General features: G+C 57.0%; 54 protein-coding genes, 2 tRNA genes and 1 riboswitch (2 of these 57 running past the window's edge). Of the genes, 43 read left to right on the forward strand and 13 right to left on the reverse strand.

Going from position 1 to position 57,089, the window contains the following annotated elements:
* Positions 1-663 carry the 3' portion of an NADH-quinone oxidoreductase subunit NuoN gene (gene nuoN, locus PQU95_RS06820; RefSeq protein ID WP_272751290.1) on the forward strand. Its footprint begins 792 nt before the window's first position, so the window shows 663 of its 1,455 coding nt (coding positions 793-1,455); the start codon falls outside the window, past its left edge; the stop codon is at positions 661-663.
* Positions 664-677: 14 nt separating this feature from the next.
* Positions 678-974: a DUF2818 family protein gene (locus PQU95_RS06825; protein WP_017509617.1), complete on the forward strand. Its 297-nt coding sequence runs from the start codon at positions 678-680 to the stop codon at positions 972-974.
* Positions 975-1,267: 293 nt separating this feature from the next.
* On the opposite strand, the gene PQU95_RS06830 is transcribed toward PQU95_RS06825, so the two are convergent.
* Positions 1,268-2,134 carry a lipid A biosynthesis lauroyl acyltransferase gene (locus tag PQU95_RS06830; protein WP_227302466.1) on the reverse strand — a complete coding sequence of 289 codons (867 nt, stop codon included), beginning with the start codon at positions 2,132-2,134 and terminating at the stop codon, positions 1,268-1,270.
* 10 nt (positions 2,135-2,144) lie between these two features.
* Positions 2,145-3,026, reverse strand: a complete 882-nt coding sequence (locus tag PQU95_RS06835; protein WP_272751291.1) for a lysophospholipid acyltransferase family protein — start codon at positions 3,024-3,026, stop codon at positions 2,145-2,147.
* Between the two features lie 67 nt (positions 3,027-3,093).
* Between PQU95_RS06835 and metK the strand changes: the two genes are divergently transcribed.
* From metK to metF, 3 genes are all read left to right on the forward strand, one after another.
* Complete coding sequence (gene metK / locus PQU95_RS06840) at positions 3,094-4,263, forward strand: methionine adenosyltransferase (RefSeq protein ID WP_272751292.1); 1,170 nt, start codon at positions 3,094-3,096, stop codon at positions 4,261-4,263.
* Between the two features lie 196 nt (positions 4,264-4,459).
* Positions 4,460-4,525, forward strand: a riboswitch (S-adenosyl-L-homocysteine riboswitch).
* 102 nt (positions 4,526-4,627) lie between these two features.
* Positions 4,628-6,028 (forward strand): adenosylhomocysteinase, encoded by a 1,401-nt coding sequence (gene ahcY, locus PQU95_RS06845; RefSeq protein WP_272751293.1) that lies wholly within the window; start codon positions 4,628-4,630, stop codon positions 6,026-6,028.
* Between the two features lie 139 nt (positions 6,029-6,167).
* Positions 6,168-7,004: a methylenetetrahydrofolate reductase [NAD(P)H] gene (metF, locus tag PQU95_RS06850; RefSeq protein WP_227302470.1), complete on the forward strand. Its 837-nt coding sequence runs from the start codon at positions 6,168-6,170 to the stop codon at positions 7,002-7,004.
* Between the two features lie 47 nt (positions 7,005-7,051).
* Here metF and PQU95_RS06855 read toward each other — a convergent pair whose 3' ends face one another.
* Positions 7,052-8,875, reverse strand: a complete 1,824-nt coding sequence (locus PQU95_RS06855) for a sensor domain-containing diguanylate cyclase (RefSeq protein ID WP_272751294.1) — start codon at positions 8,873-8,875, stop codon at positions 7,052-7,054.
* Positions 8,876-8,990: 115 nt separating this feature from the next.
* Positions 8,991-9,476 (reverse strand): Lrp/AsnC family transcriptional regulator, encoded by a 486-nt coding sequence (locus PQU95_RS06860; RefSeq protein WP_017509610.1) that lies wholly within the window; start codon positions 9,474-9,476, stop codon positions 8,991-8,993.
* Between the two features lie 357 nt (positions 9,477-9,833).
* Between PQU95_RS06860 and hppD the strand changes: the two genes are divergently transcribed.
* The 20 genes from hppD to PQU95_RS06960 all read left to right on the forward strand — a co-directional run bounded on the left by hppD (position 9,834) and on the right by PQU95_RS06960 (position 29,475).
* Positions 9,834-10,910, forward strand: a complete 1,077-nt coding sequence (gene hppD / locus PQU95_RS06865; protein WP_272751295.1) for a 4-hydroxyphenylpyruvate dioxygenase — start codon at positions 9,834-9,836, stop codon at positions 10,908-10,910.
* A gap of 137 nt (positions 10,911-11,047) precedes the next feature.
* The gene (locus PQU95_RS06870; RefSeq protein WP_272751296.1) at positions 11,048-12,031 is read left to right on the forward strand and encodes a fumarylacetoacetate hydrolase family protein; all 984 of its coding nucleotides are present in this window, start codon (positions 11,048-11,050) and stop codon (positions 12,029-12,031) included.
* On the forward strand, positions 12,024-12,683 hold the full coding sequence (gene maiA / locus PQU95_RS06875) for a maleylacetoacetate isomerase (RefSeq protein ID WP_272751297.1): 660 nt from the start codon (positions 12,024-12,026) through the stop codon (positions 12,681-12,683). The genes PQU95_RS06870 and maiA overlap by 8 nt, the downstream gene beginning before the upstream one ends.
* 415 nt (positions 12,684-13,098) lie before the next feature.
* A tRNA-Phe gene (locus tag PQU95_RS06880) sits at positions 13,099-13,174 on the forward strand.
* Positions 13,175-13,208: 34 nt separating this feature from the next.
* Positions 13,209-13,284 (forward strand) — tRNA-Phe (locus PQU95_RS06885).
* A 612-nt stretch (positions 13,285-13,896) separates the two neighbouring features.
* The gene (locus tag PQU95_RS06890) at positions 13,897-15,138 is read left to right on the forward strand and encodes a lipopolysaccharide biosynthesis protein (protein WP_272751298.1); all 1,242 of its coding nucleotides are present in this window, start codon (positions 13,897-13,899) and stop codon (positions 15,136-15,138) included.
* A gap of 33 nt (positions 15,139-15,171) precedes the next feature.
* On the forward strand, positions 15,172-16,332 hold the full coding sequence (gene pseC / locus PQU95_RS06895; protein ID WP_272751299.1) for a UDP-4-amino-4,6-dideoxy-N-acetyl-beta-L-altrosamine transaminase: 1,161 nt from the start codon (positions 15,172-15,174) through the stop codon (positions 16,330-16,332).
* On the forward strand, positions 16,305-17,036 hold the full coding sequence (gene pseF / locus PQU95_RS06900) for a pseudaminic acid cytidylyltransferase (protein ID WP_272751300.1): 732 nt from the start codon (positions 16,305-16,307) through the stop codon (positions 17,034-17,036). Before pseC ends, pseF begins: the two co-directional genes overlap by 28 nt.
* A gap of 50 nt (positions 17,037-17,086) precedes the next feature.
* A complete protein-coding gene (gene pseG, locus PQU95_RS06905; protein ID WP_272751301.1) occupies positions 17,087-18,157 on the forward strand; it encodes a UDP-2,4-diacetamido-2,4,6-trideoxy-beta-L-altropyranose hydrolase in 1,071 nt (356 codons plus the stop codon).
* On the forward strand, positions 18,154-18,732 hold the full coding sequence (gene pseH / locus PQU95_RS06910) for a UDP-4-amino-4,6-dideoxy-N-acetyl-beta-L-altrosamine N-acetyltransferase (RefSeq protein ID WP_272751302.1): 579 nt from the start codon (positions 18,154-18,156) through the stop codon (positions 18,730-18,732). The genes pseG and pseH overlap by 4 nt, the downstream gene beginning before the upstream one ends.
* Positions 18,729-19,778 (forward strand): pseudaminic acid synthase, encoded by a 1,050-nt coding sequence (pseI, locus tag PQU95_RS06915; protein WP_272751303.1) that lies wholly within the window; start codon positions 18,729-18,731, stop codon positions 19,776-19,778. Before pseH ends, pseI begins: the two co-directional genes overlap by 4 nt.
* Complete coding sequence (locus PQU95_RS06920) at positions 19,760-21,037, forward strand: hypothetical protein (protein ID WP_272751304.1); 1,278 nt, start codon at positions 19,760-19,762, stop codon at positions 21,035-21,037. Before pseI ends, PQU95_RS06920 begins: the two co-directional genes overlap by 19 nt.
* A gap of 5 nt (positions 21,038-21,042) precedes the next feature.
* Entirely contained in the window at positions 21,043-22,248 is a 1,206-nt protein-coding gene (locus PQU95_RS06925; RefSeq protein ID WP_272751305.1) for an O-antigen ligase family protein, read from the forward strand.
* Between the two features lie 187 nt (positions 22,249-22,435).
* The gene (locus PQU95_RS06930) at positions 22,436-23,566 is read left to right on the forward strand and encodes an N-acetyl sugar amidotransferase (protein WP_272751361.1); all 1,131 of its coding nucleotides are present in this window, start codon (positions 22,436-22,438) and stop codon (positions 23,564-23,566) included.
* Positions 23,563-24,180 carry an imidazole glycerol phosphate synthase subunit HisH gene (hisH, locus tag PQU95_RS06935; protein ID WP_272751306.1) on the forward strand — a complete coding sequence of 206 codons (618 nt, stop codon included), beginning with the start codon at positions 23,563-23,565 and terminating at the stop codon, positions 24,178-24,180. The genes PQU95_RS06930 and hisH overlap by 4 nt, the downstream gene beginning before the upstream one ends.
* 3 nt (positions 24,181-24,183) lie before the next feature.
* Positions 24,184-24,972, forward strand: a complete 789-nt coding sequence (locus tag PQU95_RS06940; RefSeq protein ID WP_272751307.1) for an AglZ/HisF2 family acetamidino modification protein — start codon at positions 24,184-24,186, stop codon at positions 24,970-24,972.
* Between the two features lie 12 nt (positions 24,973-24,984).
* On the forward strand, positions 24,985-26,013 hold the full coding sequence (locus PQU95_RS06945; RefSeq protein WP_272751308.1) for a polysaccharide biosynthesis protein: 1,029 nt from the start codon (positions 24,985-24,987) through the stop codon (positions 26,011-26,013).
* Between the two features lie 2 nt (positions 26,014-26,015).
* On the forward strand, positions 26,016-27,131 hold the full coding sequence (gene wbjC / locus PQU95_RS06950) for a UDP-2-acetamido-2,6-beta-L-arabino-hexul-4-ose reductase (protein WP_272751309.1): 1,116 nt from the start codon (positions 26,016-26,018) through the stop codon (positions 27,129-27,131).
* A gap of 8 nt (positions 27,132-27,139) precedes the next feature.
* Positions 27,140-28,276 (forward strand): non-hydrolyzing UDP-N-acetylglucosamine 2-epimerase, encoded by a 1,137-nt coding sequence (gene wecB, locus PQU95_RS06955; protein ID WP_272751310.1) that lies wholly within the window; start codon positions 27,140-27,142, stop codon positions 28,274-28,276.
* Positions 28,276-29,475 carry a glycosyltransferase family 4 protein gene (locus PQU95_RS06960; RefSeq protein WP_272751311.1) on the forward strand — a complete coding sequence of 400 codons (1,200 nt, stop codon included), beginning with the start codon at positions 28,276-28,278 and terminating at the stop codon, positions 29,473-29,475. Before wecB ends, PQU95_RS06960 begins: the two co-directional genes overlap by 1 nt.
* Positions 29,476-29,516: 41 nt before the next feature.
* Here PQU95_RS06960 and PQU95_RS06965 read toward each other — a convergent pair whose 3' ends face one another.
* Positions 29,517-30,119 carry a MarC family protein gene (locus tag PQU95_RS06965; protein ID WP_017510384.1) on the reverse strand — a complete coding sequence of 201 codons (603 nt, stop codon included), beginning with the start codon at positions 30,117-30,119 and terminating at the stop codon, positions 29,517-29,519.
* A gap of 230 nt (positions 30,120-30,349) precedes the next feature.
* A complete protein-coding gene (locus tag PQU95_RS06970) occupies positions 30,350-32,794 on the reverse strand; it encodes a THUMP domain-containing protein (protein ID WP_272751312.1) in 2,445 nt (814 codons plus the stop codon).
* Between the two features lie 114 nt (positions 32,795-32,908).
* On the opposite strand from PQU95_RS06970, the gene mutY reads away from it, so the two are divergent.
* The 12 genes from mutY to PQU95_RS07030 all read left to right on the forward strand — a co-directional run bounded on the left by mutY (position 32,909) and on the right by PQU95_RS07030 (position 45,052).
* Positions 32,909-33,967 (forward strand): A/G-specific adenine glycosylase, encoded by a 1,059-nt coding sequence (mutY, locus tag PQU95_RS06975; RefSeq protein ID WP_272751313.1) that lies wholly within the window; start codon positions 32,909-32,911, stop codon positions 33,965-33,967.
* 36 nt (positions 33,968-34,003) lie between these two features.
* Complete coding sequence (locus tag PQU95_RS06980) at positions 34,004-36,214, forward strand: RelA/SpoT family protein (protein WP_272751314.1); 2,211 nt, start codon at positions 34,004-34,006, stop codon at positions 36,212-36,214.
* Between the two features lie 104 nt (positions 36,215-36,318).
* Positions 36,319-37,086, forward strand: coding sequence for a deoxyribose-phosphate aldolase (gene deoC, locus PQU95_RS06985; RefSeq protein ID WP_272751315.1), 768 nt, complete (start codon positions 36,319-36,321; stop codon positions 37,084-37,086).
* Positions 37,087-37,256: 170 nt separating this feature from the next.
* Positions 37,257-38,477, forward strand: a complete 1,221-nt coding sequence (locus PQU95_RS06990) for a phosphopentomutase (RefSeq protein ID WP_272751316.1) — start codon at positions 37,257-37,259, stop codon at positions 38,475-38,477.
* A 192-nt stretch (positions 38,478-38,669) separates the two neighbouring features.
* A complete protein-coding gene (gene deoD, locus PQU95_RS06995) occupies positions 38,670-39,383 on the forward strand; it encodes a purine-nucleoside phosphorylase (protein ID WP_272751317.1) in 714 nt (237 codons plus the stop codon).
* Positions 39,384-39,736: 353 nt separating this feature from the next.
* On the forward strand, positions 39,737-40,165 hold the full coding sequence (rplM, locus tag PQU95_RS07000) for a 50S ribosomal protein L13 (RefSeq protein WP_017509912.1): 429 nt from the start codon (positions 39,737-39,739) through the stop codon (positions 40,163-40,165).
* Positions 40,166-40,183: 18 nt separating this feature from the next.
* A complete protein-coding gene (gene rpsI, locus PQU95_RS07005) occupies positions 40,184-40,576 on the forward strand; it encodes a 30S ribosomal protein S9 (RefSeq protein ID WP_017509911.1) in 393 nt (130 codons plus the stop codon).
* Positions 40,577-40,798: 222 nt separating this feature from the next.
* Positions 40,799-41,842, forward strand: a complete 1,044-nt coding sequence (gene argC, locus PQU95_RS07010; protein WP_272751318.1) for an N-acetyl-gamma-glutamyl-phosphate reductase — start codon at positions 40,799-40,801, stop codon at positions 41,840-41,842.
* A 94-nt stretch (positions 41,843-41,936) separates the two neighbouring features.
* Positions 41,937-42,287, forward strand: coding sequence for an iron-sulfur cluster insertion protein ErpA (gene erpA, locus PQU95_RS07015; RefSeq protein ID WP_017509909.1), 351 nt, complete (start codon positions 41,937-41,939; stop codon positions 42,285-42,287).
* A gap of 65 nt (positions 42,288-42,352) precedes the next feature.
* Entirely contained in the window at positions 42,353-43,210 is an 858-nt protein-coding gene (locus tag PQU95_RS07020; protein WP_272751319.1) for a CheR family methyltransferase, read from the forward strand.
* A 96-nt stretch (positions 43,211-43,306) separates the two neighbouring features.
* Entirely contained in the window at positions 43,307-44,563 is a 1,257-nt protein-coding gene (locus PQU95_RS07025) for a D-amino acid dehydrogenase (RefSeq protein ID WP_272751320.1), read from the forward strand.
* 99 nt (positions 44,564-44,662) lie between these two features.
* Positions 44,663-45,052 (forward strand): group II truncated hemoglobin, encoded by a 390-nt coding sequence (locus tag PQU95_RS07030; protein WP_272751321.1) that lies wholly within the window; start codon positions 44,663-44,665, stop codon positions 45,050-45,052.
* Between the two features lie 85 nt (positions 45,053-45,137).
* On the opposite strand, the gene folB is transcribed toward PQU95_RS07030, so the two are convergent.
* Positions 45,138-45,497, reverse strand: coding sequence for a dihydroneopterin aldolase (gene folB / locus PQU95_RS07035; RefSeq protein WP_017509905.1), 360 nt, complete (start codon positions 45,495-45,497; stop codon positions 45,138-45,140).
* 68 nt (positions 45,498-45,565) lie between these two features.
* Between folB and plsY the strand changes: the two genes are divergently transcribed.
* Positions 45,566-46,198 carry a glycerol-3-phosphate 1-O-acyltransferase PlsY gene (gene plsY, locus PQU95_RS07040; protein ID WP_017509904.1) on the forward strand — a complete coding sequence of 211 codons (633 nt, stop codon included), beginning with the start codon at positions 45,566-45,568 and terminating at the stop codon, positions 46,196-46,198.
* Between the two features lie 3 nt (positions 46,199-46,201).
* Positions 46,202-46,711: a peptide deformylase gene (gene def / locus PQU95_RS07045; protein WP_272751323.1), complete on the forward strand. Its 510-nt coding sequence runs from the start codon at positions 46,202-46,204 to the stop codon at positions 46,709-46,711.
* A gap of 431 nt (positions 46,712-47,142) precedes the next feature.
* On the opposite strand, the gene PQU95_RS07050 is transcribed toward def, so the two are convergent.
* On the reverse strand, positions 47,143-48,102 hold the full coding sequence (locus PQU95_RS07050; RefSeq protein WP_272751324.1) for a histone deacetylase family protein: 960 nt from the start codon (positions 48,100-48,102) through the stop codon (positions 47,143-47,145).
* A gap of 77 nt (positions 48,103-48,179) precedes the next feature.
* Between PQU95_RS07050 and PQU95_RS07055 the strand changes: the two genes are divergently transcribed.
* Genes PQU95_RS07055 through PQU95_RS07065 form a run of 3 tightly spaced genes read left to right on the forward strand, consistent with a single transcriptional unit; the run spans position 48,180 to position 51,964 of the window.
* The gene (locus tag PQU95_RS07055; RefSeq protein WP_272751326.1) at positions 48,180-49,088 is read left to right on the forward strand and encodes an AAA family ATPase; all 909 of its coding nucleotides are present in this window, start codon (positions 48,180-48,182) and stop codon (positions 49,086-49,088) included.
* Positions 49,072-50,022: a DUF58 domain-containing protein gene (locus PQU95_RS07060; protein ID WP_272751327.1), complete on the forward strand. Its 951-nt coding sequence runs from the start codon at positions 49,072-49,074 to the stop codon at positions 50,020-50,022. The genes PQU95_RS07055 and PQU95_RS07060 overlap by 17 nt, the downstream gene beginning before the upstream one ends.
* Positions 50,009-51,964 (forward strand): transglutaminase TgpA family protein, encoded by a 1,956-nt coding sequence (locus PQU95_RS07065; protein WP_272751328.1) that lies wholly within the window; start codon positions 50,009-50,011, stop codon positions 51,962-51,964. Before PQU95_RS07060 ends, PQU95_RS07065 begins: the two co-directional genes overlap by 14 nt.
* A 68-nt stretch (positions 51,965-52,032) precedes the next feature.
* On the opposite strand, the gene rpoS is transcribed toward PQU95_RS07065, so the two are convergent.
* The 5 genes from rpoS to nadA all read right to left on the reverse strand — a co-directional run bounded on the left by rpoS (position 52,033) and on the right by nadA (position 56,655).
* Positions 52,033-52,980, reverse strand: a complete 948-nt coding sequence (gene rpoS / locus PQU95_RS07070) for an RNA polymerase sigma factor RpoS (RefSeq protein ID WP_272751329.1) — start codon at positions 52,978-52,980, stop codon at positions 52,033-52,035.
* 42 nt (positions 52,981-53,022) lie between these two features.
* The gene (locus PQU95_RS07075; RefSeq protein WP_272751330.1) at positions 53,023-54,129 is read right to left on the reverse strand and encodes a peptidoglycan DD-metalloendopeptidase family protein; all 1,107 of its coding nucleotides are present in this window, start codon (positions 54,127-54,129) and stop codon (positions 53,023-53,025) included.
* A 95-nt stretch (positions 54,130-54,224) separates the two neighbouring features.
* The gene (locus PQU95_RS07080; RefSeq protein WP_272751331.1) at positions 54,225-54,893 is read right to left on the reverse strand and encodes a protein-L-isoaspartate(D-aspartate) O-methyltransferase; all 669 of its coding nucleotides are present in this window, start codon (positions 54,891-54,893) and stop codon (positions 54,225-54,227) included.
* Positions 54,878-55,618: a 5'/3'-nucleotidase SurE gene (gene surE / locus PQU95_RS07085; protein ID WP_272751333.1), complete on the reverse strand. Its 741-nt coding sequence runs from the start codon at positions 55,616-55,618 to the stop codon at positions 54,878-54,880. The genes PQU95_RS07080 and surE overlap by 16 nt, the downstream gene beginning before the upstream one ends.
* Positions 55,619-55,737: 119 nt before the next feature.
* Positions 55,738-56,655, reverse strand: coding sequence for a quinolinate synthase NadA (gene nadA / locus PQU95_RS07090; protein ID WP_147686018.1), 918 nt, complete (start codon positions 56,653-56,655; stop codon positions 55,738-55,740).
* Between the two features lie 244 nt (positions 56,656-56,899).
* Here nadA and PQU95_RS07095 point away from each other — a divergent pair, with 244 nt between their 5' ends.
* A protein-coding gene (locus PQU95_RS07095) for a bifunctional acetate--CoA ligase family protein/GNAT family N-acetyltransferase (RefSeq protein ID WP_272751335.1) crosses the window boundary here: on the forward strand, positions 56,900-57,089 show its start. The gene runs 2,513 nt beyond the window's last position; only the first 190 of its 2,703 coding nucleotides appear in the window; it begins with the start codon at positions 56,900-56,902; its stop codon lies beyond the right edge, outside the window.

Here is a 57,089-nt window from a genome sequence, read left to right on the forward strand (position 1 = left end):
CTGGGTGCCATGGTGGCCGACTGGCAGGGCATGCTGATCATCATCGCGGTGCTGTCAATGGCGATTGGTAACATTACCGCCATTGCCCAGACCAACATCAAGCGTATGCTGGCTTACTCCACCATCTCGCACATGGGCTTCCTGCTGCTGGGCCTGATCGCCGGTACACCGGAAGGCTACGCCTCGGCACTGTTCTACGCCGTGGTATACGTGCTGACCACACTGGTAGGCTTCGGTATCCTGCTGGGTCTGTCGCGCGCCGGTTTCGAGTGCGAAACCCTGGATGACCTGAAAGGCTTGAACGGCCGCAACAGCTGGTATGCCCTGCTGATGCTGCTGGCACTGTTCTCCATGGCGGGCATTCCGCCGCTGGCTGGCTTCTATGCCAAGTTTGCCGTGATCCAGGCTATCGTGAACATCAACCTGGTGTGGCTGGCTGTGGTTGCCGTGATCATGTCGCTGATTGGCGCCTTCTACTACCTGCGTGCCGTAAAAGTCATGTACTTCGATGAAGTACAAGACAACAGCCCGATCACCATGCCGGCAGACATGAAGCTGGTACTGTCGGTAAACGGTATTGCCCTGCTGGTATTGGGTGTGGTGCCGGAACGTTTGGTGGCTATGTGTGTCGAAGCGATGCAATTGTCGCTTCACAGCCTGTAACCAAGGAATAGTTGATGGAAACCAGCGTTATCACCCTGCTCGTACTGGCTTTTGTTGCGGCCAACCTGCCTTTCGCTACCCAGCGCCTGGCAGGTATCAAGAAACTGGCCAACAAGCATTTTGGCTGGCACTTGCTGGAGCTGGTAGCGCTGTACCTGTTGCTGGGTCTGCTGGCGCGCGTGCTGGAGGGCCGTATCAGCCCTGTGCACGTGCAGAACTGGCAGTTCTATGTGACAACGTTTTCACTGTTCATGGTTTTTGCCTTTCCGGGCTTTGTCGCCCGGTATTTCTGGCAGGCACGCAGCCACTAAGTTGGCCGCATGAAAAAGCCCGGCTTAGGCCGGGCTTTTTCATTTCTGTACGGTTGTGCCGGTTGATCTGGCATAAGTATGTCTTGGGCACCCTCACCGCCGCTGCAGGTGTTTTACTGTGCTGCGGCCAACCTTGCAGTCAGGGCAATGCACGGCCTGATGCTTGCATGCATGACCTGTACTGGTTAGCTAGGCTGCATGGCTGCCAGTTGGTTAAGGACGGAAACTGGTGTCGATATCTAGATTACAAGCCGCTGCTTGGGCAGCGGCTTTTCCCATGTGGGGCGGCTGTGTCAGTAGAAGCGCGCCTCGCCTTGCGGGCGGCTCTTGAAGCGCTTATGCAGCCAGAAATACTGTGCCGGCGTTTCGCGGATACGCTCTTCCAGGAAGGCATTCATGCGGCGGGTATCGGCGACCACATCATCCGACGGGTAGTTTTCCCACGCCGGGTAGATGTCCAGCACAAAACGGCTACCTTCGCGCCGGGCAATGGCGGGTACCACCTTGGCGCGGGCCAGGCCGGCTATGCGCGACAAGCCGGTAATGGTGGCGGCGTCTGTTTCAAAGAACTTCACGAATACCGAGTCGCGTGCGCCAAAGTCCTGGTCGGGTAGATACAGGAATGGCGTGTGATCCTTACGCATGGCTTTGATGATGCTGCGCAAGCTTTCCTGACGCGACACGATATAGGCGTTGTTGAAGCGGTTGCGGCCTTTGTAGAACTGTTCATCCAGCGTCTTGTTTTTCTGGTGGGCGTACACGCTGACTAGCGGTACTTCCAGGTTCAGGCGGTAGGCGCACATTTCGAAAGCGACAAAATGCGGGTAGAACAAGATGACATCTTCGCCGGCGTCGCGCAGTCGGCTAAGGTGCTCCAGGCCGCGTATCTCTACCAGATTGCGTAATCTGTCAGGCGATGACCACCACACCACGCCGTATTCCAGTACCAGCTTCATCATTTCGACAAAGTGGGCGCGGATCAGTGTCCGCCGCTGTGCCGGGCTCATATCAGGGAAGCACAGGCGCAGGTTGATCAGGCCCACGCGACGGCGTTCTTTGGCCAGTGCGTAAGCCAACTGGCCCAGTAGCCAGGCCAGGGCATGAATAAGACGCAGGGGGAGCAGGTGAATCAGCCACAACAGGGCCAGAGCAAGTTTCATCAGACAGCTTTCATTCGGAATCAGGGGCGGGGGCGCCAGCAGGGCGCTTGTAGCGGTTGTAGCTCCACAGGTACTGGGCAGGCCAGCGGCGGATCAGGCTTTCCACCTCGGCATTCAGGATGGCGCCATCCTGCTGCTTGTCGCCGGTAAACGGGACGTTTTGTGGTTGTATGTGTACGGCAAAGCCTTGGCCGTTTGCCAGGCGCTCGCCGGTAAACCACAGCACGGCAACGTCCTGCATCTGCGCCAGGCGCGGCAACAGGCTCATGGTAAACGCGGCTTGGCCGAAAAATGGCGCCCATACCCCCTCGCCACTGCCTGGCACCTGGTCGGGCAGGATGATGGTGGCCTCACCGGATTTCAGGGCTTTCATCAGCAGGCGCACACCGGCCCCGGTAGCTGGGGCCGTTTTGGCGCTACCACGCGCACGGCCTTCGATCATGATGGGCTCCAGCCACGCCAGCTTCGAGGGCTTGTACATGGCGGTAAGCGGGAAGGGCAGGCGCGAGCTAAGATAGCGGCCGGCAATGTCGTAGCTACCCAAATGCGGCGTGACAAAGATCAGCCCCTTACCTGCGGCCAACGCTGCCTCGACGTGCTCCCAGCCGTGACATTGTTTCACCAGCGATATCATGTAAGCCGGCTCACGACACCACGCTATCGCTAACTCCAGCATGCCTTTACCGCTTTCTGCGGCAGACTGTTTGACGAGGGCTTGATAAAGCTGATAACTTCCAGCGATTTTACTCGTGTCGATATTCTCGCGTATGCGCGAGCGGACACGGGGTGACGCATAATAAAGCATTCGCCCGAGCAGGCTGCCCAAGGCATGCAACACAGGCAGGGGCAGGGACGCGAGTGCCTGCAGTATCAAACGTGCGAGTCGGGTCATGGGCTTGTACGCTAACGAAACGCGCTATTTTACCTTAACTCACTGGCCATTATCTGGAACGAAGACAATGAGCGAATATCTCTTTACCTCTGAATCGGTCTCGGAAGGTCACCCGGACAAAGTAGCGGACCAGATTTCCGATGCGATTCTGGACGCCATCCTGACCCAGGACAAATACGCCCGCGTAGCGGCCGAGACGCTGGTGAATACCGGCCTGGCCGTACTGGCCGGCGAAATCACCACCACGGCCAACGTGGACTACATCAAGATCGCGCGCGAAACCATCAAGCGCATCGGCTACGACAGCTCCGAAATGGGCTTCGACTACAACGGCTGCGCCGTGATGGTGTGCTACGACAAGCAGTCGCCGGACATTGCCCAGGGCGTGAACGAAGGCCAGGGTCTGGACCTGGAACAAGGCGCTGGCGACCAGGGCCTGATGTTCGGCTACGCGTGCGACGAAACGCCGACCCTGATGCCGTTCCCGATCTACTACGCCCACCGTCTGGTACAGCGCCAGGCCGAGCTGCGCAAGGATGGCCGCCTGCCGTGGCTGCGCCCGGATGCCAAGAGCCAGATCACCTGCGTATACGATAGCGCTAGCGGCCTGCCCAAGCGTATCGACACCGTGGTGCTGTCCACCCAGCACCACCCGGACGTGGACTACGATACCCTGCGCGAAGCCGTGATCGAGCAGATCATCAAGCCGGTACTGCCACCGGAAATGCTGACTGACGAAACCAAGTACCTGATCAACCCGACCGGCCGCTTTGTTATCGGCGGCCCGCAAGGCGATTGCGGTCTGACCGGCCGCAAGATCATTGTGGATACCTACGGTGGTGCCGCACCGCACGGCGGTGGCGCGTTCTCCGGCAAGGACCCGTCCAAGGTAGACCGTTCTGCCGCCTACGCTTGCCGCTACGTGGCCAAGAACATCGTGGCCGCCGGTCTGGCGCGCCAGTGCCAGGTGCAGGTTTCCTACGCCATTGGCGTGGCGCAGCCGACTTCCATTGCGGTGGACACCTTCGGTACCAACGTGATCCCGAACGAGCAAATCGTCGAGCTGGTAAAACAGCACTTCGACCTGCGCCCGAAAGGCATCGTGCAGATGCTGGACCTGCTGCGCCCTATCTACGCCAAGACCGCCGCTTACGGCCACTTCGGCCGCGAAGAGCCGGAATTCACCTGGGAGCGTACCGACAAGGTAGAAGCGCTGCGCGCCGCTGCCGGTCTATAAGGCCCAAGGTTGGCCGCACGCTGCGGCTTGCCATCCGCGCCCTGCCTGTTACCAGGCGGGGCGTTTTTACGTCTGGGGGTTTTGTATGGCGCGGCCAGGCGGCAGAACACGCATGCGCGTGGGGCTGTTTGTTGCGACCTGTGTTTTTTAGGCGAATTGCGGCCAACCTTTTAGCCATCTTCTGCCATAATGTCAGGATTCCGGGGAGCGCTGCGAGGCTATGCCCCAGGCCCGGAACAGTTCAAAACGGCGCTCACCTGCTTGTTCATCGGCCACCCTACCGGGTAGCCGGAATAACCCGTGCCGGGCACGGGATGCGCGGGTGAGCCATCCCTCCCGGCCTTCGTGATAAAGGATTTGCACGATGGCTGACTTCAACGACTACGTTGTTGCCGATATCAACCTGGCCGCTTGGGGCCGCAAAGAGCTGAACATTGCCGAAACCGAAATGCCGGGCCTGATGGCAATTCGCGAGCAGTTCAAGGATGCGCAGCCGCTGCGTGGCGCGCGCATTGCCGGTAGCCTGCACATGACCGTACAGACTGCCGTGCTGATCGAAACCCTCACCGCGCTGGGGGCCGACGTACGCTGGGCCTCGTGCAATATCTTCTCTACACAAGACCACGCTGCTGCCGCCATTGCAGCGGCCAGCATCCCGGTATTCGCCTTCAAGGGCGAGAGCCTGGACGAATACTGGGAATTCAGCCACAAGATTTTCGAATGGCCGGACAACCAGCCTGCCAACATGATTCTGGACGATGGCGGCGACGCCACCTTGCTGCTGATGCTGGGCAGCAAGGCCGAGAAAGACATCAGCGTGGTGGCCAACCCCACCAACGACGAAGAAGTCGCGCTGTACGCCGCCATCAAGCGCTACCTGGCCATCGACCCGCAGTGGTACTCCAAGCGCTTGCAGCACATTCAGGGCGTGACCGAAGAAACCACTACCGGCGTGCATCGCCTGTACCAGCTGGAAAAAGACGGCGCGCTGCCGTTCCCGGCCTTCAACGTGAACGACTCCGTTACCAAGTCCAAGTTCGACAACCTGTACGGCTGCCGCGAATCGCTGGTTGACGGTATCAAGCGTGCTACCGACGTGATGATTGCCGGTAAAGTGGCCGTGGTACTGGGCTACGGCGACGTGGGCAAGGGTTGTGCGCAGAGCCTGCGCGGCCTGGGCGCCACCGTATGGGTCACCGAAATCGACCCGATCTGCGCGCTGCAGGCGGCAATGGAAGGCTACCGCGTGGTACGCATGGACGAGGTCTGCGACCAGGCGGATATTTTTGTTACCACTACCGGTAACGTGGGCGTGATCACCCACGACCACATGGCCCGCATGCGCAACAACGCCATCGTGTGCAATATCGGCCACTTTGACAGCGAAATCGAAGTCGCCAGTCTGCGCCAGTACCAGTGGGACAACATCAAGCCGCAGGTTGACCACATCATCTTCCCGGACGGCAAGCGCATCATTCTGCTGGCCGAAGGCCGTCTGGTGAACCTGGGTTGCGCTACCGGCCACCCGAGCTTCGTGATGTCCAACTCCTTCACCAACCAGGTGCTGGCCCAGATCGAGATCTTCGCCAACCCGGGCAAGTACGAGAGCAAAGTGTACGTGTTGCCGAAACACCTGGACGAGATGGTGGCCCGCTTGCACCTGGAGCGTATCGGTGCCCGCCTGACCGAGCTGAGCGACCAGCAAGCGGCCTACATCAGCGTGCCCAAAGAAGGCCCATATAAGCCGGCACACTATCGTTATTGATATTTGATGTCGGTATGAAACGGGCAGGGCAGTAAAATGACCTGCCCGTTTTTGCGGCCAACGTCGGCCGCACCCGTTAGCGGCAACAGACCGGCGCGGGGTGCCAGGGACCATCACAGACTATTTGCTAGAGTTCGCCATGACAGAACGTAACCGTACCTTCAGTTTCGAGTTTTTCCCGCCGCGCACCCCGGAAGGCGTGGCCAAGCTGCGCACCACGCGCCAGCAGCTGGCACAGTTCAATCCCGAATTCTTCTCCGTTACCTTCGGTGCCGGCGGCACCACGCGTGACGGTACGCTATCCACCGTGCTGGAGATCCGTAACGAGGGCTACGCCGCTGCGCCGCACCTGTCCTGCATCGGCTCCACCCGCGACAATATCCGCGCCATCCTTAACGAATACCGCAACCACGGTATCCGCCACATCGTGGCGCTGCGCGGCGATATGCCGTCCGGCATGGTGGAGGCGGGCGAATTCCGCTACGCCAACGAGCTGGTGAGCTTTATCCGTGAAGAACACGGCGACCACTTCCATATCGAAGTGGCGGCCTATCCGGAATTCCACCCGCAGGCCAAGTCGGCGGAAGACGATATCAACAACTTTGTGCGCAAGGTGAAAGCCGGCGCCAACTCGGCCATGACGCAATATTTCTTCAATGCCGACGCCTACTTCCGCTTTGTGGACGAGGCGCAGGCACGCGGCGTGGATATCCCTATCGTGCCGGGCATCATGCCGATCGCCAACTTTGGCCAGCTGTGCCGTTTCTCGGACATGTGCGGTGCCGAAGTGCCGCGCTGGCTGCGTTTGCGCATGCAAGCCTATATGGATGATACGGCGTCCATCCGCGCGCTGGGCCTGGACGTGGTGACCGAGCTGTGCGACCGCCTGCTGGCAAACGGCGCACCAGGCCTGCACTTCTATACATTGAACCAAGCCGGTACCGTATCGACTATCTGGCAGCGCTTGGGGCTGTAAGCGCCAACGGTGTCCAAACCCCCTGCAGCCTGCCTGCCGGGGGTTTTTTATGTGCTTGCGCCGTAGCCATGGCTGGCACTGATGACGCGGTTGCGCCCCAGCTGCTTGGCCTGGTGCAGGCAATGTGCTGCCGCTTCTTGCAAGGTATTCGCGTTGTCGTGTTGCGTTGGATCCAGGCTGGCGATACCCACACTGACGGTGATGCAGGTGGAAACGCTGGAGCTGATGTGGGGTATGCCAAGTTGCCAGATAGCCTGTCGCAGGCTTTCTGCCAGGCTATAGGCAGCATCGGCACTGGTGCCCGGCAGCAGAATGCCGAACTCGTCGCCGTTCAGTCGCGAAATCACGGCGCTTTGCTGCGCGAAATGCTGCTTCAGCTGGTCTGCCAGCCGTATCAGGCAGTGGTCGCCCTCCACGTGGCCAAAGCAGGCGTTGTAGTCGCAGAACAGGTCAATATTGACCAGTAGCAGTGACAGCGCCTGGCCGCTGTCCCGTGCATGCTTGTAGGCCCGCAGCAATTGCTGCTGAAAAGTCTTGCGGCTGGCCAGGCTGGTAAGGCCGTCGATATTCACCATGGCGTCCAGCCGTTCATGCGCTACGGCCAGTGCTGTGCGCGTGGCATCGTGTGCTTGCCGATACTGGCACTGGAGCAAGGTATGACAGAGCATCTCGCTGAAAACCCGAATCAGGGTGAGCTCCTTGTCTTGCCAGTCACGTTTTTGCAGCACGCAGTCGCAGCCAAAAAAACCCAGCACTTGCCCCTGATAAGACAGGGTTGCCGCCGCCATGCTCTGGATGCCGTGGGCGGCAAAGCGCATGCGCTCGTTATGGCCTTCCGGTGGCATGTCTTCCAGCTGGCTCAAGGCCACCAGCTGTTGTTTGATCAGCTGCGGTACAAACCAGGCGGACTCATGCAGAGGGTAGTTTTCGTACTGGTGTGCGGTACTGGGTATGCCGGTACGGCACCATTCCTGGGTGTGGCGGATGCGCAGCGATGGCGTCACCCTGAACAGATAGCAGCGGTCTACATCCAGCAGGTTGCCAATGCGCGACAGGGCAATGGCAATTTCTCCTTCAACATCGGCGTGGTCTAGCTGCACCAGACGGCTGGACATTTCCGACACCATCTGGTGAAAGCGCGACAGTTGCTCCAGCTCTGCGGTTCGCATGGCCAGCAAACTGGACAAATGGTCACGCTGCTGGGTGAGCTCGAGGCATGTTTGCCTGGCATGTTGTAGCTGCACCTTGCCGGCCTTGTCGTAGGCTTGCAGTGTCTGGTCCAGCTGGTCGATTTCGTTTTGTGCGAGCTGAGGGACATCGTGATCAGGGCGCTGCCAGCGGGTTGCCAGCGTTGCCAGCGGCGCCAGTATCTGGCTGTGCAGATAGCGCCGGGTCAGCCATGTCAGCAACAGCATGGCCAGTACCAGCGCTGCCAGGGTCTGGGCGATGTCCTGCCACAGGGTGTACTCCAGGCTGCGTAACGACAAACTCAAGCGCAGGGTGCCCAATGGCTGGTCGCCGGTGCCGGCGGACTGCACCGGTAGCTCGATACGGTGGCTGGCAGGTAGCGGCTTGGTCAGGCTCAGCCGTACCTGGCCACGGCTGTTCAGCAAGCTGACTTCCGTTACGCCATCCAGGCTGTGTATGCCTTGCAGCAGCCTTTGCTCCATCGCCGGGTCGACATCCCATACGCTTTGTGCCAGCAGTGGCATGAACTGTTGCTGTACCTGTAACGGTACGCGCTGCAATAGCTGCTGCTGTAACTGGCTGCCCAGGTAAAAGCGCAGGCCTAGCACCAGCAGACAGAAGGCGCAACCGGCGGCCACGCTGAGTATGAGCCACTGGCGGGCGAGTGGTTTGGCAAGTTTCAAGGCGGGCATTCTATAGAGATATTGCTGCAATATAGGCAGTGACACGCGGCTTGCACAGGCTGCGGCGGGCGCGAAAAAGGCAGCCCGCAGGCTGCCTTGGTGAACAGGCCGGGTCTTACTGGCCCAGGTGGTAGATGGGCAGCGAGGTGGTCTGTTTGAACTCTTTCAGGACAAAGCTGGATTTCACGTCCTCTACGCCGGGTTGCTGTAGCAGCTCATCCATGACAAAGCGCGAGAAATGTTGCAGGTCTTCGAAATATACCTGCAGCAGGTAGTCCATCTCGCCGGTCATCGCGTAGCAGTTCACTACCTCTGGCCAGCGTTGTACCGCTTCCATGAAGCTGGTCAGATGCGCGCTGCCACCGCGCTTTTCCAGCGACACGCGTACGAAAGCTTGCAGGCCCAGGCCCAGTTTGGCCGGGTCCAGCAGCGCTACGTACTGGCGGATGACACCTGATTCTTCCAGCTGTTTTAGCCGGCGCAGGCACGGGGAGGGGGACAGGGCAACTTTCTCGGCAAGTTCGACGTTGGTCAGACGTCCATTGGCTTGCAGGGCTGCCAACATTTTGATGTCGGTCTTGTCCAGGTTGGCCGTAAGCATGTTATCTCCTGATTTTGGGTTTGCTCTGGAATATTGTTTTATGTTTTTTATTTTCTCGGCACTATATCGCAAGAAAATTGCCAGCAAGTTTACTTAGAATAAAGCGCCTGAGCCAGACATTTTACACGGTGGCAGCAGATCACCGCAGGCTGAGTGAACAAGAGGAGACGCTGGCCGCCGCGAAAGCAGGCTGCAGGCATACAATTTGGGCATTCCTACGCCGGTGGCCAAACCACCAGCATGGTACTGTGTTGTATTTTCATCTCCCGCTCTGCCTTGATGCGCCCCGGTGTCTGGCACGTCGCCGCAATACCCTACAGAGAAGCAGGCCCACGCAGGCCGCAAGAGGAGAGAAAGATGAAAATGGAACATCAGCTGATGAACCCGCTGGCCACCGATGGTTTCGAGTTCGTTGAATACACCGCCCCAGACGCCGCGGGTGTCGACAAACTCAAGCAACTGTTCCTGTCGCTGGGTTTTATCGAAGTAGCCCGCCACCGCAGCAAGAACGTCAGCCTGTTCCGTCAGGGTGACATCAACTTCATCCTGAACGCCGAGCGCAGCCAGCCGGCCGCCGAGTTCGCTTCTGCCCACGGTCCGTCCGCCTGCGCCATGGCCTGGCGTGTGCAAGATGCTGCCAAAGCCTACGAGTACGCCCTTGCCCACGGTGCTACCCCGTACAACCGCCCGGTAGGTGCCATGGAGCTGAACATTCCGGCGGTGGAAGGTATCGGCGGTTCTGCCCTGTACTTTGTCGACCGCTACGGCCACGACAAAAACATCTACGATATCGATTTCGTGCCGCTGGAAGGTGTAGAACAATACCCGGCTGGTGTTGGCCTGAACGTAATCGACCACCTCACCCACAACGTGGTACGCGGCAATATGGAGAAGTGGGGCGGCTTCTACGAGAACATCGCCAACTTCAAGGAAATCCGCTATTTCGACATCGAAGGCAAGCTCACCGGCCTGGTGTCCAAGGCCATGACCAGCCCGTGCGGCAAGATCCGCATCCCGATCAATGAGTCGTCGGACGACAAGAGCCAGATCGAGGAATTCCTCAAGCAGTACAACGGCGAAGGCATCCAGCATATCGCGCTGACCACCGATAATATCTACGAAACCGTGGAAATCCTGAAGGCGCGTGGCACCCGCTTCCTGGACACCCCGGACACCTACTACGCCAAGGTTGACCAGCGCGTATCGAACCACGGCGAAGATCTGGCCCGCCTGCAGAAAAACAGCATCCTGATCGACGGCGCACCAGTAGAAGGCATCCTGCTGCAGATCTTTACCGAAACCGTGATCGGCCCGATCTTCTTCGAGATCATCCAGCGCAAAGGCAACGAAGGCTTTGGCGAAGGCAACTTCCGCGCGCTGTTCGAATCCATCGAAGAAGACCAGATCCGCCGCGGTGTGCTGAAAGCCGACTAAGCCCGCACCACCGCACTACCGCACCGCGGCACAAGGTTGGACACCGGGCGACGCGGTACGGTAAACGGCTATATATAAGGTTGGCCGCAGCCATGCTGCGGCCAACGCATATCGACACTGCCAGACGAGACACACACATGAAACTCGCTACCTATCAGAACCAGACCCGTGACGGCCAGCTGCTGGTAGTCAGCCGCGACCTACGCCGTGCCGTGGCCGTGCCGCACATTGCGGCCAACCTGCAAGCCGCACTGGACAACTGGGTACAGGCCGAACCCAAGCTGCAGGAAGTGTACGCCGCGCTGAACCAGGGCGAGGTGGCTGGCGAATTCGCCTTCGACCAGGCCCGCTGCCACAGCCCGCTGCCGCGCGCCTACCAGTGGGCCGATGGCTCTGCTTACCTGAACCACGTGGAGCTGGTGCGCAAGGCGCGCGGCGCCGAAGTACCGGCCAGCTTCTATACCGACCCGCTGATGTATCAGGGTGGCTCCGACGCCTTCCTGCCCCCGCGAGCCGGCATCCCGCTGCGCGAGGCCGCGTGGGGGCTAGACTTTGAAGGCGAAGTGGCCGTCATTACCGGTGACGTACCGCAGGGTGCCGATGCGGCCGAGTGTGCCAAACACATCCGCCTGCTGTTGCTGGTGAACGATGTGACGTTGCGTAACCTCATCCCCAACGAGCTGGCCAAGGGCTTTGGTTTCTTCCAGAGCAAGCCGGCTACCGCCTTTTCGCCAGTAGCCGTTACCCCCGACGAGCTGGGCGATGCCTGGCAAGACGGCAAAGTACACCTGCCGCTGTTGGTGGATTACAACGGTGCCTTCTATGGCAAGCCGAACGCCGGGGTGGAAATGCAGTTCAACTTCCCGCAGCTGGTGGCCCATGTATCGAAAACCCGCGAGTTGGTAGCCGGCAGCATTATTGGCTCTGGCACCATCTCTAACCAGGATCGCAGCGTAGGCAGCTGCTGCCTGGCCGAGCAGCGCATGATCGAGATCATCGATACCGGTGCCGCCATCACCCCGTTCATGAAGCTGGGCGACAGCGTCCGCATCGAAATGAAGGACGCCAGCGGCGCCAGCATCTTTGGTGCCATCGAGCAAACAGTGGTGCAGCATGGCTGAGGCAGCCAACGTTGGCCGCACGCTGTACGGCTACTTTCGCTCCTCGGCCGCCTACCGCGTGCGCATCGCCCTGAACCTGAAGGGCCTGGCGTATCGGCAGGCACCGGTGAGCCTGGTAAAAGCCGAGCAGCGCAGCGCCGATTTTCTTGCGCTAAACCCGCAGGGCCTGGTACCGGCGTTGCAGGATGGAAGTGTGCTGCTAACCCAGTCGCTGGCCATTTGCGAGTATCTGGACGAGGCCTACCCGGATAGCGTGCAGCTACTGCCAGACGATCCGGCACAGCGTGCCCGCGTGCGTGCCGTGGCGCAGGCTATTGCATGCGACATCCACCCGGTAAATAACCTGCGCATTCTGAACTACCTCAAGACGGAGTTGGGACAGGATGAGGCTGCGCGCAACACCTGGTACCGGCACTGGGTGGAGGAGGGCTTTCACGCACTGGAGCAGCAGCTGACGGCTACTGCAGGGCAGTATTGCTTTGGTGGCACTGTCACGCTGGCCGACGTGTGCCTGCTACCGCAGGTATTCAACGCCCAACGCTTCAATGTGGACATGGCACTCTACCCCAGGTTGGCCGCCATCACCGACGCGCTGGCCGAGTTGCCGGCGTTTGCCGACGCCCACCCGTCGCGCCAGCCGGACGCTTTCTGAACCACTGGCTGCATACGGCGACGATGCCCTGCCTTCGCAAGATGGCGGGGCTTTTTACTTGAGCGGCGGGGCAGGATCCATTGATGTGAAGATAAGCCGCCATTGCCTTCGTATGGGCTCCCGTGTAGGCCAAAACACAGCGATGGCGATACCCGGCACATCCAGCACCACCACCTGCGCCGCTCTCCACTTGGCATTGGAAACATCTCGGGCCTGCGCCGCAGCAAGAAATAGTGCTTAGCCGACGCAATGCTGTGGTGTCGCCGGCATGGCAGGGGGGGGGAATGCCTCGCTAGTAGCCCTGCCGTCAGGCGAATGCAGATTTTTACGCATTTTTCCATAAATGCCTTGACGTGCCATGCGGCGTCTGCTTTAATGCGTGTCTCTGATGCAGCGCGACAGCGTTGAGCAAGAAGGCCAATTAGCTCAGTTGGTAGAGCAACGGATTGAAAATCCGTGTGTCCTTGGTTCGATTCCGAGATTGGCCACCAAAAAACTTGCCGGTACCACACCAGTCAGCAGACTGGCCAATTAGCTCAGTTGGTAGAGCAACGGATTGAAAATCCGTGTGTCCTTGGTTCGATTCCGAGATTGGCCACCAAATACAAATAGAAAAACCCCAGCTAGCAATAGCTGGGGTTTTTCTATTTGTATTCTGAACATTTCAAGACTGTCTAGTGTGCTTTCATTCTATAGGTTTTGTGGTTTGGCATCTGCTTTGGACGATTTTTGAATTTTGACGTGAAAAAGCAAATTATGAATCTTGGCTAAACAATGTCTTCAGTAATAGAATGTATATGGGTTCTGACTGTGACGGAAAGCCTTTCCCGCCTTGGCTACGGAGCTACGGAGCTACGGAGCTTTGGGTGGTAGGTGTTTGCCATAAACATTCAATCAATGTCAATGCTGTTGATGTGCTTTTTTGTATTGATCAAATATGTTGCTTTCATGGGATAGCATTTCCCATTTGGCAGGTTGGATGAGACAGTTGTTGCATGAGTTGCGATGCCTTGTGTGGGGTTGTAATTCTATTGTGCAATATAATGTCCTAAATTTAAAGGAATGGCTTGTGTGAAATGGGTGTAACATGCATGCAATCGTTCTTGGTATGGATGAAATTGTTCTTTTATTAATTTGTAATGTTTTGTTTGGTTTGTAGTGTTGATGTTTTGGGCTGGTTATTGTTGATTTGGTAAGAAAAGGTGCTTGATTAGTGAATAATTTAATCCGGATAGTGAATATTGGATTGCGCGCCATTACGCTAGCAGTTAGATTTTTATTCATATTTCTTTTGGCTAAGTATCTTGATCCGACTGAAGTTGGATATTATGGTATTTTTACTGCAACAGTTGGTTATGCGATGTATTTTTTCGGGCTTGATTTTTATACTTATGTCTCCCGAGAGATATTGAAGGTGCCGCCTAGTCGGCGTGGGCAGTTGCTTAAAGGTCAAGTTGCACTTTCTGTGTTGCTTTATATTGCTTTGGCTCCATTTGCTTTATGGTTTTTATCGAAAAATAACTGGCCGAGCAGCCTTATTTATTGGTTTTTTCCTATTGTAGTATTGGAGCACTTTAATCAAGAAATATCTAGGTTGCTCATCACGCTGTCTGAGCAGCTTATTTCAAGTGTTATACTATTTATTCGTCAGGGTAGTTGGGCCATCGTCATTATTGTGCTTATGCGCATGGAAAGTGATATGCGTAATCTTGATGTCGTGATGGCAGCCTGGGCTATGGCAGGTAGCATTGCTGCAGGTACCGGCATCTGGAAGCTGAAGCAGTTGAAAACTGAAGGGTGGCATTTGCCAATTGACTGGCGCTGGGTAAAGAACGGTATAGGGGTTAGTATCGTTTTTTTGATTGCTACGTTGGCATTACGTGGTGTGCAGACGTTTGACCGCTACTGGCTTGAGGCTCTGGGCGGCATAAAGATGGTCGGCGCCTACGTTTTGCTGATTAGCATAGCTGGAACTTTGCTTACCTTTTTGGATGCTGCAGTTTTTGCGTTTTCCTATCCCGATCTTATACGACTTCATCATGAACGCAAGTATGATGAGCTAAAGAATCAGATTCGCATATTGTTCTGGCAGACAGCTGGGTTATCGATTATGTTTGGAATCATAAGTTGGCTGGTTTTGCCTTATCTTTTGAGTTGGATTGGTAATCCTCTTTATCTGAAAGCAGTCAGCTGGTATCCGTGGTTGTTACTGGCTATGATTGTTAATGCAATTGGCATGGTTCCTCACTATGCATTGTATGCCTGTGATGTAGACAAGCCAATCATCTATAGCCATCTGGCCGCTTTGATAATTTTTGTTTTGGTAATAGCCATATTTAGTCACTGGCTTGGATATCAGGCAGTTTTTTTCGGTATAAATGCTGCGTTTGCATGTATTTTTATTTGGAAGGCTGTCTCTTACTTTCGACTGTTGCAACAGTGGGAATTTAGTTGAAATTACCCACGATGATTTAATATGGGAGTGTTTATGATCCGCTACGGTCAACAAGACATTAATCAGGCTGATATTGACGCTGTGATAAGCGTTTTGAAATCAGTCAATCTGACACAGGGTCCAGCTATTTCTGCCTTTGAGCAAAGTGTGCTAGATTTTACCAATGCCAAATATGCAGTGGCTGTCAATAGTGCGACATCGGCACTTCACATTGCTTGTATGGCGTTGGGTCTAGGCCCTGGTGATCGGCTCTGGACCACACCTAATACCTTTGTAGCATCCGCAAATTGCGCATTGTACTGCGGTGCACAAGTCGATTTTGTAGATATAGACCCGCTTACTTACAATCTCTGTCCAATCAAGCTAGAAGAAAAACTGATTGTGGCAAAAAATGTCGGAAAACTGCCTAAAATTGTCGTACCTGTGCATCTTACTGGCCAGCCATGTGACATGGCAGCCATTCATGCGCTAGGCAAAGAGTATGGCTTTAAAATAATTGAAGATGCATCGCATGCCATTGGCGGTCGTTATAAGGGGGAGGCTATCGGTAATGGCCGATATAGCGACATTACAGTATTCAGTTTTCATCCAGTAAAAATCATTACAACTGCTGAAGGTGGTATGGCACTCACTAACGATGCTGAGGTTGCCACACGACTGGGTCTTCTGCGCAGCCATGGTATTACTCGTGACCCAGCATTGATGACTACACTAGCAGACGGCCCCTGGTACTATCAGCAGGTAGCATTGGGCTTCAACTACCGCATGACAGACATGCAAGCGGCACTGGGTGTAAGCCAAATGTCACGTTTGGTAGAGTATGTAAAACGTCGCCACGAGATAGCAAAGCGTTACGACGAGCTTCTGGTAGATTTGCCCATTACCCTGCCACGGCAACATGAAGACAGCTACAGTGCTTATCACCTTTATGTAATTCGCTTGCAGCTAGATAAAATCGCTGTCAGTCACTTGCAGGTATTTGAGGCCCTGCGCGCCAAAGACATTATGGTGAACTTGCACTACATTCCGGTGCACACCCAGCCTTATTACCAGAGCATGGGCTTCAAACAGGGTGACTACCCCCTGGCCGAACAGTACTACCGTGAAGCTATCAGCATTCCGATGCACCCCACTTTGACACAGCAAGAACAGGATTTCGTTGTGGAATGCATCAAAGAGGCGATCTGCCTGTGAAATTAGCGGTTATACCGGCACGCGGTGGCAGCAAGCGCATTCCGCGTAAGAATATCAAGCTATTCTGTGGCAAGCCTATGATTGCGTGGTCGATAGAGGCTGCCCGTCTTTCTGCGTGCTTTGACAAAATCATTGTCTCTACCGATGACGCTGAAATTGCTGCGCTAGCCTGCCAGTACGGTGCCGAAGTACCGTTTATGCGGCCGCCAGAGTTGTCAGATGACCATACCGGTACCATCCCAGTGATCGCTCATGCCATAGAATGGATGAACCTTAACCATTGCCCTGTTGAGCTAGCCTGCTGTCTGTATGCCACCGCGCCTTTTGTCAGGGCGGAAGACCTGCGCCGTGGTATAGATCTACTGCAAGAAACAGGAGCCGACTACGCTTTTGCGGTAACAAGCTTCCCTTTCCCCATACAGCGCGCCATACATATAACCGAGCACCAGCGCGTAGAAATGTTCTCACCGCAATATTTCAATACTCGGTCGCAAGACCTTGTGGAAGCATTTCACGATGCAGGGCAGTTTTACTGGGGCAGAGCCAGCGCTTGGCTTGCAGGTACGCCGCTGTTTTCACAGCATGCCACGTCGGTACCCCTGCCACGCCACCGTGTTCAGGACATTGACACCTTAGAAGACTGGCAGCGTGCGGAGTGGCTTTTTAAGGCCATGCAATCACTCACAGGGCTGGCGGAACTATGAGAGTGTGCTTTCGTGCAGATGCCTCTTTGCAGATAGGTAGTGGGCACATCATGCGCTGTCTCACCTTGGCTGATGAGCTTGCGGCCAACGGTGCGGACTGCCAGTTTATCTGCCGAGCACACGCAGGTAACCTTATCGCATTGATTCGTGCCAAGGGTTACTTGGTACATGAGCTGGCAGTGACTGAACAAGACTTCACCTCACAGTTCGCAAGTACTGCACAAGCACCCTTACCAGAACTGACGCATGCCCGCTGGCTAGGTGTCACACAAGCCCAGGATGCAGACGAGTGTGCTCTTGTGTTATCGCGCCAACGTGTAGATTGGCTAGTTGTAGATCATTACGCTATTGATGCGCGCTGGCAGCAAGTATTGACACCTTATTACCATCGTCTGATGGTGGTCGATGATCTAGCAGACAGACAGCACCTGTGCCACCTGCTACTGGACCAGACACATGGCCGGCAGCCAGAAGACTACCTGCGCTTGGTACCGGTCGATTGTCAGGTACTGGCCGGCGCACACTATGCTTTGTTGCGTCCCGAATTTGCGGCATTAAGGTCCCACAGTCTGCAACGCCGAGCCAAGCCTGCCATCCGTAAACTGCTGCTGACAATGGGAGGGGTAGACAAAGAAAACGCTACCGGGAAAGTAATGCTCGCCCTGCGAGGCACAGCATTACCGCCAGATTGCCAGATTACTGTGGTAATGGGCCCCACTGCACCATGGTTGGAGAAGGTAGCCGAACAGGCCCGTTTAATGCCGTGGCTCACACAGGTAGTGGCTGGTGTCACCAACATGGCGGAGTTGATGGCAGAAAGCGATCTTGCAATCGGCGCCGCCGGTGCCACCACCTGGGAACGGTGCTGCCTAGGGCTTCCGTCATTAATGATTGTATTAGCCGAAAACCAGCGCTATGCGGCATCAATCTTGGAGAGCGCACAGGTGGTGGGAGTGCTAGATCTGGAGAAAAATATGGCGAATAATTTGGCGCGTTTCATCCACGAGATCATTTCATCCAACGACATTCTATTGCAAATGAGCAACTGTGCGAGCGAGATTACCGACGGACTAGGTGCTAAACGTGTAGCAGATCGGATTACACAGAAGGAGCTGACATGACACAAGATACAGCCAACAGGCTGGGCATCCTACGCCCCATAGACCAGACTGAGTTACCGTTAATGCTTTCTTGGCGCAATGCACCGGCAGTACGTGTCAACATGTATACAACCCACGAAATCAGTCTGACCGAACATATGGCATGGTGGGATAGGATCAAAAACCGTGCCGACCAGCAATATTTTATGTACGAATATCAGGGCTCGCCCGCTGGGATCGTGGCATTTAATGGCATAGATATAAACAATCTTCATTCATCATGGGCCTTTTATGCATCACCAGAAGCCACAAAAGGTACTGGAAGCCGGATGGAATACCTCGCACTGACACATGCATTCGATGTACTTAAACTACATAAAATTTGCTGTGAAGTGCTGGCATTCAACATGCCCGTAGTCAAACTTCACGAAAAATTCGGTTTCAAGATTGAAGGCATTTTACGAGAGCAGCACAAAATTGAGACAGGTTTTGTGGATATTTACCGTTTAGGCATGCTGTCAACCGAATGGGCGCTCAAGCGAGATCAGATGCTGGCGAAACTCCTCGATTTTCAGACTTTTAAGGAAAAACCATGAACCCGAAAATCACCATTGGCAACCGTCTCATCGGTGTTGACTATCCTCCATATGTGATTGCCGAATTGTCTGCTAATCATAACGGCAAGTTAGAAACCGCTATCAGTATCATCGAGCAGGCCAAGAAGGCCGGTGCCGATGCCGTAAAACTGCAGACATACACTGCCGATACCATCACCCTCAACTGTGATGACGATGCCTTTCTGATCAAGGGCGGCTTGTGGGATGGCAAAACCTTGTACCAGCTTTACCAAGAGGCGCACATGCCCTGGAGCTGGCACAAGCCGCTGTTCGACCATGCCCGCCAGCTTGGCATTACCATTTTCAGTTCCCCGTTCGATCATACCGCGGTAGACCTGCTGGAAGACCTCAACACCCCAGCCTACAAGATCGCCTCTTTTGAAGCGGTAGACCTACCCTTGATCAAGTATGTTGCCAGCACTGGCAAGCCGATGATCATTTCTACCGGCATGGCGGACGCCGAAGAAATCCAAGAAGCCATTGATGCCGCGCGCGCCGGTGGCTGCCAGCAGCTGGCCATCCTGCACTGTGTCAGCGGCTACCCGGCACCGGCAGAAGACTACAACCTGCGGACCATCCCCGATATGATCAGCCGCTACGGCCTAGTTACCGGCCTGTCCGACCATACGCTGGATAACACCACCGCCATAGCCAGCGTAGCCCTGGGGGCAGCCATCATCGAAAAACACTTCACACTCAATCGTAACGGTGGTGGGCCGGATGACAGCTTTTCGCTGGAACCGACAGAAATGGCAGATCTTTGCCGCGATAGCAAGACTGTATGGTCGGCACTGGGCAACGTAGACTATGGCTGCAAGTCTAGCGAGCAGGGTAATGTCAAGTTTCGTCGCTCCCTGTATTTTGTCAAGGATATGAAAGCCGGCGACATTATCACAGTCGATAGCGTACGCAGCGTACGGCCTGGTTTTGGCTTAGCACCTAAATTTCTAGAGCATGTTATTGGAAAAAAAATAAATAAAAATATATGTTTGGGGAGTCCGGTTTTATGGGAACATCTGATTTAAAATTGAATGCCATAGATAACTTAGAGCAGGATTTTGCATGCGCAGCAAGTAATCAATATTTCTTTGATTGCTTATATTACGAATTTTTTAACAAATCATTGTGTGATTTTCATGGTTTGCCCCGCCCCGCAAAATGGTTAGGACGAAATCCCAGTATAGTGGCTGTAATTAAGTACACTTCTTTATTTCTTTCGTATGCTTGGGCTTATGTACTGTTTTATTGCCACTTATTTTATAAAGTCGTAACTTCGTTGTACGTAAAGAGAAAATCCGAAAAAAATGTATTGTTACATGGTGTTGTTTTTTTGGCAGTGTGTGAGCATTCTTGCAATACAATATTTAACTCGCCAGTCAGCACAAAGTTTTGTACGTGGCTATTGCCTCAGAATATTGAAGTGCCAAGTAAGTACAAGTGTACGCCTGGCATTGATTTTGTCAAAGCGATCGACGTTATAGATTTTTCAGATATTTGGGGTGTTTTAAAGAAATCAATCACGATTCACCAGTTAATTATAGATAAATCTGGCCCTGATATGTCATGGCAGACCTATTCAGTCTTTGATTGGGTTGTAATGTATGCGGCATTGCTAAAACTTAAGCCTAGCTTGATATTGACAGCAGAGCACCATGATCGTTGGGCAGTTATGGCCGATAGATTCAGCAGTAGAATGCAAAGATTGAACAGGGAGTGTGCTATCACAATAGTACAACATGGAAAGGAGCATTCGTCTACCTACGAGAATTTTTTGGGACAGACTCGTGAAAAAGGTTTGCCATATAAACTGAAAAATGTAAAGAAACTCTTTGTCTATAATGACGAGCAGCGTGAAATTTTTTTGGGCAATATAATAGATGCTAATGCGATTGCAGATGACTTTGAAGTTTTAAATTATGACAGGCCATCGTTAAAATTGACTGATGTTGATGGTGGAGTGATGTCTATTCTGTTCGTGGGCCACCCGTTTTGTGAGCAGTTTCAAATGTTGTTGTGTGAGCGACTCTGTAAAGTGTTGAAAGCGAATGTATACTATAAGCCACACCCTGCTGCAAAGCCAAGTCCTAAGGTTTTCAATGCAAGTTGGAATGTGATTGCAGATGATTATTTTTATCCACGTGTCAATTTCGTAATTTCGTACCCTTCAACGTTGGTTGATGAGTACGAAGTACACAGAATAAAAGCGTTTGTGCATCCATTGAAGGCTGAATTAAGTACCTCGGATTGCTATAGTGCAAGTTTGTTGCGCGAAATTGTGGGTTAATATAAATGACTATTAGACCAGCGCGACTTCTCTATGTTTTCTTTATTTTATGGCTGTTCTTCTCTGCTTTATATTATGCGCCCAATCTGATTTCTGGCAATCTGATAGTTGATCGATCTGATGATTTTTGGCATAAGATTATAAAGTATATTGTGATTGGATTTATTGGATTGCTGTTTTTTTTGATAAAAAAGAAGACTGATCATGTTGTGCAGGTGTTTTTTTTATCTTTTTTTGCAATAACTCTGCTGCTGTTGCAACCATTTGGATCACAAGGGAGTTTCGGTTTTGATGCTGTTGTGGTTTTGGTTTTGCTATGTGGTCTAACTCATTTTGTTATTTCATTGGAATATGATCAGTTACGTGGTATTGCTAGAGCGGTTATAATTTCGGCCATTATTGCTTCCGTCATTTCTTATTTTGAATATTTTATCTTTGAGCCGGTTTTGGGTGAGTTTTGGGAAAGAACAGGAGGGTTTCGTGCTGTATCGACAATGCTTAATCCAAATAATTTTGGAGTGTATTTGGGTTGCGCGCTAGTCCTTTTGTTATTTTCCGATATTTTTAAAGGGCGATGGAAGTTTTTAATTGGAGTTGCGATTTTTTCGGCACTTTTATTAACTGGTTCTAGGACTGCCTGGGTTTCATTGTTGCTTTCTGTTTTTTTTGGCCATCTTTATCGAGGCGGTGGGAAGTTAAAATTTTCTGCTATTTTGCATAGTATTTTTTTTCTATCGGTTTTGCTGGCGCTGGTAATGTTTTTTATATTATCTGGTTTGGTTGAGTTACCTGCAAGAATGCTGGATTTTCAAACTGCGTCCATTCGCTTGGATAAATATTTTGAGTACTTAACTCAAATTGATTCTAGTTATTTCTTTCCTGATTCTAATTTTCTTAGAATTGATATGGTGAGTGAGTCAAGCTATTTTCACTTCTTGAATGCTATGGGGATTTTTTTGGCAGTGCCAGTTTTGTTCTATTACGCGCTTAATTTAAACACGTCATGGTTCTGGCAAGTGTTCTCAAATCACGCAGGACGCTGCTTTGATATTGCAGTCTTTTATTTCGCAGTTGCAATGCTTTTTGAGAATGTATTTATGTCGTTCCCATGCAATCAGCTGTTCTTTGTTTCCCTCGGCGCATCTATTGCTTGCTTTAAATGTGGTTCTTCTAAGTGTGATGGCGACTTCTACAGTGCGCGCACAAGCTAATTTTTATAGTATTTATATTTTAAGCGGCTAAAAATAGAGGCGTCTTACGTGTCTTTGAACGTAATTAGGGATCAGCCATGATTACGATTTTTTCGACTGCGAGTTTTGTTGCTTACCTCTGATTATATGGTTGACCAACTTGAATAGCTCCATTTTATAGGTTATGAATATGTCTAAAAGTAGTGCTATGCAAATTTGCTCAAATTGCATAATGGATACTTCGGATCCAAATATAAGGTTTGATTCCGAAGGTAGGTGCGATTATTGCAATAATTATAAGAGCCATATCGTTCCTAATTGGCATCGTAACGAAATTGGCTCCAATGCATTGATACGTTTGTCTGAAAAAATTCGAGCAGATGCAAAAGGGAAAGACTTCGATTGTATTATCGGTTTAAGTGGTGGTTTGGATAGCTCTTACGTTGCCTATATCGCAAAAGAAAAGATGGGTTTGCGCCCATTGCTATTTCATGTCGATGCGGGTTGGAATACTGACCAAGCGGTCGGTAATATAGAAAAGCTAGTTGATGGTCTCGGCTTGGATCTCTACACTGAGGTGGTAAATTGGGATGCTGTTAAGCGCATGCAAGTTGCCTTTTTGCGTGCGGGTATCCCGGATCAGGACTTAGTTCAGGATGCTGCTTTCTTTTCAGGTTTGTACAAGTTTGCCCGTAAATACGGCATCAAACATATTATAACCGGCTCCAACTTTTCTACTGAGTGCTGCCGAGAGCCTGAGGAGTGGGGTGGCTATCTCGGAATCGATAAGACACTCTTTGGTGATATTTGGGCCAAGTGTGGAGATGGTAAACCTAATGACGAGTTTCCACTAGTCGATATTCTGGTTTACAAGCTGGTTTACCAGAAGTTTATGGGTATGACTGTGCATCATCCTCTGAATCTGGTGCCTTATGGCAAAAAGGATGCGGAAGACGAGTTGGAGCGTCTATTTGGCTGGAAGCGTTTCCAGCACAAGCATCATGAGTCTCGCTTCACACGATTCTACGAGGATTACTGGCTGCCACGTCGGTTTGGGTATGAAAAGCGCAGGGCTCATTTCTCCAGCCTGATTATGACAGGCCAAATGACGCGTGATCAGGCTATTGATAGGATTTCCCGCCCAGAGATGGATGAGCATTTCTTGAAGCAAGAGTTTGAATATGTTGCTCATAAACTGGGTTTGACCGTTGACGAGCTGCAGCAGATTTTTGATTCTCCGAAGAAGACTTATAAGGATTACAAGAACAAACGGTGGATTATCAATAGTGGTGCAAATATCATGCGTCGGTTGGGATTGGAAAAGAGATTCTTTAGATGATCAAGATTGTTGATTATGGTGTCGGAAATATCCAAGCCTTTTTGAATCTTTTTAAAAGACTCGGGCTTGATGCGCAACGTGCCGATACTCCGGAGATGCTTGACGGTGCTACGAGGCTGATATTGCCTGGTGTGGGGCATTTTGATCACGCCATGGAAAGGCTTAATGCATCAGGTTTGCGCCCGCGCCTTGAAGATCTGGTTCTTAAACAAGAGATTCCAGTTGTTGGTATCTGCGTCGGTATGCAGATGCTATCTAATGGGTCTGATGAAGGTGTCCAGTCTGGTTTGGGGTGGATTCCAGGGCGTGTCAAAGCATTTGCTTGCAACGCAGCCACATCAGCATTACCAATGCCTCATATGGGCTGGAACACTTTGCAACCTGCCAACAACTCTCTTCTTTTCTCTGCCGGTTTTGAGGCGAGTCCACAATTTTACTTTTTGCATTCGTTTTATTTTGATGCAGAAGACAAGGCAGATGTAGCTGCTACTGCAGAATATGGCATTCATTTCGATGCTGTCGTTTCTCGAGGCCATATTCATGGGATTCAGTGTCACCCGGAGAAGAGTCACCATTGGGGTGAACAGGTTTTAAAGAACTTTGTGGAGCTATAAGTAATGTTAAGGCCTCGGATCATCCCTTGTTTGCTCGTTCATAAAGGTGGCTTGGTTAAGACGCAGCGGTTTAAGGATCCCAAGTATGTTGGCGATCCCATCAACGCAGTTCGTATCTTTAATGAGAAGGAAGCGGATGAGTTGATGGTACTTGATATAGATGCCTCATTGAACGGCGTAGAGCCTGATTTTTCATTGATTGCAAAGCTTGCTGCAGAGTGCCGTATGCCACTTTGCTATGGTGGTGGCGTAACCACTGCAGCACAAGCTTCTCGAATCATAGACATGGGTGTCGAGAAGGTTGCTGTCAGCCACTCCGCAATATCGAACCCGGCACTGCTTACCGAGATGGCTGCGGCAGTAGGCAGGCAATCTGTTGTTGTTGTTATTGATGTGAAAAAGAAGTCAGGTTTCTTCACTAAGGGCTATGAAGTTTGCACGCTTAATGGTAGCCGTGTGCATAAAATTGACCCAATCCTATTCGCTAAGCAGTGCCAGGATGCAGGGGCGGGCGAAATAGTCATCAACTCTATCGATCGAGATGGAATGATGGAAGGCTATGATGTTGAGTTTGCAAAACAAGTTAAGTCTGCATTGCGAATCCCTGTTACTTTCATGGGGGGGGCAGGAGCGCTGGATCACGTTGGGCAGCTTATCAGTGCTGTGGGCGTGGTCGGTGCTGCAGCGGGTAGCTTGTTCGTTTTTAAAGGTAAATACCGGGCAGTTCTGATTAATTACCCTACGCCAGAGCAGAAAGTTTCGCTTTGCCGTGAATCCATTGAAAAATTGTGATTGTGGAATATTATGTTTAAAGATAAAGTTCTTTTGATAACTGGTGGTACAGGGTCGTTTGGCAACGCCGTTCTGCGACGGTTTCTGAACTCTGATATCCGCGAGATCCGTATTCTGAGCCGTGACGAAAAGAAGCAGGATGATCTGAGAAAACGTTACGCCAGCCCGAAGCTTAAGTTTTATATCGGAGATGTGCGTGACTATCAGTCTGTTCTCAATGCAATGCGCGGAACAGATTATGTCTATCATGCTGCTGCATTAAAGCAAGTACCATCCTGTGAGTTTCATCCGATGGAGGCTGTTAAAACTAATATTCTTGGTACCGAAAATGTACTTGAGGCTGCAATCAATTGTGGCGTTAAGCGTGTTGTGTGCCTGAGTACAGACAAGGCTGTTTATCCCATTAATGCAATGGGCATCAGCAAGGCGATGATGGAAAAAGTGATTGTTGCCAAGTCGCGTAGTAGTGTAGAAACTGTTATCTGTGCAACTCGCTACGGTAATGTTATGGCTTCACGTGGCTCGGTGATTCCTTTATTCACTAATCAAATCCGTGCAGGTAAGCCTATCACCATTACTGATCCGAATATGACCCGCTTCATGATGACGCTAGATGACGCGGTCGATTTGGTGCTCTATGCCTTTGAACATGGTAACCCTGGGGATATTTTTGTCCAGAAGGCACCGGCAGCTACCATTGAAACCCTTGCAAGGGCGTTAACTGAACTGCTAGATTGCCCTGCTCACCCTATCAACATTATGGGTACCAGGCATGGAGAAAAGCTTTATGAGGCGCTTCTAAGCCGCGAAGAAATGGTAGCTGCCCGCGATCTGGGGGGCTACTACCAAGTTCCCCCTGATCTTCGCGATCTTAATTATGGCAAGTACGTTGAACAGGGTGAAATCAAGATTTCCGAGGCTGTGGAGTATAACTCCCATAATACTCACAGGCTTGATGTTGAAGGTATGAAGAAAATGCTGTTGAAGCTTCGCTTTGTGCAGTCAATCGTCAGGGGCGAATTTACCGAGCCTGAGGAGTAAGCATGAAGATACTGATTACCGGTGCAGATGGATTCATTGCTAAGAACTTAAGCCTGCAGTTATCTGAGCGTAATGACGTTGAGGTTCATGGATTTACGCGCATCAATAAGCTGGATGAGCTAACAGCTATGTTGGACGGCGTTGATTTTGTCTTCCATTTGGCCGGTGTAAATCGCCCACAGGATCCCTCTGAGTTTGCTAGCGGTAATGCGGATCTGACTGCGGCGCTATGTCAAGCCATTGCTGATTGTGGTCGCCAGATTCCTGTGATAGCCACATCGTCTATCCAGGCGGTAGCCAATAATCCCTATGGTGAGAGCAAGCGCAAGGCAGAGGAGCATTTGTTTGCCTTGCAGACCAAGACAGGTAGCCCTGTGTATGTGTTCCGTTTACCCAATGTGTTTGGTAAGTGGTGCAAGCCCAATTACAACTCTGCTGTAGCAACATTCTGCTACAACACTGTGATGGGGTTACCTTTACAGATCAATGATTCGTCAGCACCTGTAACACTGGTGTACGTTGATGATGTCGTAGAGCGTTTTCTGCAGCTGATGGATGGTGCTTTATCCCAACGCAATGCTGAAGGTTTTGAGTGTGTTGCTCCCCAGTACAAGACAACGGTTGGCGAGTTGGCAGCGCAAATCCAGGCTTTCCGTCACTGCCGTGACAATCTTGTATCCGAGCGTGTAGGCGTAGGCCTCACTCGTGCGCTTTACTCGACCTATGTCAGCTATCTGCCGGTTGAGCAGTTTGCCTATCCGCTCAAGCGCTATGGTGATGCACGCGGCGTGTTTGTGGAAATGCTGAAAACACCGGATTGTGGCCAGTTTTCGTATTTCACCGCCCATCCTGGTGTAACACGTGGTGGGCATTACCATCATACGAAGACCGAAAAGTTCTTGGTTATCAAAGGGGAAGCTCGCTTCCAGTTTCGGTCCATGTTGACTGCGGAAAGTTTCGATATTGTTACTACCGGTGACCAGGCTGAAGTGGTTGAAACGGTGCCAGGCTGGACTCATGACATTACTAATATTGGTAATGACGAGCTGGTAGTAATGCTATGGGCCAACGAAATTTTTGATCGCGAGAAGCCTGATACCTACGCTTGCCCTTTGTGAGAGTATTTATGAAAAAAATGCGTGTTGTGTCGGTGGTAGGGACCCGGCCGGAGATTATCCGTTTGTCCCGTGTTTTGGCTGCTCTCGATAAGTACTGTGAGCATGTGCTGGTTCATACGGGCCAGAACTATGATTACGAACTGAATCAGGTTTTTTTTGATGATCTTGGTGTCAAAAAGCCCGATTACTTTCTGAATAGTGCCGATGGCAGCAAGAGTGCTGCTAACACTATTGGTAACCTGATTTCAGCAGTTGATGAGGTGCTGGCAGAAGTACAGCCCGATGCGATGTTGGTGCTGGGTGATACCAATAGTTGCCTGTCGGTTATTCCGGCAAAGCGTCGCAAGATTCCTATCTTCCATATGGAAGCAGGTAACCGTTGTTTTGACCTGCGTGTGCCGGAAGAGACCAATCGCCGTATCGTGGACCATACTGCCGACATCAACCTGACTTACAGCACCATCGCACGCGACTATCTGCTGCGTGAAGGTCTGCATCCCGATCAGGTTATCAAGACTGGTAGCCCGATGTTTGAAGTACTGAATCATTACATGCCACAGATTGCAGCTTCTGATGTACTGCAACGTCTTGGCTTGGAAAAGCATCGGTATTTTGTCGTGAGTGCACATCGCGAAGAGAATATTGAATCAGACCGCGCATTTGGCAAGCTGGTCGCCGTACTCAATATGGTAGCCGAAGAGCAGCAGTTGCCGGTGATTGTATCAACGCACCCTCGTACCCAAAAGCGCGTTGATGCTACGGGCGCAACGTTTCATCCGCTAGTGAAATTGTTGAAGCCCCTTGGCTTCCACGACTATGTGCATTTGCAGATGAATGCAAAAGCGGTTATGTCCGATAGCGGTACCATCAATGAAGAATCGTCCATTCTGAACTTCCCGGCGCTGAACTTGCGCGAAGCGCATGAGCGGCCAGAAGGTATGGAAGAAGCTTCGGTCATGATGGTAGGGCTCGAGTGTGAGCGTGTCCGTCAGGCATTAGCTATTCTGGAAGACCAGCAGCGAGGTGAGGCGCGTAATTTCCGGCCGGTTGCTGACTACAGCATGCCGAACGTGTCTGATAAGGTAGTTCGCATCATTCATAGCTATACGGACTATGTTAAACGGGTGGTGTGGAAGCAATACTGATGAGTGCACAACGGCGTTTCGTTTTGATTGCGGATACCTTCCCGCCGTTGCGCAACTCTGGCGCGGTTCAATTACGCGATCTTGCAAGAGAGTTTGTCCGGCAAGGGCATGAGCTGACTGTTCTACTGCCGTCTGCCGATGTGCGGGGGTCTACCTTCTCCGAAGAGTTAGGGGGAGTCCGAGTACTGCGTTTGCAGGCACCTAAAACCAAAGACATCGGCTATATCAGACGGACGCTTGCAGAGTTCATTATGCCGTTTGCCATGCGTCGGCAATTGTCTAATTCCGAGCTGGGCGATGAAAAGTGGGATGGCGTTATCTGGTATGCGCCTTCCATTTTTCATGGCCCACTGGCTAGTTACTTGAAGCGCAAAAGTAAGTGCCGCGGTTATTTGATCATTCGGGATATTTTCCCAGAGTGGGCAGTAGACATGGGTTTGATGGGCAAAGGGTTGCCTTATTGGGTATTTCGTCTGATAGCGAGCTACCAGTACGGGGTTGCCGATATTATCGGTGTGCAAACTCCGGGTAATATCAAATACTTTGAGAGTCAGCGGCATCAGCCCGGCAAGGTGGTCGAGGTCTTGCAGAACTGGCTGGATAAACCGGCAAGTAACCCATGCTCTATCAAGCTGGGCAACTCTCCGTTGGCAGGCAGAAAGCTGTTTGTTTATGCCGGCAATATGGGCGTGGCGCAGGGTATGGACATTATGTTGGAGCTGGCTATGCGGCATCAGCATAATACCAAGGTCGGTTTCGTATTTATCGGGCGTGGTAGTGAGGCCGCTCGCTTGCGTATACGTGCTGCGGATATGAGACTGGCCAATGTCGTTTTCTACGACGAGATCGATCCTGACGAAATCCCAGACCTCTACGCGCAGTGCGCGGTAGGCTTGGTGGCACTGTCGCCCTTGCACAAGTCGCATAATATTCCGGGGAAATTCCTGACTTATATGCAGAGCGGCTTGCCTGTTCTTGCCAATATCAATGCTGGCAATGATCTTGCCGGCATGATTCGCGAAGAGCAGGTGGGGGAGGTGTGCGAAAGCAACGACGTTGAGGAACTGTATCAGTTGTCGTGTCGATTGCTTGAGCGCCTGGATGCTGATGCGGAGATGGCCGGACGGTGCCAAAAGCTTTTTGAGCGTGAATTCGCAGTAAAGAAAGCGGTCGAGCAGATTGTCACGGCACTTGCTTGAGTTATCGATGATAAAAAAATCGCCCCTCGGGGCGATTTTTTTTATGCCAGTTTTTTGATGTAAGCCGCCACGCCGCCCAGCAGCATTTCGATAGAGATGGCGGTTAGCACCAGGCCCATGAGGCGTTCCAGCGCGGTGATGGCTTGTTCGCCCAGGGCGCGGTGGATTTTGCCGGAGAACAGGAAGACCAGCAGCGTTACCAGCATGGTGAGGGTGAGGGCGCCTATCCATTCCAGCATGCGTTCCGGTTCGCGGGTGGACATCAGCAGCACGGTGGCCATGGCGGAGGGGCCGGCGATCAGCGGTACGGCGATAGGCACGATGAAGGGCTCGCCGTGCATTTTGTCGCCACCAAACATGCTGCCTTCGCCGGGGAAGATCATCTTGATGGCGATCAGGAACAGAATGACGCCGCCGGCGACGCGCAGGCTTTCGTCGGTCAGGTGCATCAGCTCCAGAAAGCCTTTGCCAAAGAACATGAAGGTGAGCAGTACCGCAAAGGCGATAAAGCACTCACGGAATACCACGCGGCGGCGGCGTTCCGGCTTCACCTGTTTGAGGGCCGAGATGAAGAGGGGGATGTTGCCCAGCGGATCGGTAATCAGGATCAGCAGGATGGTGGCAGACAGGAATGAGGTATCCATAGCTTTTACAGTATGCGGTATTCGATAAAAAACAAAGCTTGGGTTAGCGTTGCCAGCAGTAGCCATCGCAGTGATGCGGGCGGATCGCAGGCAAAGGTTGGCCGCAGGCAGTAAGAAAGGCCTTGCGCAGAGCGTAAGGCCTTTTTGATATGGGCGTGTCATGTGTGGCAAGTACTGGCAGGGCGTGATTATGTCACGCCCTGTTTTCTAATGGCAGCGGGTGTGTCCGTTTACTGACCGCTTGTGTCGTCTTTTTCCTTGCGATTAGAACCTTCTACCAGTGTGAAGGCATAAACGCGGCATTCCAGTGCGCCGTTGTACAGCATGGGGCGGCTGTCGGCGGCCAGGCGCATCAGGCTGGGCAGACGGGTGTCGGCCGTCATCAGGTGCGCGGTCCAGCCGGCAAACTGGCGTTTCAGCCAGGTAGCCAGCTGCGGGTACAGCTCGGCCAGGCTGTCTTGTTCGTCCAGGCGGATACCGTACGGCGGGTTGCACACGATCAGGCCATGCTTGGCTGGTGCGGCCAACTCGGTGGCGTCGCCCACGCTCAGGGTAACGAGCTCGGCCAGGCCGGTGCGCTCCAGGTTGCGGCGGGTGATGTCTACCATGTGGGCAGCGCGGTCGTTACCGTACAGCGGCAGGGTAGCCAGTTTGCGGCTGGCCAGCTCGGCGTCGTTCTTGATGCTGTGCCACAGCAGATCGTTGTGGTTTTTCAGCAGTTCGAAGGCAAAGCCACGGTCGCGGCCGGGGGCGCGGTTCAGGGCGATGTCGGCGGCTTCTACCAGGAAAGTACCGCTACCGCACATCGGGTCCAGCAGCGGCTGGGTGCCGTTGTAGCCGGCCAGCAGCAGGATGCCGGCTGCCAGGTTTTCGCGCAGCGGGGCTTCGCCGGTTTCGTCGCGCCAGCCGCGTTTGAACAGCGCTTCACCGCTGGTATCCAGGTAGATTTGTACGTCAAAGCCAGACAGGAACACACGGATGCGCATGTCCGGGGTGCGGGTGTCTACGCTGGGGCGCTCGCCGCCCAGGTCGCGGAAACGGTCGCAGATGGCGTCTTTTACAATCAGCGATACGTAGTCGATGCTCTTCAGGCGGGCGTGGCCGTCGGTTTTTACCTTGATGGTGCAGCCCACATCGAACAGCTCTGGCCAGTTAATGCCCTTGGCCAGGGTGTAGATGTCGCGCTCTTCGCGGAAGGTACCCATGGCCAGCTGCATCAGCAGGCGGCTGGCGGTGCGCGAGTGCAGGTTTACGCGCATCATCACTTCTTGCGTACCGGTAAAGGCCACGCCGCCGTCAGTCAGCTGCAGCTCGGTACCGCCTTGCAGGGCAATTTCTTCGCCCAGCAGTTTTTCCAGGCCACGCGGGCAGCTGGCGAACAGGGCGAACTCGCCGTCTTTCAGCGTACGTGGCTGGGCTTTGACAAAGGGCGTGCGGCCAACCTTGTCGCCACCGCCTTGCTTGCCAAAGCCTTGGCCTGGTTCGCGGGCTTCGCCTTTGCCGAACAGCGTGCGGGCTGGTGCTGCATCGCGCTGGAAGCCGCCATCGCGAGGCTTATCGCCAAAGCGAGGCTTGTCGAAGCTGCGCTCTTCACGCTGGAAGCCGCCATCGCGAGGCTTATCGCCAAAGCGAGGCTTGTCGAAGCTGCGCTCTTCGCGCTGGAAGCCGCCTTCGCGGCGCTCGCCGCCAAAGCGTGGTTTGTCGAAGCTGCGCTCTTCGCGCTGGAAACCGCCTTCGCGGCGCGGCTCGTCGTGGCGGGGGCTGGCCGGGGTATCGATATCGCTGACGCGTTTCAGAAAGCTGGTGCGCACCGGTCCGCCTGCCGGTTTGTTTTCTACCGGTGCCTGCTCGTTGTCGCGTGGTTCTGGTGCCACGTAGTCGGGGTGGGCTTTGCCACCACGGCCCGCTACGCGGTCACGGGTATAGGTTTTTTGCGGGCGCTCTGCCGGTGTGGCTTCCGGGGCCGGGGCGTAATCTTCCGGTTTTACCGAAAACAGGGTACGCGGCTTGTCCAGCCCGTGTTCGCCACGTGGCTGGTGATCGTTGGGCTGTTCGCGGCGGAAATCGCCTTCGCGTTTGAAGCCGCTGTCGCGATTACCTTCGAAGCGTGGTTTGTCGAAGCTGCGTTCGCCGCGTGGCTGGAACTCGCCATCGCGCTTGAAGCCGCCTTCGCGGTTTTCACGGTTACCTTCGAAGCGCGGTTTGTCGCCGCCGAAGCGTGGTTTGTCGAAGCTGCGCTGTTCGCCGCGTGGCTGGAACTCGCCATCGCGCTTGAAGCCGCCTTCGCGGTTTTCACGGTTACCTTCGAAGCGCGGCTTGTCGCCGCCGAAGCGTGGTTTGTCGAAGCTGCGTTGTTCGCCGCGTGGCTGGAACTCGCCGTCGCGCTTGAAGCCGCCTTCGCGGTTTTCACGGTTACCTTCGAAGCGCGGCTTGTCGCCGCCGAAACGCGGCTTGTCGAAGCTACGTTCGCCACGTGGCTGGGCATCACCGTCACGACGATGCTCGCCGCCGAAGCGTGGTTTGTCGAAACCACGGCTGTCGTTGCCAAAGCGCGGGTTGTTGCCGGCCTGGCCTGCTGGCGGAGCGTTATTCCCGGCAGGTGGTGCGTTGCGCTCGGCAAAAGATGTGGGCTGACGGCGTTGCGCGGCGCGCTGGCGGGAACGGAATGTGGACATCGTGCGGTAATCCTTTGAAATCAATCCACCATTCTAGCCTATTCGGGGCTTGCCTGCTTGGTACTCCCCGCGCTTTGGTTTAACATGTCCGGTTCGATTTTGAGTAGCTAAGCCGTGTCTACGCTAGAAACCCTGTTTGGCAGCCGCCTGGTGGCGTGGCAGCGCCTGTATGGCCGCCACGGCCTGCCGTGGCAGGTAAGCGATGCCTATCGCGTGTGGCTGTCCGAGATCATGCTGCAGCAAACGCAGGTCAGCACCGTGCTGGGCTATTACCCACGCTTTCTGGCACGTTTTCCCGACCTGGCCACCTTGGCCGCAGCGCCGGTGGACGACGTGCTGGCGCTGTGGAGTGGCTTGGGCTACTACACCCGGGCGCGCAACCTGCACAAGGCCGCGCAGATGGTGATGCACGATTTTGGCGGCGAGTTTCCGCAGCAGCGGCAGGATATCGAGCGCCTGCCCGGCGTGGGGCGCTCTACCGCTGCAGCCATTGCGGCGTTTGCTTTTGGCCGGCGCGAAACCATTCTGGATGGCAATGTCAAACGCGTGCTGACGCGTTGCTTTGGTATAGAAGGCTACCCTGGCGACAAAGCGGTAGAGGCGCAGCTGTGGCAGCTGGCCGAGCGGCTTACCCCCGCCAGCCGTGCCGACATGGTGCCGTATACCCAGGGGCTGATGGACCTGGGCGCTACCGTGTGTACGCGTAGCAAGCCAGCCTGTACCGCCTGCCCGATGCTGGATGGCTGTGTGGCGGCCAACAGTGGCCGTACGGCCGAGCTGCCGCAGCGCAAGCCGAAAAAAGCCGTGCCCGAGCGCGAGACAGTGATGCTGATTGCCCTGCACCAAGGTTGTGTGCTGCTGCAGCGCCGCCCGCCGGTAGGTATCTGGGGCGGGCTGCTCAGCCTGCCGGAGTTCGACAGTACACTGGCGGTAGATGGCTGGCTGGCGGCCAACGCCGTGGGCGACTTGTTGCCCGCCTGGCCCGAGATGGTGCACGTGTTTACCCATTTCCGGCTCACCATCACGCCGCAGCCGGTACGGCTGCAGCAGCGCTTGGCCGATAGCTGCCACGAGGACGGCTGGCAGTGGCTGCCGCTGGCTGACGCACTAGATGCCGGCGTGCCGGCGCCGGTGCGCAAGCTGCTATTGCAAGCCCTGGCGATTACCCCCTAAACCCTGTCGCGGCCTGGCCGCATGGTGAGCTGAAAGATGGTTTCCGTAGTACGTTCCGTAGCCGATACCCTGGCCGATGCCGCCGACCCGGCCGTATGGCTGGCCCAGCTGTCGGCCGCGCTGACCGACGCCGAGCGCGCCATGCTGCAGCGCGCGTTTGATGCCGCGCGCGCCCTGTACGCCGGTAAAACGTTGCCGCATACCGGTGAGGATGTGTTCAGCCATGCCGTGGCTGCCGCCGCTATCGTGGCCGACCTGAACCTGCTACCGGACGCGATTGCCGCTACCTTGCTGTTTGCTGCGCCGGATTACCGCGAAGACTGGCAGGAGTGGCTGCCCAATACCTTCAACCGCACCGTGCTGACCCTGGTAGATGGCGGCAACCGTGTGCGCCGCCTCACCGAGCTGGCGCGGCTGGACCGCCTGGCTACACCGGAAGACCGCGCCCGCCAGGCCGAAACCATGCGCAAGATGCTGCTGGCCATGGTGGCCGACATTCGCGTGGTGCTGATCAAGCTGGCATGGCGCACGCAAACCATGCACTACCTGTCGCAGGTGGCCGAGGGCGGCCTGCGCCGCCAGATCGCGCAAGAAACACTGGAGCTGTTTGCGCCGCTGGCCAACCGCCTGGGCGTATGGCAGATCAAGTGGGAGCTGGAAGACCTGGGCTTTCGCCATACCGAGCCGGACAACTACAAGAAAATCGCCAAGCTGCTGGACGAGCGCCGCCTGGAGCGCATCGACTATATCGAGCGCCTGCTGGACACCCTGCGCGGCGAGCTGAAAGGCGCTGGCGTCAGGGGCGACGTCGCCGGCCGGCCCAAGCACATCTATTCCATCTGGAAGAAGATGAAGAAAAAGAAGCTCGATTTTTCCGAGCTGTACGATATCCGCGCCGTGCGCATTCTGGTGGAGCGCCTGCAGGATTGCTACACCGTGCTGGGCCTGATCCACAGCATGTGGCAGCCGATACCCGGCGAGTTTGATGACTACATCAGCAACCCCAAGGCCAACGATTACCGCAGCCTGCACACCGCCGTTATCGGCCCGGAAGGGCGCGGTGTCGAGGTGCAGATCCGTACTTTTGAAATGCACGAGCACGCCGAATTCGGCGTAGCCGCGCACTGGCGCTACAAGGAAGGCGGAAAAGGCGACGCGCAGTACGAGGAGAAAATCTCCTGGCTGCGCCAGCTGCTGGACTGGCGCGAGGAAATGTCGGACTCCGACCGCAGCGACCTGGCCGACGCCTTCAAGACCGAGCTGTTCTCCGACACCATCTACGTGCTGACGCCGCAGGGCCGCGTGCTGGATTTGCCCTCGGGCGCTACCGCCATCGACTTTGCCTACAGCCTGCATACCGACCTGGGCCATCGTTGCCGGGGTGCCAAGGTGGAAGGCCATATCGTGCCACTGTCCACGCCGCTGCAAAACGGCCAGCGCGTGGAAATCCTCACCGCGAAAGAGGGCGGCCCGTCGGTGAACTGGCTGCACGAAGGCTGGGTGAAGAGCCACCGCGCCATTTCCAAAATCCGCCAGTACGTACGCCAGCAAAACGCCGACGTGGTACGCGAAACCGGCCGCCAGCTGTTCGAGCGCGAGCTGTCGCGCCACCCGCATGTGCAACCCAGCCTGGCGCAGATTGCCGACAAGCTGGGTTACTCGCGCATGGACGAGCTATACGCCGCGCTGGGTCATGGCGAGCTGGGTACCCGCGCCATCAGCAACGCTATCGAGAGCTTTGCGCCGCAGCAGCCGCTGGAGGTGGCGCCAGAAGACCTGGTGCGCCGCAGCCGTGGCGGCCACGACTCGGGCGGCGTGCTGATCGAGGGCGTGGGCAATCTGATGACCATCCTGGCCAAGTGCTGCAAGCCGGCGCCGCCGGATAGCGTGGCCGGTTTTGTTACCCGCGGCCGCGGTATCTCGATACACCGCAGCAACTGCATTACGCTCAAGCGCCTGTCGGCCGACGCGCCGGAGCGGCTGATTGCGGCTGACTGGGGCGACCAGAAAAACGGCGTATTCCCGATCGACCTGGAAATCCATGCCAGCGACCGCCCCGGCCTGCTGCGCGATATTTCCGACGTGTTCTCGCGCGAAAAGCTCAATGTGATTGGCGTCAACACGCTGTCGCGGGCGCAAAAAGCCAAGCTGCGCTTTACCGTAGAAGTACGCCAGGTGCGCGATATCAGCCGCGTGCTGGCGCACATCATGGAAGTACGCGGCGTGCACGAGGCGCGGCGCGTGTAAGCGGCGTGCGGCCAACGTTGGCCGCGCCGCGTGTTCTCGCCGGCAGCCTGTCTGCCGGCGCCGGGCCCGGGATGGGCCTGCAATCACCGTTAGCCGAGTGCATCATGCAAGACCTGAAACAGCAAGCGCAGCTGGCGCTGTCGCTGATGGACCTGACATCGCTCAATGACGACGACAGCGTGGCCACCATAGACGCGCTGTGCGCCAAGGCGCGTAGCAACGCGGGGCAGGTAGCCGCTGTGTGTGTGTATCCGCGATTTGTACCGCACGCCCGCCGTGCGCTGGCGCGTGCTGGTGCCACTGGCGTGCGTATTGCCACCGTCACCAACTTTCCGCACGGTGACGACGACGTGGCGATTGCCGTGGCCGAAACCCGCGCCGCCATCGCCTACGGTGCCGACGAGGTCGACGTGGTGTTTCCTTGGCGCGCGCTGCAAGCCGGTAACACCGAGGTTGGCCGCGCGCTGGTGTCGGCGTGCAAGGCCGCCTGCGGCGACAAGCTGCTGAAGGTGATTATCGAAAGCGGCGAGCTGGCCACGCCGGCGCTGATCCGTCAGGCCAGCGACATTGCACTGGCCGCCGGGGCGGACTTTCTGAAAACGTCTACCGGCAAAGTGGCGGTGAACGCCACGCCGGAGGCCGCCGCCATCATGCTGCAGGCCATCCGCGATAGCGGCCGGATTTGTGGCTTCAAGGCTGCCGGTGGCGTGCGCACGGCCGACGATGCCGCGCGCTACCTGCAACTGGCCACCGATATCATGGGGGCGGCCTGGTTGACCCCAGGCAACTTCCGCTTTGGCGCCTCCGGTTTGCTGGCCAACCTGCAGGCGGTGGTGCAGGGCGGGGCAATCACCCAGCACAGCGGCTATTAAGCGGCGCCAAGGGCTATTTGAGTCCTGCAAGGTTGGCCGCAGCGATGCGGCCAACCTTTTTTATTGACGGCCAGCTGGCCGGGCGGGCACTGTCCTTGCTGCCGCCAGCGTGCTAAAAACACAGATAAAGCGCAGCGTGTACTGCGCGGCCAACACGACGAGGCAATACCATGACAAACCGACGCGCCATCATTCTGGTACTGGATTCGCTGGGCATCGGCGCCAGTGCCGACGCCGACAAATTTGGCGATGTAGGCAGCAATACCCTGGGCAGTATCGCCCGCGCCGCCGCCAGCGGTGCGGCCAACGTTGGCCGCAGTGGCCCGCTGCAGCTGCCCAACCTGTCCCGCCTGGGGTTGGGCCACGCCTGTGCGCTGTCGTCCGGCTACTTCCCCGAGGGCATGGGCCCGGCTGCGCCGGTAGCGGCCTACGGCTATGCCCGCGAGCTGTCCAGCGGCAAGGACACGCCGTCCGGCCACTGGGAAATCGCCGGCGTGCCGGTGCTGTTCGACTGGGGTTACTTCCACGACAAGCAAAACAGTTTCCCGCAGGTGCTGCTGGATGAGCTGGTGGCCAAAGCCGGCCTGCCGGGCTACCTGGGCAACTGCCACGCCAGCGGTACCGAGATTCTGGACCGTCTGGGTGAAGAGCACATGACCAGCGGCAAGCCCATTTTCTACACCTCGGCGGATTCGGTGTTCCAGATTGCCTGCCACGAGGAAACCTACGGCCTGGCGCGCCTGTACGAGCTGTGCCGCATCACGCGCGAGGCGCTGGCGCCGTACAATATCGGCCGCGTGATTGCGCGCCCGTTTGTCGGCAGCGGCAAGGGCCAGTTCAGCCGTACCGGCAACCGCAAAGACCTGGCAGTAGCGCCGCCAGCCCCTACCGTGCTGCAAAAGCTGGCAGAGGCGGGCGGGCAGGTGGTGTCGGTGGGCAAGATCGCCGATATCTATGCCCACGTCGGCATCACGCAAAAGTACAAGGCCACTGGTCTGGACGAGCTGTGGGACACCACGCTGGCCGCGCTGAAGACGACGCCGGGTAACAGCATCATCTTTACCAACTTTGTGGATTTCGATTCCAGCTACGGCCACCGCCGCGATGTTGCCGGCTATGCCCGCGCACTGGAGCAGTTTGACGCGCGCCTGCCCGAGCTGCTGGCCGCCATGGGCGACGACGATATCGTGATCCTCACCGCCGATCACGGTTGCGACCCCACCTGGCCAGGCAGCGACCATACCCGCGAGCACATCCCGGTGCTGTGCTATGGCAAGCAGGTCGCGCCCGGCAGCCTGGGCGAGCGCGCCACCTTTGCCGACATCGGCCAGAGCGTGGCCAGCTGGCTGGGCGTGCCGGCCATGGCGTACGGTACGTCGTTTCTGGGCTAGGGCCTGAAAGGTATTTTGCCGCTGGCAGGGGCGCATCGCGCCTGCCGCCGGCCTGTTTTTAACTGCGGCCAACATACACGTACAGGAGCGGACGTGTTGACGCACACCATCTCCGACGGCGGGCAGAGCACCCTCCGGCCTGTGGCTCCCGTGTATCAGCCGGCCGTCGCGATCAAAACAAGGAGATAAAACATGGCTACACCGCATATTGGCGCCGAACCGGGCGATTTTGCCGACATCGTACTGATGCCGGGCGACCCGCTGCGCGCCAAGCTGATTGCCGAAACCTATCTGGACGATGCTGTACAGGTCACCAGCGTGCGCAATGTGTTCGGCTACACCGGCACCTACAAGGGCAAGCGCCTGTCGGTGATGGCGCACGGCATGGGTATCCCGTCGGCCAGCATCTACACCACCGAGCTGATCAAGGACTTTGGCGTGAAAACCATCATCCGCATCGGCTCTTGCGGCTCGGTAGACGCGGCACGGCTGGGCCTGCGCGATATCGTCATCGCCATGGGCGCGTGCACCGACAGCAAGGTCAACCGCATGCGTTTCCTGGATCACGATTACGCCGCCATTGCCGACTTCGAGGTGCTGCGCACCGCCGTGGACACCGCAGCCGAGCTGGGCAAGAAGGTGCAGGTGGGCAATGTGTTCTCGGCCGACCTGTTCTACGGCGTCCAGCCGCAGCTGCTGGCCACGCTGAAGAGCATGAATGTGAACGCGGTGGAAATGGAAATAGCCGGCATCTACGGCGTGGCTGCGCAGTACGGTGCGCGCGCCTTGGGCATCGTGACCGTATCGGACGTGATTCCTACCGGCGAGGCCATGGATGCCGAGGCGCGCCAGACTACCTTCCGCGACATGATGGACATCGCGCTGGAAACGGCACTCAAGCTGTAATCCGGGCGTGCCAGTGCTGCATTGCACCGGGTTTGTCGCGTGCGGCAAACATTTTTTGGTGCAATGCACAAAATTGCCTTGCAAAGTGCCTAGCGCAATTCCATAATCAAGTCACATCAGGACGTTGCGTGAAAGTGTGCGTTTTGGTGTTGTCTCCTCCATCCTCCTTCTATAGGTGGAACTTGGCGCAATCAGGCAAGCCCGATTGCGCTCTTTTTTTGCCTTTTTGCCCAATGTGTACCGAAAACGGTTTCTCTTTGCCCGACAAGGCCTTGAATCGTGACTTAGGTTTGACAGCAGGGTATCTCTGTAATAGAATCCGGAACTTTCAAGAATTACGATGGAAGAGTTCCATGAAGACCTTTTCTGCCAAGCCGCATGAGGTAAAGCGCGAGTGGTTCGTGGTCGACGCCGAAGATAAGGTGTTGGGCCGTCTCGCTGCTGAAATCGCTCGTCGTCTGCGCGGCAAGCATAAGCCGGAGTTCACTCCGCACGTTGATACCGGTGATTACATTGTTGTCGTTAACGCAGAGAAACTGCGCGTTACCGGTAACAAAGCACTGGATAAGAAGTACTACCGTCACTCCGGCTACCCTGGTGGTATCTACGAGCGCAACTTCACCGAACTGCAAAACCAGTTCCCGGAGCGCGTTCTGGAAAAAGCCGTTAAAGGTATGCTGCCGAAGGGTCCGCTGGGTTACGCCATGATCAAGAAGCTCAAGGTATACGCCGGCACCGAGCACCCGCACACTGCGCAACAGCCAAAAGTGCTGGAAATCTGATTTCTGAGGCAAGTATAGATGAACGGTAAATACTACTACGGTACCGGCCGTCGCAAGAGCTCCGTAGCTCGTGTGTTCATGCAAAAAGGCTCCGGCCAGATCATCGTTAACGGCAAACCAGTTGACCAGTATTTCGCTCGCGAAACCGGTCGCATGGTTATCCGTCAACCACTGCAAATCACCGAGCACCTGGAGTCTTTCGACATCATGGTTAACGTGAACGGCGGCGGTGAAACCGGCCAAGCTGGTGCCATCCGTCACGGCATCACCCGCGCCCTGATCGACTTCAGCGCTGAGCTGAAACCTACTCTGTCCCACGCCGGCTTCGTTACTCGCGATGCCCGTGAAGTGGAACGTAAAAAAGTGGGTCTGCGCAAAGCACGTCGTCGCAAGCAGTTCTCCAAGCGTTAATCTGCTTGTTGCGAGACAAAAAAAGCCACCGTTCGCGGTGGCTTTTTTCTTTTGGCGCGGGTGTTATCTGCCAAGGTTGGCCGCAATGCTGGCCGTCCGGCGTAGCCTGAAAAGCCCTGCTTGGCAGCAGCTGACCTGCGCTGTTTTCCTTGTTGCATTGCACCGCCGCACTCCTTACCATGTCGCCTTTGCGACATTTTTTTATATCCAGAGGAGCCTGGCATGATCAAGGTGGGCATTGTCGGCGGTACCGGTTACACCGGTGTCGAGCTGTTGCGTTTGTTGGCCAACCACCCGGGTGCCGAAGTAGTGGCGGTAACGTCGCGCAAGGAAGCCGGCATGAAAGTGGCCGAGATGTTCCCCAGCCTGCGCGGCCGTGTGGATGTGGCGTTCAGTACCCCGGACGAAACCGACCTGAAAGCGTGCGACGTGGTGTTCTTTGCTACCCCGCACGGCGTGGCCATGGCCCAGGCGCGCGAGCTCCTGGAAGCCGGCGTGAAGGTGATCGACCTGGCGGCAGACTTCCGCCTGAAAGACCCGGCCGTGTTTGCCAAGTGGTACGCCATGGAGCACAGCTGTACCGACCTGTTGGCCGAGGCCGTTTACGGCCTGCCCGAGGTGAATCGCGAAGCCATCCAGCAGGCGCGCCTGATCGGTATGGCCGGTTGCTACCCGACCTCCGTACAGCTGGGCCTGCTGCCGCTGCTGGAAAGCGGCAAACAGTACATCGAAACCGATACCCTGATTGCCGACTGCAAGTCCGGCGTGTCCGGTGCTGGCCGCAAGGCCGAAGTGGGCACTCTGTTTGCCGAGTCCAGCGATAACTTCAAGGCCTACGGCGTGAAAGGTCACCGCCACAGCCCGGAAATCGAGCAGGGCTTGTCGGCCATCCACGGTGCACCGGTCAAGCTGACCTTTGTACCGCACCTGACGCCGATGATCCGTGGTATTCATTCCACTATCTACGCCCGCCTGAAGCCGGAAGGTCGCGATGTGGACTTCCAGCAGCTGTTCGAGCAGCGCTTTGCCGGCGAGCCGTTCGTCGATGTGCTGCCGGCCGGCAGCTGCCCGGAAACCCGCTCGGTACGTGGTGCCAACACGGCGCGCATCGCCGTACACCGCCCTGGCAATGGCGACTTGCTGGTGATTCTGGTGGTGGAAGATAATCTGGTCAAAGGCGCATCCGGCCAGGCGGTACAGGTGATGAACCTGATGTTCGGCCAGCCGGAAAATGCCGGCCTGGATATCGTGCCGCTGATGCCCTGATGTTGAAAACTCGCCAGCCGGCCCAATATCCTACTAAAATAGTAGGATGAAGGGCCGCTGGCGCGGCCCGTCCTTGTACCGAAAGGCTTGTGAGATGACTGCTGCTACCGAAACCCCGTCCCCGATCAACTTTACCGACAGCGCTTGCGACAAGGTGCGTGACCTGGTGGCCGAAGAAGGCAACCCGGACCTGAAACTGCGCGTTTTCGTTACCGGCGGTGGCTGCTCCGGCTTCCAGTACGGTTTTACATTTGACGAAATCGCCAATGAAGACGATACCGCTATTGAGCGTGCTGGCGTAACCTTCCTGGTAGACCCGATGAGCTACCAGTATCTGGTAGGTGCAGAAATCGACTACCAGGAAAGCCTGGAAGGTTCCCAGTTTGTGATTCGCAACCCGAATGCACAAACCACTTGCGGTTGCGGCTCGTCCTTTTCGGTGTAAACCCGAGCGTTGCCTCATGCACAAACCCGGGTTTTACCCGGGTTTTGCTTTTGCGGAGAAACATCATGCATAACAAGATTCCGCCCATCATTTTGCCCAAGGTGGAGTTCACCCGCGAGTTTGCGTTCAGTGAACAGGATTTCGAACGTGTACGGCAGCTGATTTACAAGGAAGCGGGCATCTCGCTGAACCCCACCAAGAAAGACATGGTGTACGGCCGCCTGGTACGTCGTATTCGCGAGCTGAAGCTGGATGGCTTTGCTGCCTATGTCGACTTTTTGCAAAGTGCAGGGGGCAAGCGCGAGTTCGAGTTATTCGTTAATGCGCTCACCACCAACCTGACGTTCTTCTTCCGCGAAGAACACCATTTCCACATGCTGGCCGACTACCTGAAAACGCTGCCGGCAGGGCAGGAGATCAGCATCTGGTGCGCGGCCTCGTCTACCGGTGAAGAGCCGTACTCCATCGCCATGACGGCGCTGGAGGCGCTGGGCGGGCGCGGCAATATCACTATTCTGGCCACCGACCTGGATACCAGCGTGCTGGAGGTTGGCCGCAAGGGTATTTACAGCGCCGACAAGATTGCCAAGCTGCCGGCCGGCCACGCCGCGCGCTACTTTGACAAGCTGCCGGATGGCAACTATCAGGCCAAGGCGCAGCTGCGCAGCATGATTACCTTCAGCCAGCTGAACCTGGTGCATAACAACTGGCCGATGCGCAAACAGTTCGATGCGCTGTTCTGCCGCAACGTGATGATTTACTTCGATCGCGACACCCAGTTTGCGGTGCTGAAGAAGTTTCACCCGCTGATCAAGCCGCACGGCCTGCTGTTTGTCGGCCACTCGGAAAACTTCTATTTCGCCTCGGACTATTTTTCCCTGCGCGGCAAGACCGTATACGAGCTGGCACGCCGCAAACCTTGACGTTTACGGCAGCTTGGCATGCTGCCTGCATCGTTTTACCATGCTTGCCGGCGAGGCCCCTTGTGGGCCTTTTTTCTTGTGTGCCAAGGGGGTGAGATGAAGGTTGCCATACTGGGTGCCGGCATTATCGGCATTTCCACGGCGTGGTTTTTGCGCCAGGCAGGGCATGAAGTCGTGGTGGTAGACCGTGCCAGCGGGCCGGCACGCGAAACCAGCTTTGCCAATGGCGGGCAGATTTCAGTCAGCCAGTCCGAGCCGTGGGCGCACCCGTCTACGCCGTGGCGCGTGCTGCGCTGGATGCTGCGTGAGGATGCCCCGTTATGGTTCCGCCCGCATCTGGACGCGGCGCAGTGGCGTTGGGCCTTGCAGTTCTTACGCGAATGCCTGCCAGGGCGCCATGCGGCCAACCTGCGCCATATGGTGGCGCTAGGGCGTTACAGCCAGCAGACCTTCGCCCAGCTGCGCCAGCAGCTGCCGCTACAGTATGCGCAGCGCCAGCAAGGCATTCTGGCGCTGCTGTTCAGCCGCCAGGAGGTCGAGCACGCGCTGGCTGCCTGCCAACTGCTGGCGGCTGAGGGCGTGACGCGCCGCGTGGTATCGGTAGACGACGCGGTGGCGCGCGAGCCGGCGCTGGCGGCCATCGCCCCACAGCTGTTGGCCGCCACTTGGTGCGAAAGCGACGAGTCGGGCGACGTGCACCAGTTTACCTGCCAGCTGGCCGCCGCCTGCGCCGACGCCGATGTGCAGTTTGCCTGGCACACGCGCATCAATGCGCTGCAGCCGCAGGGTGGGCGCATTGCCGGGGTGTCGGTTACCGGTGCGGATGGCCGCTTTGATACGCTGCAGGCTGATGCCTACGTACTGGCGCTGGGCAGCCATAGCCCGCTGCTGCTGGCACAGCTGGGCCACCGTATCGCGGTGTATCCGGCGAAGGGGTATTCGGCGACCTTGCCGCTGGCCAATGCCGCCCTGGCGCCGCAGGTGAGCATTACCGACGAGTCGCACAAGCTGGTGTTCTCGCGCCTGGGCGACACGCTGCGGGTGGCTGGTACTGCCGAGCTGTCCGGCTACAGCAGCCATCTGAACCCGGTACGTTGTGCTGCGCTGGTGCGCCGCACGCAGCAGCTGTTCCCCGCAGCCTGCGACTGGGACGCCGCGCAGTTCTGGACCGGCCTGCGCCCGGCCTCGCCCGGCAATGTGCCGCTGATCGGCCGCTATCGTTACAGCAACTTGTGGCTCAATACCGGCCACGGCACCCTGGGCTGGACAGAGGGCCCGGGCTCCGGCCGTGCGCTGGCCGGGCTGATAAGCGGGCTGGCGCCAGAGATCGCGTTTCCGTTTTTGCACGGCTAGCGCGCAGCGCGGCCTGGCCATGCCGGTTTTATTGATGTGGGGCAGGGTTGGCCGCGTACGGCGTGCTACCATGCAGCCCTTGTTTTGCAGGAAACCATCATGCAGGAAATGACCCCTTACGAGCTGCTGGGTGGCGCTGGCGTGGTGCGCTGGCTGACCGACCGCTTCTACGACATCATGGATACCGACCCGTCGGTGAAAAGCCTGCGCGATATGCACCCGGCCGACCTGGCCGGCTCGCGCGAAAAGCTGTACATGTTCCTGTCCGGCTGGCTGGGTGGCCCGCCACTGTTCATGGACACCTTTGGCCACCCGCGCTTGCGCATGCGCCATATGCCGTTTGCCGTGGATAGCGTAGCGCGCGACCAGTGGATGCAGTGCATGACGCAGGCGGTGAACGAGCTGGTGTGCGAAGACTGGCTGAAAGCCCGGCTGATCGAGGCGTTTTACAATACTGCCGATTTCATGCGTAACCGCGACGACGCCTGAGCCGGCCCGGGCGCGGTAAGCGATACGACAATGCGGCCAACCTTGGCTAAAAGGTTGGCCGCATTGCTTTAGTCTGGTAGCGGGCTTAGTGCGGGCGGTGGCCGCGCTCTATCATCACGCCCACGTGTTTGACGTCGGGCAGGATGTTCAGCTTGGTGACGGCGACGCGTACCCACGGCGCGCCGAATTCGTCACGCACGATGCTGGCGATGTGTTCGGCCAGCGCTTCGATCAGCAAAAAGTGCTGCGCCGCCAGCGAGGCGCGCACGCGCTCCACCACCTCGCCGTAGTGGATGGTGTCGCCAATATCATCGCTATGGCAGGCCACTTCGCTGGGGATGCCGTACTCGATATCCAGCAGCACCGTCTGGGGCGCGGTACGCTCCCAGTCGTATACGCCGATGACCGTGTCGGCGCGCACTTCGCGCAAAAAGATAATGTCCATCGTTGCGGGCTTTGGGTTTGTTGCCCGATACCGTAAAATGCCAAGCCTTGCATTCTAGTGGATAAGCCATGACCACAACAGCGTTTGCCTTTATTTTGGGTGCCTATCTGATTGGCTCCCTGTCTTTTGCCGTGATCGTGACCAAGCTGATGGGCATGGCCGATCCGCGTACTTACGGCTCCAAAAACCCCGGCGCCACCAATGTACTGCGTTCCGGCAAAAAGCTGGCCGCTGCACTGACCCTGCTGGGTGATGGCGTCAAAGGCTGGGTCGCCGTGCTGCTGGTACAGCAATTCGGCCCGGCCTACGGCCTGGGCGAGCAGGCGGTCGCCATGGCTGGCCTGGCGGTACTGGCCGGCCATATGTGGCCGGTGTTCTTCGGCTTCAAGGGTGGCAAGGGCGTGGCTACCGCGGTAGGCGTGCTGGCTGCGTTCAATGGCTGGCTGGCGCTGGCCGCACTGGCTACCTGGCTGTTCATGGCGTTTGTGGTGAAGATTTCTTCGCTGTCTGCCATCGTGGCCTGTGTGCTGGTGCCGGTTTATGCGTTCTTTATTGTCGGACCGCAAAGTGTGTACTGGGGCACCAGCATTATCATCGCGATTCTGGTGGTACACCGCCACAAATCGAACCTGATCAACCTGTTGACCGGCCAGGAAGACAAAATTGGCCAAGCCGAGCCGGGAGACAAAAAACAGCCCTGAGCCATGACCGTTCGCCCGATACTGCCCCTGAGTGACCCCAGCCTGCGCCGTCAGGCCCTGCCGGTAGACGATGTCCAAGCGGTGCAGTATCTGGTGGACGACCTGCTGGATACGCTGTACGCCACCCGCAACGGGGTGGGTATGGCGGCCAACCAGATTGGCGAAACATTCGCCGTGGCGGTGGTGGATGTCAGCGACGGGCGCAATGCTCCGCTGGTGATGATCAACCCGCGCCTCGTGGCGCAACGCGGCAGGGTACGCGGCAAGGAAGGCTGCCTCAGTGTGCCGGGCTACCGCGCCAGTATTGCCCGCGCCGAAGTCATCGAGCTGGCTGCGCTGGACCGGTGCGGCCAACCTTTTAGCCTGACGGCCTGCGATTTCCAGGCGGCGGCCATCCAGCACGAGCTGGACCACCTGGGCGGCCGCGTGTTTGTCGACCATCTGCCACGCTGGCGCCAGCGCTGGGTGTACTGGCGCCATCCGCAGTGGCTGCCGGCGATCTTGCCAGTTTGACGTGGCGATCAAGTAAAAACCGGCCTGGTGGCCATTGCCAGTCAGTTAACGCTGACTGGCATGGGGTTTGTTTCGTTGACCAGAGCTAGTGTGTCCGCTACGCGGACGATATTTGGATGCCGGTTCCGCCCGGCAGACGGGAAAGGGGGCGGATTGCCGCCCCCTTTTCATTCCCCCGCAACCCGGGGCTGCTCGAAACCCCGGCCAAAATGGCACGCCCCAGGCGCCGCCGAACTCGCCGCGTGCTAACGTCACGCGGCTCAAACAAATCGGCGTCTTAAAACCTGGTGCGCACCACTTTGGCCGGCTCGCGCCAACGGGATGAGGCGCTTCACTCACGCTCGCCCACTTGATTGCCAAGCATATTCGCCTAACTGACTGACATTAGGCCTGGTGGCCGGTTTTTTCATGGCGACGACGACTGTGGTCAGCTAGCCGTCCGACAGCACCTTCACATGCGCCGCCACGCTGCGCGCCAGCGACGACAGGTCGTAGCCCCCTTCCAGCGCCGACACGATGCGGCCCTCGCAGCATTCTGCCGCTACCATCATCAGCTGGCGTGTTACCCATTCGTAGTCGGCTTCCACCAGGCCCAGCGAGCCCATATCGTCTTCGCGGTGGGCATCAAAGCCGGCCGAGATGAAAATCATCTGTGGCTGGAACTCGCGCAGCTGCGGCAGCCACAAATACTCCACCGCTTCGCGGAACTCGCGGCTGCCGCTACCGGCCTTCATCGGTACATGGTGCATATTGTTGCCCATGGGGTTGTCGCCGCTATAGGGGTAGAACGGGTGCTGGAAGATGGACACCATCATCACGCGCGGATCGTCGTGGAAGATTTCTTCGGTGCCATTGCCGTGGTGTACGTCAAAGTCCACCACCGCTACGCGCTCAAGGCGGTATTGCGACAGGGCGTGGGCAATGCCCACTGCGATATTGTTGAAAAAGCAGAAGCCCATCGCCTTGTTGCTTTCGGCGTGGTGGCCAGGCGGGCGGATGGCGCAGAAGGCATTGGGGGCTTCTTTGTTCATCACCATGTCTACCGCTTTCACCACGGCACCGGCTGCGCGCTGCGCCGCCGGCAGGGTGCCGGGGTTCATGGCAGTATCCGGGTCGACGCGGAAAGTACCTACCGACGGGGCGCACGCCTCGATGTACTCTACGTAGTGTGGCGGGTGTACCCTGGCCAGCTGCTGTTCGCTGACCGGTGGCGCTTCGACCTCCTGCAGGCTGTCAAAGATTTGCGACGCCATCAATTGGTCCTTGATGGCTACCAGCCGTTCCGGGCATTCCGGGTGGCCCACCCCCATATTGTGCTGCAGACAGTCGCTATGGGTGATGTAGGCGGTGAGACCGCCGCCGGTAATATGAGATTTCAACCAGTTAAGCACAAGCGTTTCCTTATTGCTTTGCCGAGGCAAAAGGGATATATGATTTTTTAATAAATAGTGCGCGTAAGCAGGCCCGAATGCAATCCATCACCTTTGCGTATCGTCAACTTAATGCCTTGATATTGGGGAAACCACAGCAAACCCGGCTGGCGCTGGCGTGTTTGCTGGCGGGTGGCCACCTGCTGATCGAGGACGTGCCCGGCGTGGGCAAAACCACCTTGGCGCATAGCCTGGCTGCCGTGCTTGGGCTGGACTACCGCCGTGTGCAGTTCACCAGCGACTTGCTGCCGGCGGATGTGCTGGGCGGCAGTGTATTTTTGCCGGGGGAGGGGCGCTTCGAGTTCCGCCCCGGGCCGGTGTTTTCGCAGCTGCTGCTGGCCGATGAAATCAACCGCGCCTCGCCCAAGGTACAGTCCGCGCTGCTGGAGGCCATGGAGGAGCGGCAAGTTTCTGCGGATGGTGTAACGCACGCGCTGCCCGAGCCTTTCTTTGTCATAGCCACGCAGAACCCGGATGGCCAGCGCGGTACCTTCCCGCTGCCAGAGTCGCAGCTGGACCGCTTCCTGATGCGGATCTCGCTGGGCTACCCGCCAGCCGATGCCGAGCTGAAGCTGCTGCAAGGTGGCGACCGCCGCCAGGTCATGCACAAGCTGACCGCTGCGCTGAGTGCGGCAGACTTGCTACAGCTGCAGCAACAGGCAGCCAGCCTGCATGTATCGCCGGCTTTGGCCGGCTATGTGCTGGCACTACTGCAGGCCACGCGCCAGCCCGAGCTGTTTTTGCACGGGCTGAGCCCGCGCGCCGGCCTGGCCTTGTTGGCTGCAGCGCGCGCCTGGGCGCTGCTGGACGGCCGCGACCATGTGCTGCCGGAAGACATCAAGGCGGTGTTTGTGCCGGTAGCCGCCCACCGGCTGACGCCGCGCCTGCCGGGTGGCGATAGCAGCGCGCTGCTGCTGCGGATACTGGGCAATGTGGCGCTGGCGTAAGGCGCTGCAGCAATGGGTGCTGCGCCACACCCCGCGTGAGGCGCAGACACGGCTGACGCAGCGGCGCATCTATCTGCTGCCTACGCGCTTTGGCAGCATGATGCTGCTGGTGGCGCTGGCCGTGTGGATAGGTGCGCTGAACTACGCGGTGAGCTTGGCCTATGTGCTGTCGTTCTGGATCGTGGCGCTGATGCTGTTGTCGGTGCTGCTGGCCTACCGCCAGCTGGCCGGCTTGCAGCTGCAGGCGCGTGCTGCGGCCAACGTGTTTGCCGGGGACGAGGCGCGTTTTCTGTTGCAGCTGCAATGGCCCGATACCCAGCCACGGCGTTTGCGTGTGCGCTGGTATGAAGCAGACACCGTGCTGGCAGAATGCACCACGCCCGGCGACTATGCCTTGCCGCTGGCGGCGCCTTATCGCGGGCAGCTGGCCATGCCGGTGCTGCGCTTATGGTCTGAGGCGCCATTGGGTCTGGTGCGGGCGTTTAGCCATGTACGCCTGCAGGCGGCGCTGTGGGTGTACCCGCAGCCACTGGCCGACCCGCGCGAGCTGGCCTGGCACGGGGGCGATGGCGAATCGACAGCCATCGAAGCCGGTGGCGACGACTTTGCCGGGCTGGCTCCCTGGCAAGCGGGGCAAAGCCTGCGCCGTATTGCCTGGCGGGTGTATGCCCGGCGCGGCAGCCTGGCGGCACGCGAGTTTACCAGCCCGGCAACCGCTGGCGGGCAACCCAGCCTGAGCTGGGACGATTATGCGGCCAACGTGCTACCCGAGCAGCGGCTATCCCATTTGTGCTGGCACGTGTTGCAGGCATCCCGCGCCGGGACAGGCCTGCTGCTGCGCCTGCCGCAAGGGGAGTATTGCGTAGAGGCGGGTAACAGCGAGCCCGCTTTGCTGGCGTTGGCCCGTTTTGGAGTGCGCGATGCTGGCGGATGAGCTGAGGCTGGCCAGCTTTGCCGTGCTGGCGGCGCTGGCCCTGGTGGCGTTGCCTTTGTTCCTGCACTTGCCGGGCTGGGTGCCGCTGGTGTTCGCCTTGCTATTGGCCTGGCGCGCCACACTGGTATGGCAGCGCCAGCCTTTGCCACGCCGCCTCTGGCTGATGCTGGGCTTGCTGCTGCCCATCGCAGCCTTGTGGCTGAACCTGCGCACGCTGGTAGGGCGCGAGGGCGGGGTGGCCTTTTTGCTGCTGCTGGTGGGCGGCAAGGCGCTGGAAACCGCCAGCCTGCGCGACTGGCGCGTGCTGCTGGCGCTGGGCTTTTTCCTGGCGGCGACGCCGCTGCTGTTTGATCAAAGCCCGCTGTCGGCCATCTGGCTATTGCTATCGCTGTTTGCCCTGACCTGGGCCATGGTGCTGCTATCCGGTGAAGACGCCCGCCTGAGCCCGGCGGTGACGGCGCGGGCGCTGCTGCTGTCGTTTCCGCTGATGGTGGTGCTGTTTGTGGTGATGCCGCGCTTGCCCGGCCCGCTGTGGAGCATGCCCACCGAACAGCAAGGCGCTACCACCGGCTTGGCCGACAGCATGAGCCCTGGCGCTATCGGCAAGATGATTCCCTCGCGCGAGCCGGTGTTCACTGCCGAATTTCGCGGTAGCCAGCCACGCGTCAGCCAGCTGTACTGGCGTGTCATGGTATTCGACCAGTTTGATGGCACGCGCTGGACAGCGGCCAACCTGGCGCTGCCCCGTGGCGTGGCGCTAAGTGGTGAGGCCCAGCCGCTCCGCTACGATGTGGTAGCCGAGCCCTTCCAGGGCTATCTGCCCATGCTGGAGCAGGGCGTGGAGGCGGGGGAGGGCGTGGTGCTGGGCTATCAGCAAAAGCTGCGCCGTGTCGACGCGGCCAACACTGCCAGGCTGCGCTACAGCGTGCAGAGTGTGGCCAGCAGCCAGTACCGGGACGCACTGGACGAGCGTGAGCAGGCATTCTATCTGCAGCTGCCCGCCGATAACCCGCGCACCATCCAGGCAGGGCAGGCGCTGGCCGGGCGCCATCCGCTACCGGCCGCGCGCTTGCAGGCGCTGCAGCTGTGGTTGGCCGAGCAAGGCCTGCGCTATACGCTGAACCCGCCTACGCTAGCCGGCAATGTGGTGGATGGTTTCCTGTTTGATAGCCGCCAGGGCTTCTGCGAGCACTTTTCCTCGGCCTTTACCGTACTGGCGCGGGCGGCAGGCTTGCCGGCGCGGGTGGTGGTAGGTTTCCAGGGCGGGGAGTTCAATACGCAGGGGCGTTTCTGGCAGATACGCTCGTCTGACGCCCACGCCTGGAGCGAGGTGTGGGTAGACGGTAGCTGGCGGCGGGTGGACGCCACCGCGCTGGTGGCACCGCAGCGCGTAGACGCCGGCATCGATAGTACCCTGGGTGAAGTGGCACCGCGCATGCCGCTGGTCGGCGGCCGCCCGCCGGGCTGGGCGCAGTGGGTAGGCCAGCAATGGCAGCTGGCCAATTTCAGCTGGCAGCGCTGGGTAGTGGGCTACGATGCGGCCAGCCAGCAGAAACTGTTCCAGCAGCTGGGCTTGGGCGAGGTGTCTGCGGCCAACGTGGTGAAAGCCTTGCTGGGCGGCATGGCGCTGGTGTTGTTGCCGCTGGCAGCCTATGTGCTGTATGGCCGCCGGGTGCGGCGCAGTGTGGCGCAGCAGGTATGGCAGGCGCTGGGGCAACGTTTGCGTGGCGCCGGGCTGGCCATTGCCCCCGGGGATACAGCGGCCGAGCTACAGGCCCACGCCGCGCGGCTGGCCGAGGACGATCAGCAAGCGCTGGCTGCGCTGCTGCAACAGTGGCAGCGTTTGCAGTATGGCCCGCAGGGCGGTGACGATGCCGCCTGGCGGCATTTGTGGCGACAGGTGCGGGCATTTCGCCCCGCCAAGGTTGGCCGCCAGCGCTAGTCGTGGCTGGCGTGGCACAAAAAAAACCGGCAGCGCGGGCTGCCGGTGGTGTGTGTGTTTGTCTCTGCTCAGATCAGGTAGTCTTTGGTGACACCTTTACGGCGCAAGATGCGGCGCAGGTGTTCCAGCCCCTCGATCTGGATCTGGCGTACCCGTTCGCGTGTCAGGCTCAGGGTGGCGGCCAGCTCTTCCAGTGTGCAGACTTCCTGCCCGTTCAAACCGTAGCGGCGCTCGATCACCATGCGCTGCTTGTCGGTAAGCTGGCCCAGCCAGTCATGCACAAAGTGTTCTATTTGTGCGTTATGCAGCTGGATATCCGGCTCTTCGTGCTGCTCGTCCGGGATGGATTCGCCGATGGACAGCATCGGGTCGATATCCAGTGGCGCATCCAGCGATGCCATGCGTTCGTTCAGGTTCAGCACCTTGCGAACTTCGTCTACCGGTTTGCCGGTGAGGTGGGCGATGTCTTCCAGAGTCGGCTCGCGGCCCATCTGGCTTTCCAGATGGCGTGCAGCGCGCAGGTAGACATTCAGCTCCTTGATGACGTGTACCGGCAGGCGGATGGTGCGCGACTGGTTCATGATCGCGCGTTCAATGCTTTGGCGTATCCACCAGGTGGCGTAGGTGGAAAAACGGAAGCCGCGTTCCGGGTCGAACTTTTCCAGCGCGTGCATCAGGCCGATATTGCCTTCTTCAATCAGGTCCAGCAGCGCCAGGCCGCGGTTGATGTAGTGTTTGGCAATGTTTACTACCAGGCGCAGGTTGTGCTCGATCATTTTCTGTCGCGCACTGAAGTCACCCTGTACCACACGCCTGGCCAGCTCTACTTCCTGGGCCGGCGTGAGCAGGGCATTGCTGCCGATGTCGTTCAGATAGATCTGAGTGACATCGGCAATATCTTCGAAGCCTTTACTGGCAGTCGCTTCTTCTGCGTCTTCCGCTTCGGCACGGGGTTCGTCTTCGGCCTCTACTTCTTCGTCCAGTACTTCTTCCAGCAGATCAAGATCGTCGCTCATGATAGTTTCCCCGCTTGCGCTCCTGATCAGGACTGGGTCCGGTCAGGGTCTGGTTTCCAGAAATTTGCTCGGGTCGACGGGTTTGCCTAGCTGACGGATTTCAAAGTGCAGTTTTACCTGGTCAGCATCGGTATTCCCCATTTCGGCAATCTTCTGTCCTTTCTTGACAGACTGGCCCTCTTTCACGAGTAACTGGCTGTTGTGGGCGTAGGCGGACAGGAAGGTTTTGTCGTGGCGCAGGATGATGAGCTTCCCGTAACCGCGCAAACCGCTACCGCTATACACCACTTTGCCATCGGCGGCGGCATTCACCGGCTGTCCTGCCTTGCCGGTAATGTCGATGCCTTTGTTCTGGTCCGAAAAACCGCGGACCACGTTACCCTGGGTAGGCCAGGCCCATACCACACCGGTAGAGGCAGCTTTGGGGCTGCTGGCTTCGGCAGGGGTAACTGCCGGAGCGACGGGTGTTGCCGCTTCTACTTTGCTTGCCGGTTTGTCCGGCGTGTTTTTGGCGGGTGGTACGTTTACGGCAGGTTTACCGCTTCCTTCGCTCTGGGCCGGGAGGCTCTTGATGGCCTCCTCCGAGTACGGCAGCTTCAGGGCTTTCGGATAAGCCTTGCTTGCTGCCTGAGCGTCGGCACCATTAGCTGGTGCTTTCGCTTCAACCGGCACTTGGCCTGCTGCCGGTTTGGTTTCTGCCGGCTTCACTACACTGGTAGTGCTGCTGGCTGCCGGGGCGGTTACCGCTGCACCAGTACGCGGTGCATCGGGCGGGGTTAGCCGAAGAACCTGGCCAACCTTGATGGTGTAACCGTCCAAATTGTTCCATTCAGCCAGATCCTGGTAGCGCAGCCCGTTATTCACAGCAACGCGGTACAGGGTTTCACCGGCTTGAACAGTATGAGTTGTCTGGCCCGCTACTGCTCTGGCTTGCGGGGTGGTACCCAGTGCAATGGCTTGTGTACTGGCCTTGCTGGTCGTGGCCGGCGTGCTGGCTGCCGGTTTGGCGGGTGCATCGCTACGCGGTTTCTGCGTAGTGGGCGTACCTTTCACGATTTCTGCAGCGTTTTCCTGGTGCAGTTGTGCGCAGCCTGTCATTAGCGAGGCTACTGCTATGCTGCTGCCGATTAGTGCCAGTTTCTTTAACAAGATGTTTTGCATTGAGTATCGATTTTATATGTCAGCTATCTGCCTGCTGTAAATTGTCAGACAAGAATCTATAGGGGTAGGTGTTGCTTTTTTGTTTACTGCTTACCTGGCAGCAGGGGTACAAACTTGGCTGGTTCCAGCTGGGTCTGGCGCATGCCCTCGGCGGTTTTTTCGTATAGCCACAGGTGTTGCTCCTGATCGCCCACCGGTAACACCAGGCGGCCGTTATCGGCCAGCTGTGCCAGCAATGCCGGGGGTACCTGGCGTGCAGCGGCAGTAATGATGATGCCGTCAAACGGCGCCACATCCGGCAGCCCCAGGTGGCCATCGCCATGCACCAGTCGGGCATGTACCAGTTTGGCCTGGCGCAGGTTCTGTCTGGCTTTGTCCAGAATGCCGCCCAGTCGTTCAATCGAAAACACCTCGGCCCCGGTTTTCAGCAGTACGGCGGTCTGGTAACCGCAGCCGGTGCCGATTTCCAGAATACGGCCTGGCTTGGCGCGGCCTTCCAGCAGCTTTTCCGTCATGCGCGCTACGGTGAGCGGTTGCGAGATGGTTTGTCCCTGGCCGATGGGCAGCGATACATCGTCGTAGGCGCGGGTGGCCAGCGCCTGGTCGATGAACAGGTGGCGGGGTACCTCGTACATGGCGGCCAGCACGCGTTCCTCGCTAATGCCGTTCTGGCGCAGCCTCTCCACCATCCGCATGCGGGTACGGTCGGAGAACATGCCGAAATTGCTGCCTGCAACTAGGGATTGAGCCATGTTTGTATTTCATCCAGTTGATCGCGTGCGGTCAGGTCTATCATCAGCGGCGTAATGGACACGCGCTGCTGGCGGATGGCGTGAAAATCGGTGCCGTTGCCGGCGTCTTGTTCCGGGCCTACCGGCCCCACCCAGAACACAGCTTCGCCGCGCGGGTTCTGCGCGCGGATCACCGGTTCGGCGTGGTGGCGGCGGCCCAGGCGGGTAACTTCGGTGCCGGCTAGCTGTGCTGCCGGTATGTCCGGCACGTTGACGTTCAGCAGCACGGGTCGGCTGAATGGCTGTGCCTGGAAGCGGCGTACCAGGTCGGTAGCGACTTGGCCTGCGGTGTCGAAGTGGCGGTTTTTACCGGCCAGCGATACGGCGATGGCGGGTATGCCCAGCAGAAACGCTTCCGTAGCCGCTGCGACGGTACCCGAATACAGGGTGTCATCCCCCATATTGGGGCCGTGGTTGATGCCGGATACGACGATGTCCGGGCGGAAATCCAGAAAGCCGGTGACAGCAACGTGCACGCAGTCGGTGGGCGTGCCGTTGACATAGTAAAAGCCGCTGGCAGCCTGCCTGACCGATAACGGACGGTCTAGCGTCAGCGAGTTGCTGGCGCCGCTGCGGTCGCGCTCGGGTGCCACGACGACTACCTCGCCCAGGGTGGACAGGTGTGCGGCCAACGTTGCCAAGCCGGGTGCAAAATAACCGTCGTCGTTACTAATCAGAATTTTCATCGTAGCTTTCCATCAAGACCTAATGATTGTATCCGCGTATCGGCATGGCGCAAACCGCCGTGCCCGTTGCATAAACAAAAACAGCCCGCATCGGGCGGGCTGTGTGGTTTTGCACAGGCTTACTGGTAGTAGCGCTGGCTGAAGTCCAGCATGCGTTCTATCGGCAGGCGCGCTGCGTCCATTTCCGCCTCGGAGAGGTAGTCGATGCGGGTGCCTTCGCCTTGCTGGGCGCGCTTTACCGCGTCGATGGTGTTCATCTTCATGTACGGACAGGAGTTGCACTGGCAGCCGGCGTAAATCGGTGCCTGGCGGATGTCCAGGTCCGGGCGCGCCAGGCGCATGTTGTACAGGATGCCGTCTTCGGTGGCGACAAAGATCACTTCGCTGCTGCTGCCCTGGAAGGCTTTCACCCAGTTGAGCATGCCGGAGGTGGAACCAACGTACTGGGCGCGTTTGAGCACCGGCAGCGGGCTTTCCGGGTGGGCAATCAGGTGGGCTTTGCCATGGGTGGCGGTGAGGGCTTCGTTCAGCGCGGCTTCGTTGAATTTGTCGTGCACTTCGCACACGGCAGACCACAGCGGCATGTCGTAGCCGTACTGGTAGTTCAGGTAGGCGCCCATATTGCGGTCTGGCGAGAAGATGACTTTCTTACCTTCTTCATACAGATGCGCAATGATGTCGTCCACGTTGCGGCTGGTAACGATCCAGTCGGACAGCGCCTTGTGCGCGGCAGACGAGTTGATGTACGACACGTGCACGTGGTCCGGGTGGCTTTCGCGCCACTGTTGCAGTGCGGCAACGTCGGTTTGTGTCACCAGCGAGCAGGTGGAGCCGGCATCCGGCAGAATCACTTCGGCCTGCGGGTTCAGGATTTTGGCGGTTTCGGCCATGAAGCGGACACCGGCAAACACGATGATGTCAGCCTTGGATTCCCGGGCAAACAGCGACAGCTCCAGGCTATCGCCGACCTTGTCGGCCATCTGCTGGATTTCTGGCTGGGTATAGTAGTGTGCAAGGGTAACGACGCGTTTGCTCATGATGACGGTTCTCCCGTGAGGGACTGGCCTTTTCCGGATCTGGGTAATCGTTTGATGCGGCACAACATAGCTGCACCGCGAAACCGCGAAGATTAGCAATATTGTGCAAGCCGCGCTACTGGCTTGATACGCTTGATGCAACTGTCAATACTACGCGTGTACCAGGCAGCACGCGGGAATACCGCTATGGCAAGGCCTTGCCTGCTGCGGCAAGATGCCGTCAAACCATCAGGATGGATAAACCATGAAACCGCATTACCTCACACCTTTGTTTTCACCACGCAATGTGGCCGTGGTGGGTGCCAGCGATACGCCAGGCTCGGTGGGGCAGGCGATTTTTGCCAATCTGCTGGCCGGCAATTTCCAGGGCAAGCTTTACCCCGTGAACCTGCACCACCGTGTGGTGGGCGGCATACCGGCGTATACCTCGGTCA

It is taken from the genome of Vogesella aquatica (genome assembly GCF_028548455.1).
Taxonomy (GTDB): Bacteria; Pseudomonadota; Gammaproteobacteria; order Burkholderiales; family Chromobacteriaceae; genus Vogesella; species Vogesella aquatica.

Coding starts and splice junctions, on each gene's coding strand:
- wecB (WP_272751310.1), top strand. CDS start 27,140: ATGAAAAAAATGCGTGTTGTGTCGGTGGTAGGGACCCGGCCGGAGATT.
- PQU95_RS06870 (WP_272751296.1), top strand. CDS start 11,048: ATGAAACTCGCTACCTATCAGAACCAGACCCGTGACGGCCAGCTGCTG.
- PQU95_RS07020 (WP_272751319.1), top strand. CDS start 42,353: ATGCATAACAAGATTCCGCCCATCATTTTGCCCAAGGTGGAGTTCACC.
- PQU95_RS06825 (WP_017509617.1), top strand. CDS start 678: ATGGAAACCAGCGTTATCACCCTGCTCGTACTGGCTTTTGTTGCGGCC.
- PQU95_RS06945 (WP_272751308.1), top strand. CDS start 24,985: ATGTTTAAAGATAAAGTTCTTTTGATAACTGGTGGTACAGGGTCGTTT.
- PQU95_RS06835 (WP_272751291.1), bottom strand. CDS start 3,026: ATGACCCGACTCGCACGTTTGATACTGCAGGCACTCGCGTCCCTGCCC.
- argC (WP_272751318.1), top strand. CDS start 40,799: ATGATCAAGGTGGGCATTGTCGGCGGTACCGGTTACACCGGTGTCGAG.
- def (WP_272751323.1), top strand. CDS start 46,202: ATGACCGTTCGCCCGATACTGCCCCTGAGTGACCCCAGCCTGCGCCGT.
- pseF (WP_272751300.1), top strand. CDS start 16,305: ATGCATCAAAGAGGCGATCTGCCTGTGAAATTAGCGGTTATACCGGCA.
- metK (WP_272751292.1), top strand. CDS start 3,094: ATGAGCGAATATCTCTTTACCTCTGAATCGGTCTCGGAAGGTCACCCG.
- rpoS (WP_272751329.1), bottom strand. CDS start 52,980: ATGAGCGACGATCTTGATCTGCTGGAAGAAGTACTGGACGAAGAAGTA.
- PQU95_RS06860 (WP_017509610.1), bottom strand. CDS start 9,476: ATGCTTACGGCCAACCTGGACAAGACCGACATCAAAATGTTGGCAGCC.
- PQU95_RS06940 (WP_272751307.1), top strand. CDS start 24,184: ATGTTAAGGCCTCGGATCATCCCTTGTTTGCTCGTTCATAAAGGTGGC.
- nadA (WP_147686018.1), bottom strand. CDS start 56,655: ATGAGCAAACGCGTCGTTACCCTTGCACACTACTATACCCAGCCAGAA.
- PQU95_RS06925 (WP_272751305.1), top strand. CDS start 21,043: ATGACTATTAGACCAGCGCGACTTCTCTATGTTTTCTTTATTTTATGG.
- PQU95_RS06930 (WP_272751361.1), top strand. CDS start 22,436: ATGCAAATTTGCTCAAATTGCATAATGGATACTTCGGATCCAAATATA.
- deoD (WP_272751317.1), top strand. CDS start 38,670: ATGGCTACACCGCATATTGGCGCCGAACCGGGCGATTTTGCCGACATC.
- pseI (WP_272751303.1), top strand. CDS start 18,729: ATGAACCCGAAAATCACCATTGGCAACCGTCTCATCGGTGTTGACTAT.
- PQU95_RS07030 (WP_272751321.1), top strand. CDS start 44,663: ATGCAGGAAATGACCCCTTACGAGCTGCTGGGTGGCGCTGGCGTGGTG.
- surE (WP_272751333.1), bottom strand. CDS start 55,618: ATGAAAATTCTGATTAGTAACGACGACGGTTATTTTGCACCCGGCTTG.
- PQU95_RS07080 (WP_272751331.1), bottom strand. CDS start 54,893: ATGGCTCAATCCCTAGTTGCAGGCAGCAATTTCGGCATGTTCTCCGAC.
- PQU95_RS06980 (WP_272751314.1), top strand. CDS start 34,004: ATGGTTTCCGTAGTACGTTCCGTAGCCGATACCCTGGCCGATGCCGCC.
- deoC (WP_272751315.1), top strand. CDS start 36,319: ATGCAAGACCTGAAACAGCAAGCGCAGCTGGCGCTGTCGCTGATGGAC.
- PQU95_RS07060 (WP_272751327.1), top strand. CDS start 49,072: ATGTGGCGCTGGCGTAAGGCGCTGCAGCAATGGGTGCTGCGCCACACC.
- pseG (WP_272751301.1), top strand. CDS start 17,087: ATGCGCTGTCTCACCTTGGCTGATGAGCTTGCGGCCAACGGTGCGGAC.
- ahcY (WP_272751293.1), top strand. CDS start 4,628: ATGGCTGACTTCAACGACTACGTTGTTGCCGATATCAACCTGGCCGCT.
- PQU95_RS07025 (WP_272751320.1), top strand. CDS start 43,307: ATGAAGGTTGCCATACTGGGTGCCGGCATTATCGGCATTTCCACGGCG.
- wbjC (WP_272751309.1), top strand. CDS start 26,016: ATGAAGATACTGATTACCGGTGCAGATGGATTCATTGCTAAGAACTTA.
- PQU95_RS06960 (WP_272751311.1), top strand. CDS start 28,276: ATGAGTGCACAACGGCGTTTCGTTTTGATTGCGGATACCTTCCCGCCG.
- hppD (WP_272751295.1), top strand. CDS start 9,834: ATGAAAATGGAACATCAGCTGATGAACCCGCTGGCCACCGATGGTTTC.
- PQU95_RS06965 (WP_017510384.1), bottom strand. CDS start 30,119: ATGGATACCTCATTCCTGTCTGCCACCATCCTGCTGATCCTGATTACC.
- rplM (WP_017509912.1), top strand. CDS start 39,737: ATGAAGACCTTTTCTGCCAAGCCGCATGAGGTAAAGCGCGAGTGGTTC.
- PQU95_RS07055 (WP_272751326.1), top strand. CDS start 48,180: ATGCAATCCATCACCTTTGCGTATCGTCAACTTAATGCCTTGATATTG.
- pseH (WP_272751302.1), top strand. CDS start 18,154: ATGACACAAGATACAGCCAACAGGCTGGGCATCCTACGCCCCATAGAC.
- PQU95_RS06990 (WP_272751316.1), top strand. CDS start 37,257: ATGACAAACCGACGCGCCATCATTCTGGTACTGGATTCGCTGGGCATC.
- metF (WP_227302470.1), top strand. CDS start 6,168: ATGACAGAACGTAACCGTACCTTCAGTTTCGAGTTTTTCCCGCCGCGC.
- PQU95_RS07065 (WP_272751328.1), top strand. CDS start 50,009: ATGCTGGCGGATGAGCTGAGGCTGGCCAGCTTTGCCGTGCTGGCGGCG.
- PQU95_RS06920 (WP_272751304.1), top strand. CDS start 19,760: ATGGGAACATCTGATTTAAAATTGAATGCCATAGATAACTTAGAGCAG.
- erpA (WP_017509909.1), top strand. CDS start 41,937: ATGACTGCTGCTACCGAAACCCCGTCCCCGATCAACTTTACCGACAGC.
- rpsI (WP_017509911.1), top strand. CDS start 40,184: ATGAACGGTAAATACTACTACGGTACCGGCCGTCGCAAGAGCTCCGTA.
- PQU95_RS06830 (WP_227302466.1), bottom strand. CDS start 2,134: ATGAAACTTGCTCTGGCCCTGTTGTGGCTGATTCACCTGCTCCCCCTG.
- pseC (WP_272751299.1), top strand. CDS start 15,172: ATGATCCGCTACGGTCAACAAGACATTAATCAGGCTGATATTGACGCT.
- folB (WP_017509905.1), bottom strand. CDS start 45,497: ATGGACATTATCTTTTTGCGCGAAGTGCGCGCCGACACGGTCATCGGC.
- hisH (WP_272751306.1), top strand. CDS start 23,563: ATGATCAAGATTGTTGATTATGGTGTCGGAAATATCCAAGCCTTTTTG.
- PQU95_RS06970 (WP_272751312.1), bottom strand. CDS start 32,794: ATGTCCACATTCCGTTCCCGCCAGCGCGCCGCGCAACGCCGTCAGCCC.
- plsY (WP_017509904.1), top strand. CDS start 45,566: ATGACCACAACAGCGTTTGCCTTTATTTTGGGTGCCTATCTGATTGGC.
- maiA (WP_272751297.1), top strand. CDS start 12,024: ATGGCTGAGGCAGCCAACGTTGGCCGCACGCTGTACGGCTACTTTCGC.